We start from the raw sequence: 57671 nt of genomic DNA, 5'->3' as shown, positions 1-57671 counted from the left end.
GAACAGATAATAGTACCGCAACAACCCAAAAAAAGACCAACAAATTATAGGTGATCCTTGAAAAGCATAGGTTTTTCGTGGAGATAACCAGAATGAACCAGCAACATCACAATCAATTAAACTTGAAAGCTCTTACATTCTGAAAATACGCAAAAACCTATTGTAATAGGTAATTTTTTCAACTATAATGTCCACTATACAAGAACAAATGTACACGAGAAATAAACAAATGGAGGTTTTCGGCTTATGGAATCAATTTCAATCGGACTTTTAGGACTCGGCACGGTGGGAGCGGGAGTGGTGAAGATTGTAGAGAATCATCAGGATAAATTATCCCATCAAATCGGCTGCCCGGTGACGGTGAAAAAAGCCCTTGTACAGGATTTAGAGAAAGATAGGGGACTCGACATTGAAAACAGCATACTGACCTTAAATCCTGAGGAAGTCCTGTTTGATCCTGAAATTGATATTGTGGTCGAGGTCATGGGTGGAATCGAAGCGACAAAGGAGCATCTTCTTCATGCTCTAAACGAGGGTAAACATGTCGTGACGGCAAATAAAGACCTCATGGCTCTCCATGGACCGGAATTATTGAGGGCTGCATCGGAGAATGGCTGTGACTTATTCTACGAAGCAAGTGTCGCTGGAGGCATCCCGATCTTAAGGAGTTTAGTAGACGGCCTGGCCTCCGATCGCATCACCAAAATGATGGGAATCGTAAACGGAACAACGAACTTCATTTTGACAAAGATGACGAAAGAGGGACGGACCTTCGATGATGTTTTGAAGGAAGCACAGGTTCTCGGTTATGCTGAAGCGGATCCGACAGCGGATGTCGGCGGACTGGATGCAGCAAGGAAGATGGCAATCCTCTCCACATTAGGTTTCTCCATGAACGTGGACCTTGCCGATGTGAAGGTGAAGGGCATCACGGAAGTAACGGGTGATGACATTCAATATGCCGAGCAGTTCGGTTATACGATGAAGCTCATCGGATACGCCCATAGGGAAGGGGAGAAGGTTGAGGTAAGTGTGGAACCAACTCTCCTTCAAAATGAACATCCCCTCGCCTCCGTACACGACGAATATAACGCCGTTTACGTTTACGGGGAAGCAGTGGGGGAAACGATGTTCTACGGTCCCGGCGCCGGCAGTCTCCCAACGGCTACAGCCGTCGTATCCGATATGGTGGGAATCATGAAGAATATGAGACTGGGGGTCAACGGTAAGAGTGCCGTTAATCCTCAATTCCCGAAAAAGTTGAAAGAACGGAATGAAATTCATTCAAAATACTTCCTGCGCCTGCATGTACAAGATGAAGTGGGCGTGTTAGCTAAACTGACATCCATCTTTTCAAATCATGGAGTCAGTTTCGAGAAGATCCTGCAGAATCCCCTGGAAAGTGATGAGTTTGCCGAGATCGTCCTGGTGACACACAAAGCGTCACTCGATCATTATGAGGACATTTTGATGGAGTTGAAGGATTATGAAGCGGTTCATTCAATCGAAAGCTCATATCGTGTAGAAGGAGGAGAAAAAGGATGAGATGGAAAGGGCTACTGGAGCAGTATAAAGAACATCTTCCATTAAATGCGGATACTCCCCTTTTAAGCTTGAACGAAGGAAACACTCCGCTGATCGAGCTGAAGTCGCTGTCCAGGGAATGGGGCATCGAGCTTTATGCAAAGGTAGAAGGGGCGAATCCGACGGGCTCCTTTAAGGACCGGGGAATGGTCCTCGCGGTTGCGAAAGCCGTGGAAGCCGGCAGCTCGACAGTCATTTGCGCTTCAACCGGCAATACAAGTGCTTCCGCTGCGGCTTATGCTGCAAGGGCGGGAATCAAATGCATCGTCGTCATTCCCGAGGGGAAGATCGCTCAAGGGAAATTGGCACAGGCCGTCATGTACGGAGCAGAGATCATTTCAATTGAAGGGAATTTTGATGAAGCGCTTGAGATTGTCCGGGAGTTAAGCAAAACCGAATCGGTCACTCTCGTGAATTCAGTGAACCCGTATCGATTGGAAGGGCAGAAAACAGCTGCCTTCGAAGTGATAGACGGATTAGGGGAAGCTCCTGATGTACTGGCAATCCCCGTCGGAAATGCAGGAAATATTTCAGCATACTGGAAAGGATTTAAGGAATATTCTCGTCAACACGCTTCCACACTGCCCAGGATGTTCGGTTTTGAAGCTTCCGGTGCGGCGGCTATCGTCCATGACCGTGTATTTCCACAGCCCGAAACGGTCGCCACTGCGATCCGGATCGGGAACCCGGCAAGCTGGACATTGGCAGTCGACGCTTTGAGGGAATCAAATGGTCATATCGACGAAGTGACGGATGACGAAATCCTTGAAGCGTATCAGCTGATGGCAAGGAAAGAAGGAATCTTCGCCGAACCGGCGTCCTGCGCGTCCATTGCCGGGGTTAAGAAGTCTTTGGAAAAAGGGTTGCTCGACAAAGGGTCGAAGATAGTCGCGGTATTGACGGGTAACGGTTTGAAAGATCCGGTTACGGCCATGGAGTGCAGCCCGGTTACACCGGTGAAATTACCGAATGATCGTGAAATGGTGAAGGATTACATTAAGGGAACGATCGGGGTATGAAGGGGCGTCGCTCTTGGAGAATCGTCGTCCCGGGAAGTACGGCTAATTTAGGTGCCGGTTTTGACTCGCTTGGCTTGGCTTTGGATGTGTATTTAACCGTTGAGGCACAAGAGGCAGACGAATGGCAAGTGATTCCCCTGTCGGCGGCACTTGAGGTATTTCCGGCTGATGAGTCCCATTTCATTGTTGAAGTAGTGAAAGAAGTATGTAAGGAATACGGAAAGAAGCCTACTCCGTGCCATTTGTATATTTCAAGTGACATACCGTTGACGAGGGGGCTGGGCTCCAGCGCAGCTGCCGTAGTGGCCGGGGTGGAGCTCGCAAATGTCCTGTGCGACCTGAACTTGAGCAGGGAGAGGAAGCTTTCCATTGCGAACAGGTTCGAAGGTCATCCCGATAACGTTGGCGCATCACTTTACGGGGGGTTCATCGTCAGCTGTCAGCATGAAAAGGGTGTCAACATCATAACCGTACCTGATCTTCCGATTGAAATCGTATGCGTCATTCCGAAAGCGGAGCTGAAAACATCCGATTCGAGAAATGTCCTTCCGTCCACTCATTCATTTGCAGAATCCGTAGGGGCTGGAGCCATTTCGAATGTACTTGTGGCAGCGTTTTTGACCGGCGATTGGGACATGGTCGGGAAGATGATGAAGCGTGATCGATATCATCAACCGCACAGGAGAAAGTTGCTCCCTCACTACGATGCCGTAGAAGAAGTGGCGGGACGATTCGGCGCATTCGGTGTCGCCCTTAGCGGTGCCGGCCCGACGATTGCCTGCTTCGTGGAAAGGGAAGCTGGCGAATGGCTCCACCGTCAGCTCGAGCAAACCTTCCCATCCATGGATGTCCGTAAACTATCCATTGCCGAGTCCGGCAGCACCATCACCCTCCAACAACCAAAGGTCCGTCCCTCATCGCTTTAAAGGAGCGAGGGACGGACCTTGTTTTTATGCTTTCTGCCCTGGGCGTACATGTAACATGGTGGAAATAAAGGCTCTTCGAGGAAGCCTGGGAGATACTTGGTTTCACTATTTCTCCCTGGTGATCATAAAACAATTTTCTTTTTCATTGATGTGGAGGCAGTAGGATGATTGATCAGTCATCCCCATTTCTTCCCGGAGTTCCTTTGGGATATGGACAGTTCCTTTTTCTGAGATGTAGCGCTTGTTATGGGTGGAGTCTTTCAACGCGCGTTTAATATAGAGGCAGTTGTTTTGATAGACGAGTTCTGCGAGCCTTCCCGGCAATAGCCCAAACTGCTGTCGCCATTTGTGGGGAAGGGTAATCGTGCCACTTTTACTGAACGGTTTTCTGCCATACATCAAGCTCAACATGATGCATCACCTGCTTTCAATTTCCTTTTGCTTCTCTTTTTACCAACTTTCCGGTAAATAAACGCCATTTTGAAAAAATAGGAAGAAGGTTGGGGGTGGAGTTTAGTAAAATAAAAGGAGTGGAAATAGACTTGTAACTGGAGGTGTGAGTCATCGAACCTATACATATTCTAATCTTGCTTATGATTGGTTATAGCGTCTTTACCTTTGACAAAAAGAAGAAGAACATTCCCGTGCCGGTTGTTTTGCTCCTTATTGGGATGGGTCTGTCGTTTGTTCCCGCGTTTTCTGATGTCACCCTGACAAAGGATATAATATTTCAGTGGTTTCTGCCAGCGCTTCTATTTATATCCGCGTATCAATTTCCTGCAAAGGCTTTAAAGAAGCATGCTGGAATCATCACTCTCCTAAGTACGGTGGGGATTGTCATCACGACATTATTGATGAGTCTTCTTACGTACTATGGTCTGCATCCTTGGATCCCTGTGACCTATGGAGAAGCTTTACTGATTTCTGCCATCTTAACACCGACGGATCCGGTTTCGGTCGTATCGGTCTTGAAAGAGTCTTCAAACAGAGATGATATAGCCGATGTAGTGGAGGGGGAGTCGATGATCAATGATGGCACAAGTATCGTTCTCTTTACGGTTGTGGCTGGAATCTACTTTGGAGGGGAGACGTTTTCCGTTTCTTCTTTCATGGGAGAATTCCTTTTGGTTTCCCTTGGAGGGATCGTGTTGGGTGTGACGCTTGGATGGCTGGCGAGTAAAGCAATCCATTTCACGACAGATTCGCGGTATCAGATCATGCTGAGTATCATCTTTGCATACGGAACCTTTTACGTAGGGGAGGAGCTGGGAGTTTCAGGAGTTCTTGCAACAGTATCCTCCGGGATCCTGCTTTCCTATGAGTATGGAAAAATGATAAAGGAAAATCATTTCCGGAAGGATCTGGATGGATTCTGGACTGTGATTGAACCGACCATCTTAACCTTTTTATTCTTATTGATCGGAATCCAGACAACGCGATATCTCTCTTTTTCTTTAATTGGATGGATCTTCTTCCTTTTTGTTCTCTCATTATTTGTTCGCTATGTTATTATTATTGGTGTTGTAAAATTGAAAGAAACATGGAGAAAGACGTATGGATGGAAGGAAGTATCCATCTTAACCTGGTCTGGAATTAAAGGCACGATGTCTGTGGCGTTATTATTAGGTTTAGATGATCAAGGTCCCCTTCTACTGCACTCCTTAACATTCGGAGTGATCATGCTGTCGCTCCTGATACAAAGCGTTGGAATTTATCCTTTGTCCACCTTTTTCCTGAAAGGGGAGAAAGAGAGGAAAGATTATTGATAAATTGGTAAGAACTGTGAAACCATAGGAGAAAGACTATCTGAATGTAGGTGAACATTCCGAAATGAAACAAGCTAAAGACATTGCCTTAAGAGTTACCATCACCTATGTATTGTTAGGAATTCTCTGGATTGTGTTATCCGATTATTTTTCTATGGCACTGACTCATGAAAACCTTAATATGTATATCTACTTTCAACGATATAAAGGCTGGTTCTTTGTTTTTGTAACGGGTACCATTCTCTTCTTATCCCTATATCGGAGGACTCATGCACTCATTGAATCAAATAATAAATTGATGAATAAAGAGAGACAACTGCAAATAAAGAATCAACACTATCACTCCTTGTTCGAGCAGAACCCCGATGCCGTCTTTGAATTGAGTCTGGACGGCGATGTAATGTCTGTCAACGGAGAGGCTGAGGGATTACTTGAGTCAACATTTGAAGAATTAAAAGAAGTGAACTTCAGCCAATTCCTGCTAGGGGAAGAAATGAAACGTGTCACAGACTACTTTTTCGAAACGTTCAAAGGGTTTGCCTCTACATTTGAAACAACGATTCATTTGCCCAACATGAAAAGGAAGATTCTGCGCTGCTCCCTCGTTCCAATCATCGTGAACAGGAACGTTACAGGGATCTTTGCGATTGCAAGGGATATTACGCATATTAAAGAAAATGAAGAAATGGTTGTCGCATCTGAAAAGCTTTCAGTGATAGGGCAATTGGCTGCTGCCGTGGCCCATGAAATCCGTAACCCACTTACATCTTTAAAGGGATTCATCCAATTAATGCAGTCGACCAAGTCTATTAACGACAGCCATCTGGACATTATGCTATCTGAAGTGGACCGGATCGATTTGATTTCGGGAGAGATGTTGATACTTGGAAAACAGCAGGAAATCCATTTCCGGCAAGAGGGATTGGATGAAATCTTACGGCAGGTATTGATACTTATGGAAGCACAGGCCCATCTTGATAATGTGTCCATTACATATGAAAACCTCGAGGGGAAACCTTTATGTGTGTTAGGGGAATCCAATCAGCTGAAACAGGTATTCATTAATATTATTAAAAATGCAGTGGAATCTATCCCTGCAGGTAGAAATGGAAGGGTCTCAATCACATTGGCCCCGCATGGGACGGACGCTCGTGTCATCGTAAAGGACAATGGTGTGGGGATGGAACCGGAAAGGATCGAGCATCTGGGAGAGCCATTTTACTCGACCAAAGAAAAAGGGACGGGTCTCGGTCTCGCCGTTTGTCAGAAAATTATCGAACGACATAAAGGACATATACACTTTAAAAGTGAAATACAAAAAGGAACGGCAGTGGAGATCACCTTACCTGTCAAGGGAAGTGAGATTACATCCGACTTTGCCGATTAGAAAGGACGAATCGAATGAATTCAATATCAGATATTATACATTCTCCGTCGCTACAGAAAAACTGGGAAGAATCAGGGTTTACTGCCTTAACTCCTGTACAGGAAAAAGTTGTGCCGGTCATCATGGAGGGGAAAGATGTCGTATGCGAATCGCCGACAGGGACAGGGAAAACCCTTGCCTATTTGCTGCCGATCATCCAGGCCATTGATCCATCCAGAAAACAGGCACAGGCCGTCATCCTTGCCCCGTCAAGAGAACTGGTCATGCAGATACACCAGGAAATCCAGAAATGGGCGAAGGGGACAGACGTAACGAGTGCTGCCTTCATCGGTGGAGCGAATATTAAAAAGCAGGTCGAGAAACTGAAGAAGAAACCGCATATCGTTGTCGGAACAACCGGGCGAATGATCGAACTGATGAAAATGAAAAAGCTGAAGATGCATGAAGTGAAAACGATCGTCGTCGACGAATTCGACTTAATGATCTCAGCAGAACATATCAGGGAAGTGAAGGATATCATCAAATCGACCCTGAAAGAACGTCAGGTGCTATTCTTCTCTGCCACTTTATCAGATGAAACGGAACAAGTCGCACAGTCTCTACTGCAAAACCATGAAATCATCAAAATGGAAGCGAATCTGGATAATCCAAAAGTGGATCATGTCTTTGTGTATAGTGAGCTGCGGGATAAGATGGAAGCCCTCAGAAGCATCTCTTACTTCAAAGGAATCAAGGCACTTGTATTCTTCAATCAATTGGAGAAACTCTCTGAAATGGAAGAAAAGCTTAAATATAAGGGAGTCGAGCTCGAGGTACTGGCAGGGGAATCCAACAAGATGGAGCGTAAACAATCACTGGACCGCTTCCGCTCAGGTAAAGTATCCATGCTTCTCACCACAGATGTCGCTGCACGTGGTCTGGATATCACGGACGTCACACACGTCATCCATTTCGACTTCCCGAGTGACACTAAGCAATATATCCATCGTTCAGGAAGAACCGGCCGGATGGGAGCTGAAGGAACCGTCATCTGTCTCGTCTCAAAGCGCGAGCTGAGCTTCCTTGAAAAACTAAGCAAAGAACTCAACCTCCCATTCCAGGAAAAGACGATCCGTGGTGGAGGCCTTCAAGACCCGGAAACAAAATAGCATACGTTAAAGGTCCGTCCCTCATGAGTGAGGGACGGACCTTTATTGCGTTATATCATGCCGCTACTTCCCAAATACAATCTCACCGTCCATGATGGTCAACCACACATTCGTCTCAAGGATAGCCTCTGCTTCCCATACGAATGGGTTTCGGTCCAACACGACCAAGTCGGCTTTCTTTCCCGCTTCGATTGTCCCTAAATCATTCTCTCTGAAGTTTCCATAAGAAGGGGACTTCGTGTAATGAATCAGGGCATGCGCTAATGAGATCTTTTCTTTTGGATTCCACCCGCCGTGAGGAGTGCCGTCTTCATGCTTCCGGGTGACAGCCCTGTACAGGCCAAGCATAGGATTCAGATCCACTATCGGAAAGTCCGTGCCAAACGCGATGCTCGCGTTATGTTGCTGCAATGACCCAATCGGCCATGTATACCTTGCACGTTCTGGTCCGAGTCGGTCCAGATATGCATGGGTGTCCATTGATCCAGATGTCAGATGCTCAGGCTGAATCGACGCGATGACCCCGAGTTTCTGAAAACGATCAAAGTCTTCTGGGCTGCAGACTTCAATGTGCTCGATCGTATGCCGTGAATCCCTTGAACCATTCACATCCCGGGCGTGCTCATAAAGATCCAGGCCCATCCGTACTGCCGCATCCCCGCATGCGTGAAGACGGATACGGAATCCTTGCCTGTCAGCGTCCTCGATTAACTGTCGGTACACATCAGGCTCATAGATGGTACCGCCGGTTTCTGCAGGTCGGTCAGCATATGGCTGCAGCAAATATCCGGTATAGGTGAGGGGGACCCCATCCAAGAATTGCTTCAGTCCTGAGAATTGAAGCTTGTCGGAGTGATACTTATTTCTATAACCGATACTGCGTTCAAGGTCTCCATCCAACACATCCAGAAAATGAATGCGTGTCGTGAGCTTTCCTTTTTCCTCAAATTCTTGATAGAAAGAGGGATCTCCTAACGTATAGCCGGGTAGGGGCAGCATGTCGGAAACGGAGGTGATCCCGTAGGAAGAAGCCTTCTTCAGCATCCCGTTCATCAATCGAAGCTTCACATTCTCATCAAAATGGAAGGCCTCCACCACATACTGAACAGCAGTCTCATATAAAAACCCTGTTGGCTCACCGCTGTCATCTTTTTCAATCTTTCCGAAAGGGGGCTCAGGTGAATCCCGGTTAATCCCTAATTTTTCGAGGGCCGCCGTATTCAACCACGCGCTATGAGCTTCTTCATTCAGGAGAACGACTGGGCGGTGTGGGATATATTTATCCAATGAATGACGTGTGGGGAGCGTCTGGCCTGGCCAGCGTACGTGATGCCAACCGAACCCGAGCACCCATTCCTCATCAGGGTGCTTCCCCGCATAGTCTGCCACCATCTTCGCCGTCAAGTCTTCTGTAGAACCGAAAGTCAATTGACAAAACCCTTCGAACATCGCCCCTAAAAACCAGTGAAGATGAAAGTCGTGAAACCCTGGTACTACGAGTCGACTTCCGACATCCCATACTTCAGTACCTGATCCTTTATAAACCTCCATTTCAGAACGTGGGCCAACCCCAATAATCATATCCCTTTTGATAGCTGCAAAACCATCAATAGGGAAAGGGGCATTTCCGGTGAATAATGCAGTGCTTACAATAATTTTATCGGCTTTCATCGCCATTCCCATCCTTTTTCATCTGTTATATCGATTGTAACCAGATATAGGAAAGAACACAAATTGTGATTTTATGAAACTTTATCTAATAAGAAGGCATTGTAAAATCCCGTGTTGAATTAATAAGTAGAACAAGAAGAAAAGGAGAATGAAATATGCTGACACGAACCTTTCCGGTCATGGAAACAGCAAGATTCCGTTTACGTCAGATGCAAGAGACGGATGCTCCCAATGTTTTTGATTATTTTTCAAAAGATGAAGTGACACGATATTATGATTTGGACTCTTTTCAAGAGGAAAAGCAGGCGAAGGAAATCATTGAGAAATGGAACGAAAGGTTTCATGTAAATGAAGGCATCAGGTGGGGGATTGCTTTAAACGATTCCAACGAGATCATCGGCAGCTGCGGTTTTCATCAATGGGAAAAAGAACATTTTAAAGCTGAGGTGGGATTTGAGGTTCATCCTGCTTATTGGAGACAAGGTGTGATCACTGAAGTATTGCAACCGATCCTTCGATACGGGTTTGAAGAAATGGCCCTTAATCGCATAGAAGCGTATTATGATCCGGAAAATACGGCATCAAAGAGAAGTCTGGAGAAGGCAGGTTTTATTTTTGAAGGGATCTTAAGAAAAGCTGCATTTGAAAAAGGTGTCTTCTGCGATGCGGCGGTCTGCTCTTTATTAAAAGAAGAATTTTGACACAAATTTAAGACGCTGCTTATGCCTATACCACATAAACAGCGTCTTAACTTAAGTAAACCATATTCAATTAACTTTACTATCCTTTCTTACTAATACACATACGTAACATTCATTTAACAATTAAATTAATGGTCTTGCATGGTTTATTAGTTTATTTTCACTTTCCGTTGATTTTCCCACACGCCCACATGTTACGAAGATAGTTTTCACGGGCTATCTTCTTACGTACCATGATGTTAGCATGCTTCGCTTACACTCTTCATTGGAATCATCTCCTGAAATAAGATTGCGCATTCCCACATATCCACACATCTTGAAATCAGTTTTCACGGGCCGATCTCAAACGCTAGATGTGATGCTGATATGCTTTGCTAGCTCACTTCATTGGAATCACGCCTTCCTTTAAAGTTGGTGTTTGTTAATGATTTATTAATTATATATTAACAAATTATAAAATTAATGCAAATGTTCAGAATAATCAATATTATGCGATATGGGCTGTTTTTTGAAATGGAATAGGTGTTTATCTCGGTTTATCTTATTTTTTCTTCTTTTTTTAAAAAAGAGAGAAATGGCTGATGAAGGATTCAATTATGCATGGATCGTTCCTTTTCGCTACAGGTGCTCGCTTTCCGCGGGGCTGGCGGTGAGCCTCCTCAGCTGCGCTTCCGGGGTCTCACCTGTCCAGCTATTCCCGCAGGAGTCGAGCACCTTCCGCTACAATCCACTCTGTGCTTCTACAAAAGTATCATTAAATAGGAGTGGATATCCCAAACACCAAATTCTCTTTACAGAAGTTTTGAGGATGAGTTCCAAAGCTCTTAATTTTAAATAAATTCATGAAATGAGTAAAAGAGCCTTTAATCCAATCTCCTCCTAAGATAATTCTCCTCCAAGTCCATCTCCCGGTTGACTAAGAGTTCCATTTGTTCGAGGTGGTGGGTTTCGACGACGGGATCTAGGTGGGACCAGTGGATTTTGTTGACGAAGTAGTAGTTTCTGATTTTCCTGAGGATGACAAGGGAATGTGGGAAGTGATCGAATTCTGCTTTTATGCTGTTGAAGCGGGTAAAGCCCCATTTTGTTAGTTTCATAGTTTATCACCTAATGTTTTATTACCTTTTCTTACAATATGTTAATCCCCGGGGAGCATATCCGATTTAAACAAACGTTTGATTAGTACTTCAAAACATTTATTCTACTAGGGTTCAGGGGATTAAACAATCGTTTAACAGTATTTACATATCGGGTAGTCTATCCCTTTCACCCTGAGATTGTCATTGCTATTCACAAAGACCTCTTGTTATGATGAGAAGGTTATGAATCGTAAAGAAAAGCTAGGAGAATGAGCTTTGAATAAAGTATTAAACAATTATTCTAATTATCCATATGAAGCGGAAAAGAAAGAAATCCCCATGGCGCCACTTCATAAGGGAGAGACGTCGGAACAGCTGGTATCCTCCCATGAAGAGGATGCTTTTTTCTTTCGGACGCTGGAAGAAGCCGGTATCCACTTAAATGCAGCGCAAATTGAAGCGGTCAGGCATGTGAATGGACCTTGCTTGACCCTGGCAGGCGCAGGGACCGGGAAGACAACAGTTCTTGTCTGCAGGGCGGGGTATCTCATGAGGTATCAGCATATCCATCCAAGAAATATTCTGCTCGTCACGTTCACGAAGAAAGCGTCGGAAGAAATGAAGCAGAGGATCTCGAATCTGCCGGGTACTGAACATGGCGGGCAGGTGCATGCCAGCACATTCCATGCCTTGTTTCTATATCTATTAAGATCCCGTCATTATACACAGGAAGTAATCGGGAATGAAAGATATAAACAAATCATATTGAAACAGATTCAGAGAGAAATGAATATATATGATCCTTATGATGCCGAGACGCTCCTTGCAAAGCTCTCTCATTATAAATTAAATCAAAAAGATATCAGGGAAATTCCGCAGAAATCCAAGTCAGAAAAAGAAGTTCGTGACATTCTATTGAAATATGAAGAGTGGAAGCGCATGAATCATAAAATGGATTTTGATGATATTCTGACAGAGGCCCATCAATTATTACTGGGTAACCCGAACCTTCTGACTTCTCTTCAGCATCGTTTCCAGTATGTCATGGTCGATGAATTTCAGGATACAAACCTTGTACAATACGAGCTGATCAAATTGATTGCGGCTCATCGAAACTTGTTCGTGGTGGGGGATGATGATCAAACGATCTATACCTTCAACGGTGCCCGGAACGAATTTATTTTGGATTTCGATGAAGAGTTTCCTGATGCGAAAGTCGTGACACTAAAAGAAAACTATCGTTCTGATGCCTATATTATCGGGTTAGGGAATGAAGTGATCGGGCGGAATGAACATCGTCGGAAAAAAGAATTGATTGCTACCAAAATCGAAGGTCAAAAGCCTCTATATTCAAGACCGGCAACGGCGGATGAAGAAGCCGTCTGGATTACAGAAGAGATTCAAAGACTGATAGGGGAAGGCTACACGTACAGGGACATGACGGTTCTTCACCGCACCATGAGCAGCGGCCGTGCCGTATTCGAGCAGCTGCTGCTTAAGGAAATTCCTTTTACACCCTATAATCAGAAGGATTCCCTTTTCTATGAAAACTGGACGGTGAAACCAGTTGTGGATTACTTGCGTTTATCAATCGTTCCAAGAAATTTCCCAGCGATGGAATCGATCTTGCCCACGCTTTTCATCAGAAGGGATCGAGGGATGGCTCACATTTTGGAAGAAGAACAGAAGGAGAGAAAGAAATATCCTCTCATTCACTTGACGACTTTATCCGGACTCAAGCCTTTCCAAGTGAAAAATATAAAAGAGCGAATGAAGTTTCTGAAGGCGATCGGGGATCAATCACCGGAAACAGCCATCAAGCGTATCCGGAAGGAATTCTACCATCAATACATCGATGCAAAGGAATCTCATGTCGTAACCGAACAGAAGGAACTCATTAAAGAAATGCTGGACGAGCTTGAAGGTTCGGCAAAGCGTTTTGAGACGATTTCGAGTTTCATTACGTTCATTGATGAAATGAAAGCAAAGTATGAGGAAATCTATTCGAATCAAAGAGGTAAGGACACCGACAGCGTTTCCCTTATGACGATTCATCGGTCAAAGGGGCTAGAATTCCCTGTCGTGTTTTTAATCGGCGCAATTGAAGGAAATCTTCCCCACAGTTCAGCCCTCAACGCCAATAAGCTGGAGGATAAGGTCTATAAGGATCCGAATCAAAAAGAGAAGGCATCTGGAGCAGTGGAGGAAGAAAGACGCCTTGCTTATGTGGCAATCACAAGGGCGAAAGAGAGATTATTCATTTCTTCTCCCGCTTATTATCAAGGGGAACAGCGGAAGTGCTCGCGCTTTATTTCGGACTTGTTCAAACAGGTCCCCCATGTGGACGAGCCGAAAATATCTAAAAAGGCGAGAAGCGGTAAGGTGAGTAAGATTCTGGCGTGGGTTTGCACTAGCCCTGGATGCATTGCATGGCAGAGGCCGGAAACCCATGAAGACACGGATTCAAAGGTTTGTCCCCTTTGTTCAAGCTCAATGAAGCTTGGGGAGAAGGAGATTACGGAATAAAAAAGGCCCCGGCGTCCCCTGAAACACAGGACGCCGGGGCTTTTTGCGGTTTATAGACCGTTATTGAAAAATCGATCGTTCTACAAAAGTCTACAAATCCTGCATAAGTCGATCAACAAACTGAAGCCTCATTGCGAAAAATGATCATCACGCGAATCAATCTTTTTGGAGTCATTTGAATCCAAAGCCTGTCGTAAGAAATAAATAAGTATACCCATTATGATTCCAAGTATCACGATAAAGCCGATGGTGATCGTAATTCCCATAAACCCCACTCCTTTTTTCTAGCTATCTACTATTAGTCTATGAAAAAGGAGTGGAGATATATTCGATTCTAAGGACAAAAACCATTCAGTCAGAAGAAAATGTTTTACTTTCGATCGATCAAAACGGCGCGAACCGGTGATCCGTCCCCTTCTTTAAGAGGCAGGGGGAGGGCTACAAGTTCGTATACCCCCGGGTCCACATGGGAAAGGTCAATTCCTTCCAAAATCCCGATATCACACTCCCGAAGAGAATGATGGGCTTTTAAGTCCTTACTATCCAATGGATCAACAGAAGGAAGATCGACCCCGATCAGATCAATGCCCTTTTCCTTTAAAAAAGGGGCAAGTTCTTTATTGATAGGAGGAATATGCTCGGGGAATCGAGCCGGCTCCTTCCAGGCACCGGTCTTGAAAAGTACTTTTTTTACAGAAGTAAAGTCGACCTTCATTACATGCTCAGGACCGATTTCAGGAATATCTTCCACTGAAACCACAATAGCCGGTCCCATGAATCGTTCAAGGGGCATGTCGAGGATCCGTTTTCCATCGCTGTCAAAATGGAATGGAGCATCAACATGGGTCCCTGTATGCGAACTCATGGTCAGTTGACCGACATTCACGGATCCTGTTTCCTCCTTCGTCCAGTTCAAGGAGAAGGAAAATGGCGTGTCACCCGGCCATACGGGTGTTTCATTGTAGAGAGGTCTCGATATATCAATGATCTTCATGATTGCACCATCCTTTCTGCGTTACGCAACAACATTACGCGTATTTTCAAACTGCTTGTATTCTTCATTTTCCATGATCCCCTTGAGGATTTGAACGGTCTCCCATACATCTTCGTACGACGAATAGAGGGCGACGGGAGCCAAACGGATCACATTAGGTGAACGGAAATCAGGGGTCACCCTGTTGGCTTTCAAAGCTTTACAGATTCTTGCTGCTTCCTCATGCTGTAAGCTGATATGACCACCCCGACGATCATCTTCAAGGGGGTTGCAGAGGGTGAATCCATATTCGGAAAGCTCCTGTCGGAATACGTCCATCATGAATCGTGTAAGAGAAAGGGATTTTCTTCTCAGGTTCTCAATCCCAGCTTCTTCAAACAATTGGAGGGAACCGAGTAAGGGTGCGCTGCTCAAGATATGTGGCGTGCCAATTTGAAAAGCCCCGGCCGATTCAGCGTGTGTTAAGTTGTGATCCATATCAAACTGTGCATCCTTACGGGAACTGAACCATCCGGACAGACCAGGCTTTTTCCCTCTATGCCGGTTATGGACGAATAATCCTCCTACACCACCAGGCCCGCTGTTTAAGTATTTGTAATTACACCAAACCGCAAAGTCCACCCCGTCTTCATGAAGCTTATGGGGAAGGGCACCGATGGAATGGGCAAGGTCGAAGCCGATGATGATTTCACGTTTGTGGGCTTCATCAGTCAAAAGCTTAATATCCAGCAGCTGTCCACTTCGATAGAGAACGGACGGTAATAGAATGAGGGCAATATCATCCGTCATATGTCCGATAATGTCCTCTTCACTTAATGTATAACCGTCTGTGCTTTTTACTTGTATTAAATGTTCGTCAGGGGAGTATCCCTTCAATTCCAGCTGACTTTGAATCGCGTATATATCCGAGGGGAAAGTCAGTTCATCTGCCAGAATCTTGGTGCGTTTTCCACGAGGTTGATAGAATGTGGCGAGTAATTGGTGAAGATTCGTCGTGATGGAACCTGTCACAATGACCTCTTCTTTTTCTGCTCCCACTAAAGGGGCAGTCATTTCTCCAAGTTTCTCAGAATAATAGAACCAGGGCTCCTGACCGTCCATCCACCCATCGATTCCATGTTCCTTCCAATCATTCAAAGAGGTCAGTAATGCCTCCTCAGCCCGCTTCGAAAGCAGTCCTAAAGAATTCCCGTCCATATAATAATGATTTTCTTTTAAATAAAATTCATTGCGGAATGGAGCAAGTGAGTCCTGTTTGTCCAGCTCACGGGCATGTTTCAGTGTTAATTCTTCTCTATGTACCATCTTTATCCCACCTTCAACAGTCTTACCAAAATGATAATCGAAATGATTTGAATAGTAAAATAATTATTGAATTAAAGGTATTCATCTATGAATAAATTATTCAAAAGTGTATAAATAATCAAAAAAGTCTGGTATAAATGGATTAATATAATAATAATAGTGAAGATTATTCATTGTTGAATAATCTTCACCTCATCAAAGGAGTGACTTGGATGACTGAAACGAAAAAAGTTTGGAATGAAAACGAAGCGATTCTTCATTCCCTGCAGGACGATATTTTAGTAACGAATACAGACGGGATCATTCTGAAAGTCAGTGAGGCAACCGGTGGTATCTACAATGTGAAGTCTGAAGATATGGTCGGTAAATCCGTTTATGATCTTGAAAAAGAAGGGATATTCACACCTTTATTGACTCCGTTGGTTCTAAAGGAGAAAAAGAAAATCACGCTGGTTCAAACAAGTAAAGAAGGCAAGAAGCTCCTGGTTACAGGAATACCAGTCTTTCATGAAGATGGAGAACTTGTTCGGGTCGTAAGCTATTCACACGATGTAACGGAATTATTGAATATGAAAAAGTATTTAACGGATATGGAAGACGAGATGGAAAGGGTGAAAAGCGAGCTGGAAATTCTCAGGAGCCGTCATTATTATTCTGATGGCATCATTGCAACAAGTGATGAGATGAAGAGGGTGCTGCAGGTCGCGCTTCAAGTGGCGGATGTCGACGTGAATGTCCTATTACTTGGAGAATCCGGTGTAGGGAAGTCCCACATCGCTAAATTCATTCATAACAAAAGTCAAAGAAAAGGGGGGCCGTTCATAGAGGTCAATTGCGGGGCTATACCAGAGTCCTTATTTGAAGCTGAATTCTTTGGATATGAGCCCGGTTCTTTCACAGGAGCAGATCGTAAGGGGAAGGTAGGATTGGCCGAACTTGCAGAAGGAGGGACTCTTTTTCTTGATGAAATTGGCGAACTATCTCAATCAAATCAAGTGAAAATCCTGAAGTTCATCCAGGAGAAACAATTTTATCGGGTTGGTGGAACGAAGCAAAGGAAGGTGGACTTTCGGGTGCTGGCAGCGACGAACAGGGATTTGGAGGTGGCTATAGAGAAGAGGGAGTTCAGGCAGGATCTGTTCTTTCGCCTGAATGTAGTGCCCATTACCATTCCACCTCTCAGAGAGAGGACATCGGATATTATTACGTTGATCGATTACTTTGTGAACTATTTTTGTAAGAAATATGACAGGCAGAGAACGGTGGATGAAGCGGTGATTCACCAGCTGTTGATCCAGGAGTGGAAAGGGAATGTGAGGGAGTTAATGAATGTGATTGAGAGGCTTATTGTGACGTCTTCTAAGCAGTTAATCGAAATGGCAAACCTGCCGGATCAATACATACATCATAGTGGTCCTTTGTCGGGATTTGCCCATGAAGGTCAAACATTGACAGACATCTTGGAAGCGGTGGAAGAACAGGTGCTGAAGAAAGCGAGGGACAAGCATAAGACAACAACTCAAATGGCGCAAAGTTTAGGGATCAGTCAACCTTCGATAGTCAGAAAACTTAAAAAATACAAAATAAAATAAAAACTGGCATGATACTTGCAAGTAATAAGGTGAATCGACTCAGAAACGAATAAAGGGGGAGCAGGCGCTTTAGCTTCACAATCATTGGATAAAATTTCAAAGGGGTGTGTGACAATGGAAGTTGGAAAACCGAATGTAAGTGAGTTGCAAACTCAGTCTAGATCGGTAAAAGAAGCGATGAAGTTTATCATTCCTTCTTTGATTGGGGTGTTGTTGTTTTTGATCCCTGTTACATATGAAGGGAATATGACCATCGGTGTCGGAATATTTGCTTCTTATTTTCAAGGGATGTTAGAAGGTGTGCTGCCATTATTCATGACAGTCATTTTTGGTCTATCGGCTCTGATGGCCATTTTCACGAAATTGGTTAAACCTCAATGGATTGTTAAGCAATCATTCTTAAAAGGATTATTCGATGTAGGTTATTTCTGGATTGCGACCCGGGTGATAGGGACTGTATTTGCCGTGATGACCGTCAATGGAATCGGACCGGAGTGGATTATATCCGACTATACGGGTGGAACGGTCCTGTATTCGTTAGTTCCCGTCTTAACGACCTGGTTCCTGTTTGCAGGGCTATTGATGCCCCTATTATTAGACTTTGGCCTGATGGATTTCTTCGGTACGCTGCTTCAAAAGATCATGAAGCCTTTATTCCAGCTTCCGGGCCGGTCTTCTATCGACGCCCTTGCTTCCTGGATGGGAAGCGGGACGGTAGGTGTCCTGATTACAACGAAACAATTTGAAGAAGGGTACTATACAAAACGCGAAGCGGCAGTGATTGCAACGAACTTCTCGGTTGCTTCCATCGCTTTCAGTCTTGTGATTGTCAGTTTCATAGGGTTGGAATCCATGTTTGTCCAACTATATGGAACGGTTGTTATTGCCGGGATTGCAGCAGCTGTGATCTGTCCGAGGATCCCGCCGCTTTCCCGTAAAAAAGACACGTATTATGAGCCTGTCGGCATGCAAATTTCTGAAACGGTGCCCGATGATGTATCCCGCCTTCAGTGGGGATTTGAAAAAGCCGTAGAAAAAGCATCGGAAGTGAAGAGTGTCGGGGAAGTGACCAAGAAAGGATTGCAGAACGTATTGGATATCTGGTTCGGACTTATTCCACTTGTCATGGCCCTAGGAACGCTTGCTTTAGTTGTGGCAGAGTATACACCGGTGTTTGATGTATTGGCCTATCCGGTCGTACCATTCCTGGAGCTTCTTCAAATACCACAGGCTGCAGATGCTGCTCCTGCGATGATCGTCGGGTTTGCCGATATGTTCCTGCCAGCTGTAGTAGGGAGTGGCATCGAGAGTGAGTTGACGAAATTCGTGATTGCCGCTATGTCTCTGACTCAATTAATCTACATGTCCGAAATCGGAATTTTATTGATCAAATCTAAGATTCCCATCAGCTTCTTGGATCTATTTATCATCTTTATCCAGCGTACGATTATTACATTGCCGATCGTAGCGTTACTGGCGCACTTTTTCTTTATGTAAAACCTCGAGGATTTATACAAAAATGGATATGGGGGTACTGAAATGGAACGAACGTTTGAACAGCTTATTGAGCGTATGCCTGATCGTTTAGCACCGAGCATGGCAAAGGATCATCCAAATTTACCGGTAGTGAAAGAAGAAGGTTGCTACTACTATGGACTTGACGGTAGGAAGTATCTTGATTTCACCTCCGGGATCGCCGTCACAAATGTGGGACATCGTCACCCGAAGGTCGTACAAGCGATCAAAGATGCAGCAGACGGGCTGATGCACGGTCCGTCAGGTGTCATCATGTATGAATCGATTCTTCGCCTGGCAGATGAACTGGCAGAGATTCTACCGGGTGACCTGGATAGTTTCTTCTTTGCCAACAGCGGAACGGAAGCGATCGAGGGGGCGATCAAGCTGGCTAAATATGTGACGAAGCGTCCATATGTGGTTTCCTTTACAGGATGTTTTCATGGGCGCTCCCTCGGTGCCTTAAGTGTCACCACTTCCAAGAGCAAGTACCGAAAGTTTATGCAGCCTTCAGGATTAACGTATCAAATTCCGTATGCGAACGAACGGGAGTGCCCAGATGGTCAGGATTCGGCGCAGTATGTTGTCAGCAAGCTTGAAAAGGATTTTGAAACGCTATTTAATCATCAGGTAACCCCTGAAGAGGTGGCATGCGTCATTTTGGAACCCGTACTTGGGGAAGGAGGATATATCGTCCCTCCGAAGGCATGGCTTAAAAAGGTAAGGGAGATTTGTGATCAACACGGTATTTTATTGATTTTTGATGAAGTTCAAACAGGATTCGGCCGTACTGGAAATTGGTTCGCTGCACAAACCTTCGATGTTACGCCGGATATTATGGCGATTGCAAAAGGGATTGCCTCGGGGCTCCCCTTGAGTGCGACGGTCGCATCCAATAAACTGATGAAACAATGGCCTCTTGGAAGTCATGGAACCACGTTTGGCGGGAACCCGATTGCCTGCTCTGTCGGTCTTGCCACCTTAGAAGTCATGAAAGAGGAAAATCTCTTGGATAATACGAAGGCGATGGGGGCTTACGCTGTTTCGAAGCTTGAGCAATTGCAGGAGAAACACCCTGTGATTGGGAGCATCCGGGCGGTGGGGTTGATGATCGGGATCGAAATCGTTCATCCCCAAACAGGAGAACCGAATCAGGAAGGCCTGATGGACGTCCTTGACAGGGCTCTGGAAAAAGGGGTTTTATTCTACCTATGTGGAAACCACTCCGAAGTGATCCGGATGATTCCTCCTCTTACTGTCACAAGAGAACAAATTGATGAAGGGTTGCGAATGCTGGATGAAGCACTGAGTGAATACGAGGTGACATTGATGAGTCATTTCGATTAAAAGAAAAAGGCTGGATTCAGGTACGAAGATGTACCTGAATCCAGCCTTTTTGCAAACCTTATGCCGTTTGTTGTAATTGAGCGTCATTCTTGTCAGAAGTCATAAGTGTCACGACGACCAACACAATGATGGCTAATGGAACCGCAATGACGACACTGTTCAGATCAAATGGTTTCTGAAGGACAATTTCCCAAACCAACGTTGAAATGACACCTGCTATCATTGATGAAACTCCACCGGCAGCATTGACACGTTTCCAGAAGAAAACGGCTAAAACAGCCGGGGTAATGCCTGCACCATAAACGGTGTAAGCATACATTTGGACATCGAGTACACTCGGGAAGTAATTGATAATGATGAATGCTAAAGCTCCAAGTATAACGATGAACATCTTTGTGATTTTTAACTGCTTATCATCTGAAGCATTAGGATTTATATATTTTCCGTAAATATCATAGGTCAGATTCGTTGCAGCAGACAATAAATACGAATTTCCTGTTGTAATGATAAAGGATGCTGCCGCTGCCAAAAGAATTCCCCCGATTCCAATCGGCATTGCTACCGTCGTTGCCATCAACGCCATTCCTGGATCGATATCTGGGAATAGAGAACGGGATGCAAAGGCGATCAATGAGATGGCAGGAGAAATGATGATCATGGCAATAAGCCACCCAATTTGTCCTTTTCTTGATGAAGAATCTCCTTTAGATGAAGCCAGACGCTGGTACATGTTCTGGTCACCCAATAATAAGAATAAGGATGGCAATAAATAACCGATCAATTGGATGATGGATAAGTTGCCTGTTGCTGACATATGGGATGCAGGTACATTTTTAACGATTTCATCCCATCCCCCTGCAATGAAGAAAATGGTTGGCACAGTGATGATCAATCCACCGACCATGAGGAATCCGCTCAGTGCATCTGTTTGAGATACAGAGCGCAAACCACCGATCATCGCTAGAAAAATGATCAAGGCAGCACCAATGGTCGTCCCGAGACCAACCGACATGCCTGTTGTTAAGTTAAGAATAAAGCCGAAACCTTTCATCTGGTATGAAACAATACCGACATAGGCTAAGATGATGATGGCACTTGAAAGATTCCGTGCAGTGGAACCGTATTTTTCTTCAAGGATGGCTGAAACGGTATATTTACTGAATGCACGTATTTTGGGAGCAACGAGGTAAAGAATCCCGATTCCCACAAGGGTCGGAATCATAAGCATTAACGAAGGAATAATCCCAAAGCTGTATGCAACAGATGTTTCCCCGCCGGAAATACTTCCGCTACCAGTCCATGTTGCAAGTAATGTCCCCATCAATACAAAAGGACCCAGACTTTTTCCAGCCAGAATAAAATCATTACTGCTGGATACTTTCTTAGACATATACGTACCGATCCCAATCATTAGTACCGCATATATCCCTATAAACCATAATAAATGTGGATTTTGTTGTAATTCCATAAAACGATCATCTCCTGAACAGTATTTGTTCACGCGAGAGAACGTTGATTCATTTCTTAATCACAATTTAATAATCACCGGTGAAAAGATAAACACATTTTAGCCTGAAGGGAAGGTAGAAAGTTCTACCTATCAATTAAGTATTCTAAAACTATTGAGAAAAGTTTAGAGGTTGTAAGAGGCTTTGAAAATGTCTTTCTTTGTGATGTTTTTCATGAATGCTTGTCTCACGTAAAAACATTTCTACTTAACCTTAGCACATATTCATTCCGATAAAAAATGCTCGGAAAGCCTGATTTAGCGAGATTTTCGGACAGTAATTGCACACAGGTAAAAAATGGGATGGATGTTAAGGTCATACGGGACAATTGATACAGAAATAGAAGGAATTATTCGAAATTTATAATAAATGAAGGTTGTGAAAGGGATTAAAATCATACTTTTTACCTATATATCCGTTCGGTTTTTTAGGTCGAAAGTGTTATTGATTTTAAGAGAATGAGAGTATTAAAAAGATGGACCGGCTAAAGCCAATCCATCTTTTAAAGTCTTTTAACCGAAATAGCTTTGCGCATTTTCCTGAGCGCATCCTGTCCTTCCATTTCCCGCCTCATCATTAAATTTACATAAAGGGCATCGATCAGTGTTAACTGGGCAATGCGGGAAGATAAGGCTTCTGAGCGATAATCGGTTTCTTCGGAAACAGTGAAGAGTGACGTATCGACTCGTTGACTTAATGGGGACTTGGCGAAATTGGTGATACAGATGGTCTTTGCCCCGGTTTCTTTGACGATATCGAGAACCTGCAGGATATCCTTCGTCGAACCTGAGTGAGATATGAACACAGCGCAATCGTCACTCGTCATCTGAGAAGCGGTCATAAGCTGAATGTGACTGTCGCTTGCCGCATGCACACGTAATCCGGTCCGGATGAACTTATGATATGCGTCAAGGGCGATGACACCGGATCCGCCACTGCCGAAGAATTCAATGGAACGTGCGCTATTCATCATATCCACAGCTTTCAACAGCTTCTTTTCATCAACCACCATCAGTGTGTCTTCTATCGTTTTGATATTGGACCTGAAGACTTTAGTGGCAATCGTCTGTGCTGTGTCGCCTTCATCGATCCGCTCATGAATGTCCTTAAGTCCAGTCACGATTTCAGAGGCAAGGGCGATCTTCATTGCCTGATAGCCTTTGAAACCGATTCGTTTACAAAAACGGAAGACGGTAGAGTCGGCAACTCCCAAGTCTTCGGCCAGTCCATTGATTGTGGAATGGATGATCTCGTTTGGATTTTCAAGGATATAGTCGGCAATTTTTTTCTCTGTCACACTGAACTGGGGATAGTGAGAACGTATACTTGCTAAACAATGTTGATGTTGACTCATAGACACCACTCCTGTAAGGGTTTTCATAATTTCATTATACAAGATTACAAGAAAAATAAAAATAATTTCTGTAAACGGTTGCAAAAAGAAAAATATTTTTTATAATAGAGATAGACAGAAAATAATTTTCCTGATGATTTGTGAAAATCATTTTAGAGAGTAATAGATACATAGGGTGTTTTGCAAACGCTTTACTGCTTTCTACAAGGAGTCAGGATCAACCGTTATAAAAAATGGGCAGCAGGGCTGCCGAGACAAAAGAAAGGTAGGGATACACAATGTCAGATCAAATGCTTATTTTAGTGGCACTCGCCGGAATTTTTCTTCTTTTATTTTTAGTAATTAAAACAAAGCTTCACGCTTTTGTTGCCCTATTATTAGTGAGTTTAATCGTAGGGATCGCCGCTGGAATGCCGTTGCAGGATGTTGTTGCCTCGATCCAGAGCGGAATGGGCGGGACCCTAGGGTTTGTCGCCGTCGTTGTTGGTTTAGGTGCGATGTTCGGTCGTATGCTTGAAGTATCAGGTGGAGCAGAACGACTTGCTCAGACGCTGATTAACAAATTTGGGGAAGATAAGGCGCAATGGTCACTGGGTATCACAGGTTTCTTAGTCGCCATTCCCGTATTCTTCGATGTAGGATTCATCATTCTTGTACCAATCGTGTATGGGTTGGCACGTAAAACAGGAAAGTCACTGCTATACTATGGAATTCCATTACTTGCAGGTCTTGCCGTTACACACAGCTTCATCCCGCCGACTCCGGGACCGATTGCGGTTGCGGACTTAATCGGGGCAGACCTTGGTTGGGTCATCCTGTTTGGTGCGATCGCCGGTGTTCCATCCATGATCATCGCAGGTCCACTTTTTGCAAAATGGATTTCGAAACGAATCCATGCAGTGGTTCCTGAATATATGCAGGCAGAAGAAATGGAATATGATAAAGAGCTGCCAAGTTTCGCACTGATCGCATCGCTTATTTCCATTCCATTAGTATTGATCTTATTGAATACACTTTCTGGTGTTATTTTAGGTGAGGGGAATATGATTCGTTCAATCCTTACATTCTTAGGACATCCTTTCGTAGCCTTAACGATTGCGACGCTGTTGACGTTCGTTTTATTAGGAACAAAGCGTGGATACTCACGCCAGGAAGTTCAGGACATTGCAACGAAGGCACTTGAGCCAGCAGGAATCATCATTCTTGTCACTGGTGCCGGTGGAGTATTCAAGCAAGTATTGATTGACTCCGGCGTAGGGGAAGTATTAGGAAATATGATGGCTGGTTCAAGCCTGCCTCCAATCGCCCTTGCCTTCCTGATCGCCATGGTCGTTCGTGTGGCACAAGGTTCAGCGACCGTTTCAATGGTTACAGCGGCAGGGTTGATGAGCCCGCTGATTGAAACGCTCGGTATGCAGGGTCCTGTTCTTGGATTGATGGTTATCGCCATCGCATCAGGAGCGACAGTCTTCTCCCATGTGAATGACAGCGGATTCTGGTTAGTGAACCGTTACTTTGGATTAGATGTGAAAGATACGTTAAAATCATGGACAGTGATGGAAACGCTTATCGGGTTCGTAGGATTCGGAGTAGCATTCATTTTAGGGATATTCATTGGCTAAATTAGGATAGAATAATAGCAGAAGAGGGAAGAGCCATGTCGCTTCTTCCTTTTCTCTATTTATTTAGGAGGAACAAAGATGTCAGAATTCATGATTGGTGTCGATATCGGGACCACAAGTACCAAAGCGGTACTATTCAATAAAGAAGGAAAAGCGATCGAGCGTCACGGGATCGAATATCCATTACATACACCAACACCGGGGACGGCTGAACAGGACCCCGAGGAAATCTTTCAAGCGGTCATTAAGTGCATCAAGGAAGTGGCTTCGAGCACGAATGAAACGATCTCGTTTGTGTCATTCAGCTCTGCCATGCACAGCCTGATCCTTGTAGATGAGAATGATCAACCGTTGACCCCTTCCATTACATGGGCGGATAACCGCAGTGCCGCATGGGCGGAGAGAATCAAGAAGGAAATGAACGGACTTGAAATCTATAGAAGAACCGGCACCCCGATCCACCCGATGTCACCCCTTGTGAAGCTTGCCTGGCTGAAGGATGAGAAACCGGAATTGTTCGGAAAAGCCGCGAAATTCATCTCGATCAAGGAATTTGTCTTCCATCGCTTGTTCGGAAAATATGTCGTGGATTATTCCATTGCATCTGCCACAGGAATGTTCCACCTGGAAAACCTGGCATGGGATGAAGAAGCCATGCAGGTGGCAGGCGTTTCGAAGGATCAGTTGTCGACTCCGGTATCCACGACGGAAAGTATCGTTGGATTAAAAGCAGAATACACCGACATGCTCGGCTTGCCTGCCGAAACCCCATTCGTGTTGGGCGCAAGTGACGGGGTTCTATCGAATCTTGGCGTGAATGCCATCGAACCAGGGGTAGTCGCTGTGACAATCGGAACGAGTGGTGCGATCCGTGCCGTGACCGACCGTCCGGTGACGGATCCTAAGGGCCGTATCTTCTGCTATGCTCTAACCGATAAGCATTGGGTGATCGGCGGACCGGTGAACAACGGTGGAATGATCTTTCGATGGGTCCGGGATGAATTGGCTTCAGGAGAGGTTGAAGTGGCGAAACGATTAGGGAAGGATCCTTATGAAGTGCTCACGGATATTGCCGCCAAAGTGAAACCGGGTTCAGAAGGCCTGCTGTTCCATCCATATATGGCGGGAGAACGTGCTCCTTTATGGAACGCTAAAGCGCGTGGGTCTTTCTTCGGACTTGGAATGCATCATAAAAAAGAGCATATGATCCGTGCGGTCCTTGAAGGAATCGTCATGAACTTATACAGCGTTCTTCTGGCACTGGAGGAATTGATCGGTACGCCGAAACGGGTGCAGGCGACAGGCGGATTCGCCCGCTCTGAATTGTGGCGCCAAATGCTTGCCGACGTGTTCGATCAAGAAGTGGAAGTGCCGGAAAGCTTCGAAAGCTCATGCCTTGGAGCTGTAGTTCTTGGTATGTACGGAAACGGAATGATCGACTCTCTTGAAGAAGTAAAGGAAATGGTCGGCTCCGTTCATTCACACCAGCCTGATCCTGAAGCAACCCAAGCCTATACCCGACTGATGCCTATCTTCATTCGCGTTCCACGTTTATTAGAAGAAGAATACGAAGCTATCAGTGCTTACCAGGAAGGAAGCTGACTCTCTTGAGTCGGCTTTTTTTCGGAGGAAGTTATCTACATGTATGCTCGTTTTTTATTGTTTTTATTTTTTGAGAACAACATTATATAAATGCAGGGATTGCTTTTCCGTCACCATATTTAAGAGATTTTTTGAGACAGAGCTAAAAGGTGCCAAAGAACAACCTGATAGAAAACAGAAGTCTACCTCCATAAAAGGAACTTGATTTTTTACTTATCTAATTTAGGTTGGTTGCTGAAGTTTAATTTTTTGTAGGATACATGCCCATAAATTTGATTGGAGCGGAAGGATGCTCGACTCCTGCGGGAATAGCTGGACAGCTCGAAAAGCGGAGACGGCTTGCTCAGCCCCGACAAGCATAAGGTGGATGGACCTAGAAGGCGCTTTTTGCCTTCTTGGACCATTTAACTTATGACCTCGAGGGGCTAGCCGTTGGAGCTGGACAGGTGAGACCCCACAGGCGCAGCCGAGGAGGCTCACCGCCAGCCCCGCGGAAAGCGAGCATCCTGGAGCGGAAATCAACTACGACATACTATTCTAAGGTGTGCAAACAAATTTACCAAAAGAGCTTTTAGATAGAAACATGGAAAGGACACTTAGCCAAAAAGTGCCCTTTTCATGTATAATAGAAACGAATATACCTTTTATTATCAGAAACTATCCATAGATAAATGAAAGAGAGTGAAACAAAATGGGACGTAAGTGGAATAACATTAAAGAAAAGAAAGCGTCAAAGGATGCCAATACGAGTCGCATATATGCAAAGTTCGGCCGCGAGATCTACGTTGCGGCGAAACAGGGAGAACCGGATCCCGAACTGAATCAGACTCTTAAATTCGTTCTTGAGCGTGCAAAAACATATAGTGTACCAAAACATATCGTGGACCGTGCCATCGAAAAGGCAAAGGGCGGTTCAGAAGAGAATTATGACGAATTACGCTATGAAGGCTTTGGGCCGAATGGCTCCATGGTCATTGTGGATGCCCTGACCAACAACGTAAACCGTACAGCATCTGAAGTGCGTGCGGCTTTCGGAAAGAATGGCGGAAACATGGGTGTGAGTGGATCTGTTGCCTACATGTTCGATTCCACAGCTGTCATTGGAATGGAAGGGAAATCAGAAGAAGACGTGATGGAGATCCTCATGGAAGCAGATGTTGACGCACGTGACATCATCGAAGAAGAAGATTCCGTGATCGTCTATGCAGAGCCGGATCAATTCCATGCTGTACAAGAAGCATTTAAAGGCGCGGGTATCACTGAGTTCACAGTGGCTGAGCTTACAATGCTTGCACAGAATGATGTTGAGCTTTCAGAAGACGATCAAGCTCAATTCGAAAAAATGATCGATGCGATTGAAGATTTGGAAGATGTTCAGCAGGTTTATCATAACGTTGACCTAGGTGAATAAAAGCTGTTGAATCCCCCTGAGACATATGTCAGGGGGATTTTCTTTTTTTTATACGATTGATTTGGGAAGTTGGTGTCGTGTAAAGTCGCATGAACACTTTATTTGTCGAAAAGACTGAAAATTCAGCATAATACTTCATTCTCAGCAGGGCCTTTGTTATGCTAAAGATGAATCTGAATAAATACGTGAAAAGGGAGAGGAAAATATGGGACTAGATCAACTTGAAATGCAGCAGGCCAAACAGAATGTGAAAGAAAAAACCAAACCCTATTTAACGGCACTGATCGGTTGGAGCCTGCCGGCCATCGAGGCGTGTACGAAGCTTGAAAGACCTTTCGTCGTTGTGGGTCCGCCTGATTTCGAGGCTTATGCAGAAAAGCATGATATTGCCTTTATCGGCTGGGACTTCGATCGATTGAATGAAGGTTCAGATCACCTTTACAAACAACTGAAAGCCCTTGGTGCTGAAGTCGCCATTCCATTATATGAAGAATGCGTGGAGTGGGCAGGGGCGTTGAACTCCCGTTTCCGCAGCGAACCCCGTGTCTTTAACCGATCTCTCCTCTTAAGGGATAAAGGAATGATGAAGCGTAAAGCCCAAATTGCGGGAATCAAAGTAGGTGTATTTGAAGAAGCAAGGGATAAAGAGGATGTAAGACGCTTTCTAAAACGAGTAAATGAAGCCCTTTTGAAAGTGGAAGGGGATAAGAACGACCCCATTCACGTCAAGCCTCTTGATAAAGCAGGCTCTGTCGGACACCGGGCAATCGAAAATCCGGAAGATATCGATGCCCTCACTGAATCTGAGTTTCCCCTATTGATGGAGAGTCATTTAGACGGTCAGGAATTCTCTTGTGAAGCATTCATCCATAAAGGCAAGATCCAGTTTTTAAACATAACGGAGTATGTGCGATTGGGTTATTCCAATTTCGTACCTGCCTCTCCAACCCTTGAAGAAAAGCGACCGATCATTCGTGAAGCGATTCAACAGCTCATCGATGCGTTCGAGATAGAATACGGAGTCATCCATCCTGAATATTTCATTACGTCTGATGGTACTCTTCACTTTGGAGAAGTTGCGGCCAGGGTGCCAGGTGGACATATCTTTGACCTGATTGAGCGGGCGTACGGATTCAATGCCTATCAAGCTCAGATCCTTTGTGGGGATCCGAATACGACTGAAGAAGAACTTAGAGAATTCTTCCCTTCAACAGGAGAGGAAGCAAAGGCTCATGCAGGTTGTTTAATGGTCCATCCTCATGTGAACTATGTGGAGAAGCTCGAGGTACCAGATGAACTGGAGAACCATCCTTATTTCGAAAAGCATGATATGTTCAGTCCGGCTCAGGGGAAAGTGGCCCAGCGGATCGGCTTCGGGAATCATTATGGAACCATCTTCTTCTACGGTGAAGACAGCGAAGTCATGAGAGGGTTATTGAAAGAATACGAACAATTTAACTTTTATATTTAATAGGAGACCGTGCACCCTTCAGAGAACAGCCTATCCGATATTCTGAACGATAAAGGAGTTTTGAAATGGCATTTGAATTAACGTCAAAGCTGGAAGATCGATTTTTGCAAGCGCTGAGTGAATTGGAAAGCGCGGCTTCATTTGCGAAATCAATGTATCAAACAGACGTTTACCAGGAAGCTCAGAGGTTACTGGATACAGAAAAAGGGCTCGAAATCTTATATCAAAGTGCCAGCCGCTTTGAGAAAGCAGGGGTATTCCAGGACGGTCCATGGGAAAAAGCATCCAAGCTCCAGCCCCCTCTTGTAGCCGGATCCCTGCAGGCGAAAGGATTACCTTCAATCATTGAGATCCTGAGCGAACTAAGGATGCTCTCGATTGCAGAAGCCCAATATGAGCACCCTGACGTCAGTGATGAAATGGCGCAGGATTTCCTGAATGAAGTCATGGTCCTGAATCTGAACCTGCTTTTTCCTGAAGCGACGGAAGCAGCTCGTATTGAAGGTGGAGAACAAAGTGAAAGGGCAACGGAATTATTTCACTTCCTTTCAGATAAGCTGTCTTACCAAGCCCTTACGACCACACTGATCAAAGAAATTGAGCGGTTGACCGCTCAACGGCCGATTATGGTGAAACGGACGGTTTCCATGATCGAAACGGCGAAGAAGATGCTTCATTCGGATCTTAGTGCAGCGGAACGACTGGTGCTGGAGAAGTATGTATCGGCGATTGAAGGTCCGTCCCCGTTGAGTAAAACGATCATGCAGCCGGGGGAATACCGCAAGAAGCTGATGGATCTTTCCCATGAAGAATTGGAGAAGGAGGCGACAGCGTTTGCGCGGTCCATGCGCGAAACGGGATTGGTTGCACCTCAGCATGCGATTCTACTGAGGTTCTTAAGCAGGAAGGTCCAGAATCTTGTTCCGGCTGCCCTTCAATTAAATGATAAAGGAAAGGCAAATCTTGATGAACATGCAGAGCTCGTATTCCAGCTCATAAAAGTGGCGATCTACCCTGCCACTAAGCAATCCGTATACGGTCTTGCCCTTATGCTTGAACGGGGGGTCCTGTCATCATCCCCTGTGTCACCTGGATTGAAGAGGCTTATCGAACTTGATATAAGACCCGAAGTGAGGACAACCCTCCTTAATTCATGCAAATCGGGTGACGGAATTACGGCAAATTCGGTACTTCTTGCAGGTGTCATCAGTGTCCTGGGGCAGCCTATAGGAATCGGACAGGGGCTGAATCCAACCTGTCAAACGGCCCGTGGGATCAGCCTCTGGGCCCAGCATGCCCCTGGGTATTTACTCGAACTCATTCCGAGGGCGGCGAGAGACGGGGATATCGACATCAAGTTTGAAGGAACACCGGTTCACTCCAAGGATCTAAGCGGGGGCCTTGCGCCTGAGCTGCATCAGGAGCTTGACCCGGTGTCCCTGGTTCTCGTCCCTCATCTTGACAGGATTTACAGTGAGATGATGAGACGGGTCTCCCTTAGAGGGGAAGATGGGCACCGCTGGGTCAATCCAGAATTCTACGGGGATTGGGTCCAAAAGGGATTCAGTACGGTGATTGACCCTTTAACCGGACTCATCTCCGACTATCCCGGTTTTGTGAGACTCTTTTATGCCACTCATCATCCGGAATACAATGATGATTACGGTTTGATTTACCCAAATCCGGTGGGGATTTTCATTACGAATGTCCATGGGAAGCTCCTTGGATTCCATGCCGTGTCGATTCTGAGGATCACTCAAGATCCACAAGGAGAGTACAGGATTTATTTCTATAATCCAAACAACGACGGTTCTCAGAACTGGGGGCAGGGGATCGAGCCTTCCGTTATGGAAAACGGGGAGCTGGAAGGGGAATGCTCGCTCCCATTTCACGAATTTGTCTCAAGACTGTATGCTTTTCACTACAACCCGTACGAACAGGGTGATGCTTTCGCAGTGGAAAATGACATTGTCGATGAAATCAAGGACCTTGCCAGGGAGAGTTGGGGAAGGGATTATACGTGGGTTTGAATATTGAAGGCGTTTGGGCAGCAATGTCCCAAACGCTTTTTTATGCGTGGGATGATTCTTCTGACACCAGCCATACTAAGGAATGGAGGTGGTACACATGAGAAGTGATGGGAATTCAGATGAGAAGAGAATGGACGTCCCGTTAAAGGCGGAATTTACAATGAATGACCGACTCCGTAACCCGAGCGGGGTGTATGTCCCTGGAGAATCAGTGGAGGAGCACCATGCCATTGAGGAAGGGAACGGGGTCATCGCTGAAAAAGTAATCGGACAAGCAAATGAGAATGGATAGGAGAGGAATTATATGAGCGATTATTCTGTAGCGAATCTGTCAGACGATATGTTGGATAAGGTAAAGAGCATGGAAAGTGAACTCCGCCGGCTAACAGCGGACGACATCGTCTTAATCGCCTATAAAAATACGGAAATCAGCCCGGAAGGAGAGGGACAGAATGGATAAAGGAAACAAAGAAATGCCGGACTTTAAAGAGCTGAATGACCGGATCATTGCAGAAGAACCGAAAGGACCGTTTTTCGCCATCAAAACAAATATGGATACACAAGGTGTAAAAGATAATCCTTATGCGTCAGAGAAAGCGAGTCCTGAACAAGAGGAGAAATTACAGCAGTTCTTTGAAGATGAAGAGTTATAAAAGGATGACATAAAGAAGCGCCCATCTACATCGATGGACGCTTCTTTAACTTTATTTAGTGTGGGATTGTTCATCGCGTAATTCCTTTGACACTTTCGGTGCCACCCAGAGCATGGGAAGTAAAAGAAGGGAGACGGGAACGGCCGTGACGACGATGAAGTTCTGCAACGCAGTGACACTTCCGTCTCCTATATATAGAAGAATCGCTGCGATGGAACCCATCAGGATGGACCAGAACACTCGTAAGGACACTTTAGGGTCTCCCTCACCCGAAACCGCCATGGCAATCGTATAAGACATGGAGTCTCCTGTCGTGACAACGAAAAGAATCGTCAATAATAAAAATAAGGGTGAAATAATCCCGGAAAGTGGCAGTTGATTGGTAATGGCAATCATTGCTGCAGGCATTCCGCCACTCGTTAATTCCTGTGATACACTTCCTGGATTCTGCAGTTCATAAAAGATACCTGAACCACCGACAACCGTAAACCAGAAGGTAGTGACAATGGGAGCGATGATCGCAATGGCCAGTATAATCTGGCGTATTGTCCTGCCTCGCGAAATACGGCTGACAAGTATCGCCATCATTGGCCCATACCCAATGAACCATCCCCAGAAAAACACAGTCCAACTTCCCAACCAGCTCTTATCTGACCGGAATGTGCTGACCTGGATAAAGTGATCCACATAAAATCCGAAAGAAGAGATGAATGAATCAACAATGAATCCTCCGGGACCGAATAATAAAACAAATAGAACCAATCCAAAGGCTAATCGTACATTGAAATTACTCAGGATTTGGATCCCTTTATGCAGTCCGGTTGCAGCTGAAATGGTCGACACGATCACTAAACAGACAATGATCGCAAGCTGGGTTGAGAATTGATCAGGGATTCCGAAAAGGGCAGACAGACCGTAACTTGCCTGTAAACCAAGGAATCCGATCGGTCCGATTGTACCTGCGGCGACCGCAATGATGGCAAAAGCATCGATAAGGGTCCCGAGGAAACTGTTTTTAAGCTTTTCCCCAAAAATGGGATACAGAAGGGTGCGGGGTTTCATCGGCATCCCCCTGTGATAATGGCCATACATCATGACGACGGCACTCAATGTACCCAGGATGGCCCAGGCAAGAAAACCCCAGTGCATAAAGCTTTGGGACAACGCCGGCATGATAGCCCCGGCGGTCATGGGATCGACTCCCTCGTGCATCGGTGGAACCGTCATAAAGTGGTACATAGGCTCTGCGGCAGCCCAGAACACGCCTCCCCCGGCAAGCAGGGTAGCCATGATGATCGATAACCATTTAAATGTTCCGATCTCCGGTTTTTCCATATACCCTAACCGGACGCCTCCATACTTAGAGAATGCCAGATACAGAGCTACGATGAAGTGTACCAGCATTAACACTTGCCAGAAGGCCCCGAAGTATGTCGAAGACCAGGCGAAGCCTTTGTTTACAAAGGCAGTAACACGATCGAGACGAACGAAAGCCGCGACAACGAAAAGAATAAGTAATCCACCACTGATGGCAAATACAGACCAATCAATCTTGGATTTGTGATGCTTATTAGACATATAGAATAAATGCTCCTTTAATATTCATTGAAAAACACAAGGTCCTACTATCTCACAGGGGGAAAAGAGTTGTAAAGGGAACGAAAAGAATTCATAAAAGACAATTTTTGTCACGGTTAAAATTTGGAAAATTACATCTTTTCAACGGTAAAAAAAGAACTATACTAAAGAGTAAGAATAAAACAAAACTGAAAAAGGCAAACTTGTTGAAAAACAAGGACGCAAAGCTATGGGCCTACCCGATTTCGAATGGTCGCCAGGCTGCCAGGCTCCTCAAAAGGGCCAAGGCTCAGGGAAGAGGAGAATGAAAGATGAGAAGATGTTGGAAATGGGTTTGTATTTGTTTGATCATGATGAGTATGATTTCTAATCCATCAACTGAAAAGGCAGCTGGTGCAGACATGAGAGGGAAAAGTACGTGGCTTTGGAATACAATGGAGATTATCACACAAAAAGAAGAAATCATTGACTTCTTTAAATCCCATCATGTAGATGAAGTTTATTTGCAAGTGAATCCAGCAGTGGAAAAGGAATACTATCACCAATTTATCGAAATGGCGAATGGTGAAAATATACATGTATACGCATTGGACGGGGCACCAAAATGGGCGACCGTAAAAGGACAAACCTCCCTTAGTGCCTTTTTTGATTGGCTCTCTGCATACCAGCTTGAAGCAAGTGAGACTCAACGATTCACCGGAGTTCATCTGGATGTTGAGCCTTACCTTTTAACTGGATGGACAACCGCCTATGGGAAGACGGTGTTGAACTATCAAAAAATGGTCAATATAGCAGTGGATCGCTCCAATTCGCTTCAACTGCCATTAGGGATGGATATTCCATTTTGGTTTGATGAAAAAACATACAATAATGAATTTGGGAAAGGGAACCTTGCTCAGTGGGTGATCGGACAAACGGAAGAAGTTGGTATCATGGCATATCGTGATCTAGCCATTGGAGGGAATGGGATCATAGAGCTTGTCAGAAATGAAATGGCTTTCGCCCAGTCTGCAGGGAAAAAAGTGAAAGTTGGAGTGGAGACCGCTCCATCTGCAGAGGGGAATTTCCTGACTTTTCACGAAGAAGGGGCGGCTTTCATGTTTGATGAGCTTGCGGTGGTTGACGCGGAGTATGAAACCAATTCATCTTACAAAGGAATCGCTGTCCATCATTACGGAAGCTGGAAGGAATTGTTAGAATAAGAGAGGAGGCATGAATGATGTCGAAAGTAGCCTTGGTTGCAGGGGCGACCGGTCTGGTCGGTTCGCACTTAACAGATATCCTGTTAAAGAGTCCGGAGTATACAAAAGTGATTTCTTTCGTTAGAAGGGCTAGCGGTTTGGAACATGAGAAACTTGATGAACGGGTCATTTCGTTTGATGGGATGAAGCTTCTGCCTCACGAAGAAGTCAATGATGTATTCTGTTGTCTTGGTACTACGATTAAAAAAGCGAAGACAAAAGAAGTATTTATGAAGGTAGACTATGAATATCCCATCCAACTTGGAAAGATTGGGAAAGAACATGGGGCGACGAAATACCTTGTCATATCTTCCATGGGGGCAAGTCCGGGTTCTCCATTCTTTTATAGTCAGGTGAAAGGAAACCTGGAGGAAGGATTAATGGAGCTTCATTATCCATCCCTTCACATTTTCAGACCCTCCCTTTTATTGGGGGAGAGACAGGAGTTCCGTCTTGGGGAAAAAGCGGGTGAAATTTTCTCAAGGATGGTCCGTCCGATCATGGTTGGCAGGTTGAAACGTTACAGAAGCATCTCGGGCAAACAGGTGGCGTATGGGATGTACCGTACAGCAATAAGTTCAACCGGGGAGAAAGTAACCATTCATGAATCAGATCAAATCCAGCAGCTGTGAAAAGGGAGGGAGACCATGAAGAGAATACTGAGAGGACATCATCTTCTGTGTACTCACGGATTTAAAGGCATGGGGTACAGTCCTGAATTTGTTCATAAGATGGCTGAGATAGTAGAAGACATACGCAACGACGACATGGACTTTCCCATCCAGGTCGTTCAAACCTTCGATGATGCCTGCGGCGCCTGCCCCCATAAAGGGAAATCAGCATGTGAAAAAAGTGAGGACTCCAATAATCATGTTCTTACATTAGACAGCAGGGTGATCCATCACTTAGGATTGAAACCCGGTGAGGTTTATATGAAATCAGAATTAATCAATACAACGGCCCAAAAGGTCAAACCCGAAGATCTTGACCATCTATGTGAAGGCTGCTCCTGGCTGGAGTATGGAGTGTGTAAAGACGGAATCGAAGCATTGCGGAAGAAAGAGTTGGCTTGATCTCTTAGAAGAATGTAGCTTATAGAATAGAAAAGAAGCTGGGACAAAAGGGGTATCAGCTAAAGAATAACCCGAACGATCATTGGAAATCGTTCGGGTTTTTCTGTTGAATGTTGCAAAAACATCAATCATGTATAGCTCAATTCGTTACGACCTGGCCTCATCATTGAATTTGATAAAAATGTCTCAAAGCATTCATAAGGTGCTTCATAGAAGGATCTTCAGCCAGATTCACAAGCATTCCTTTGATGACGACGGGACGGGTTTCGTCTTTTTGTATTTCTTCTCTAATGACTTCCAGGGAAATCCGGGTATTCTCGTCCTCAGCCAACTCCAGAGCATCCTGAATCATGTGAATGAGTGTCGACTCATTGATTCTGGTGGAAGTGGTGAAATCCTTAACCAAGTCATCCAGTTTTTCAAAGGAAAGTACCGGCTTATCTCCGCTTTTAAGCAAACCATCCACAAGGTCATCTGTTCGTCTCAATATAAAATGGGATAGGTATGAAAAGTCCAGATCGATTTTATCCAGCATGACCAGTTCTAAATAAGAATGGAAAAAACCTTGAATCATCATGGTAATGTCCCAAAAATAGGGCTCGATCTTTTTTCCATAGATCCCGAATAATCTTCTTCGGTAATACCGGTGAGTGTTCATCTTCATCTCGCTGAGGAGATCATGAATTTCATCATTGAACGGCATGGCGTTCTCCCTGATCTGCATGATAATGAACTCTTTATGTTTACAGATTTCAATCAGCTGACATTCTAATTGCTTTTGGAATTTATCGTATGGTGATAAATCCTCGTTCTCGATCTCGTTTACTTTGTCCGTGATCATGGTGAAATAGTAATTCATAATGGCGAGCAGAAGGGCTTCCTTTGACTTGAAATATAAATAGAAGGCACCCTTCGATATATCGCATTCATTCACGATTTCTTGAACGGAGGTAGCGTTGAACCCTTTCGTGGCAAAAAGCTTAATGGATGTTTCAATGATTAATTTTTCTTTTTCCTTCATACTTTCCTCTCCTTGATAAACTCCTTATGTATATTATGACCGATTGGTCACAAAAAATAAACCTTTTGTTTTATAAGTATATTGACTTATGACTGTGTGGTCAGTTATATTAGATTGTGTTATGACTAGTCGGTCAGAATAAGAGAGAAGGGATGAATACAACGTGAATAGTATTATTAATTTCGTACTTAAGAATAAGTTTGCTGTTTGGCTGATGACGATCATCGTCATTGTTGCAGGCTTATATTCAGGATTTAATATGAAGCTTGAAACCCTGCCGAACATCAATACGCCGATTGTCAGTGTGACAACCGTGTATCCTGGCGCTACGCCGGAAGATGTTGCAGACAAGGTTTCAGAACCGATTGAAAAACGCTTGAAGAATTTAGATGGGGTGAATGTCGTCAGCTCTACCTCATATCAGAATGCTTCAGCCGTTCAGATAGAATACAAGTTTTCAAAGGATATGGATGAAGCCAAGACCGAAGTGGAAGAGGCTCTTTCCGATCTTCCTTTTCCGGATGGAGTCAATGAGCCTGAAGTTTCAAGACTTAACTTTAACGCCTTTCCGGTCATCGCTCTCAGTGTAGCGAATGAAGACCAATCGTTGGCACAATTGACGTCTACAGTAGAAGATACAATCGTTCCGGAACTCGAGGGAGTGGAAGGGGTAGCTTCTGTACAGGCTTCAGGTCAACAGGTGCAAGAAGCTCGTCTTGTTTTTGACGAAGAAAAGCTTGCTAAGTACGGACTTACAGAAGAAACGGTTCAAAACATGATCAAAGGCTCTGACGTGACGGCACCATTGGGGTTGTACACGTTCAAAGATAGCCAGAAATCCGTCGTGGTCGACGGAAACATCACGACGATTGAAGATTTGAAAGAAATGAAGATTCCTGTGACTCCAAGCACTGGTGGAGCCTCGGCACAAGGGCAGCAACAGTCTTCTGCACAGGGACAAACGCCACAAGCACCTCCTGCTGGAGCAGCATCTTCAGGCATGAAGATCCCAACGATTCAACTTTCAGATATTGCTGATATTGAACTGGTTGGTAAAGCAGAATCCATTTCCAGAACGAATGGAAAAGAATCCATCGGACTTCAGGTGGTGAAAACGGCAGACGCCAATACGGTGGATGTTGTCAATGCCGTCAAAGATAAGATCAAAACGTTTGAAAAAGACATTGATGGTGTAGAAATCATTTCTACCTTTGACCAGGGGGAGCCGATTGAAGAATCAGTCAGCACGATGCTGAACAAAGCATTATTCGGTGCTGTGTTCGCAGTCATCATTATTCTCTTGTTCTTACGGGATATCAAATCGACGCTCATTTCAGTTGTATCGATTCCATTGTCATTATTAATCGCGATTTTACTTTTGAAACAAATGGACATTACATTGAATATCATGACACTTGGGGCAATGACTGTCGCCATAGGACGTGTCATTGATGACTCTATTGTTGTAGTGGAGAATATCTATCGAAGAATGTCTCTGAAAGGTGAAATGCTGAAAGGGAAGGACCTGATCCGTGAAGCAACGAAAGAAATGTTCGTTCCGATCGCGTCTTCTACAATTGTCACGATAGCCGTCTTCCTTCCGTTAGGATTGGTTCAAGGAATGATCGGGGAATTATTCCTTCCCTTCGCCTTAACGATTGTGTTTGCTCTACTTGCTTCCCTTCTTGTAGCGGTTACGATCGTACCGATGCTTGCCCACTCCATGTTTAAAAAGGGTGTAGGGAAAAAGCATGTAGAGAAGAAAAGCCGTTTAGCCAACTGGTATAAAGGCGTATTGAATTGGACGCTGAATCATAAGATCATTACTTCAGTGCTTGCCATCGCCATGTTGGTCGGAAGCTTGTTCCTGGTTCCGTTGATCGGTGTCAGCTTCCTCCCGTCCGATGAAGAGAAGATGATCATGGCGACGTATAAACCAGAACCTGGCCAAACGGAAGAAGATGTCCAGAAAATCGCGCAGGATGCAGAGGGGTATTTCCAGGACCGTAAAGGGGCTGAAACCATTCAGTACTCTGTCGGCGGGGAGAACCCGATGAGTCCGGGAAGCAACAATAATGCGATTTTCTACGTTCAATATAGTGACGATACAGAGAATTTCTCTGAAGAAAAAGAAAAGGTCATCAAAGACCTGCAACAAGCAACAGATAAAGGTGAATGGGCTTCACAGGACTTCTCTGCAAGTGCCGGTAGCAATGAGATTGTTGTGTTCGTGTACGGGGAAACCTTGAAAGACATCGAACCTGTTGTCAACGATATTCAAGACATGATGGAAGACAAGAAGGATTTCAAAAAAGTCGGATCAAGCATCTCTGAATCCTATGATGAGTACTCGTTCATCGCCGATCAGGAAAAGCTGAGCGAACTGGGTCTCTCAGCAGGTCAAATCGCCATGGAGCTTGGTCAGACACGTCAGCGCCCTGTCCTCACGACCATTGAAAAAGATGGTGAAGAAGTGAATGTCTATCTTGATGTCGAGAAGGAAAAGTATGAAAGCATCAACGACTTAACAGATAAGACCATCCAGTCACCACTGGGTGTGGAGGTTCCAATTAAAGACGTTGTTGAAGTCCAGGAAGGTGAAACATCCGATACCGTTTCACGTCGGGACGGAAAAGTCTTTGCTCAAGTGAGTGGGGAACTGAAAACCGACGATGTTTCGAAAGCATCCCAGGATATTCAGAAAGAAATCGATGAAATGGATATCCCATCCGGTATCGACGTGAACATGGGCGGGGTAACGGAAGACATCAAGGAATCCTTTACACAATTAGGATTAGCGATGCTTGCAGCGATCGCGATTGTCTACTTGATCCTTGTCATCACATTCGGCGGTGGTCTAGCACCATTTGCCATCCTGTTCTCACTGCCATTCACGATCATCGGAGCATTGGTAGCGTTATTGATTGCAGGAGAAACGATCAGTATTTCGTCTATGATCGGAGCACTTATGCTGATTGGTATCGTGGTCACCAATGCGATCGTTTTAGTCGATCGTGTCATTCATAAAGAAAACGAAGGTCTATCCACTAGGGAAGCCTTGCTGGAAGCCGGATCCACCCGACTTCGCCCGATCCTCATGACGGCCATTGCCACAATCGGAGCACTGTTCCCATTGGCACTCGGTCTTGAAGGAAGCGGGTTGATCTCGAAAGGGCTCGGGGTAACCGTTATTGGCGGATTGACTAGCTCGACACTCTTAACGCTTGTCATCGTGCCGATCGTTTACGAAATCCTGATGAAAATCAAAGGGAAGATCGGTGGACGGAAACGTAAAGTAGTGAAAGAATAGATGAAAAGAAAAGCAGTCCTCTTGTGGACTGCTTTTTTTTATGGGTGTGCGGAGGAATGATTTTTCATTATTTGTCTATTGGCTGGATTTTTTCATATTCCGGCTGGATTCGGTACGATATCGACCGAATTCCTTTTGAGACCGGCTGGTTTTTTAGCAAGAACCGCCGGAATCCAACGAATTTCCGCTGGTTTCCACTCCACAAGCGGCACAATCACCAGCAAGAGTCCCATAAGGCAGTCTTTCACGGGTACTTCCAAAAAGAACCACCCGATTTTTAAAAGTTTTCTAAAAATTAGTATTGATTCCATGAAAAGTCTGAACTATAATAACAATTAACGAAAGCGCTTTCGATGAAGAGGAGACAGCAATGGTTACAATCTATGACTTAGCAAAACGCACTGGGTTCTCCAGTACGACAGTTTCTAAGGCTCTAAACAATTATACAGATGTGAGTCAAAAAACGAAGCAAAAAATCCTCGATGCAGCGGCTGAAATGGGATATCTACCCAATGCCCATGCCCAGTCCCTTTCGACCAAGAAATCCTGGACGATTGGAGTCATGTTTGCAGAGGATAACGAGGTCGGATTGAAGCATCCTTTCTTCAGTGCCCTGATTGAGAGTTTCCGAAAGTATGTGGAACGGGAAGGGTATGATCTGATCTTTGCATCACGAAACCTCCGGAATCGGGATACGAGTTATCTCGAGCATTTCCTTTACCGGGCAGTGGATGGCATCGTCGTCATATGCTCAGATCCGAATGATCCCCAGGTACAGGATATGATCAACAGTCATGTGCCGATTGTCGTGATCGATATGAGCAATCAGAACTGCAGCGTGGTCTATTCCGATAATGTTGAGGGTGGAAGGTTGGCTGTTAATCATCTATATTCATTGGGCCATACCAGAATCGCTCATATTTCAGGTGATCCGTCCATCGATGCTGGAGCACAGCGGATCAAAGGATTTACGAAGGGTATGGAGGAGCTCAATCTACCAATTCATCAAGGATATTTAGTCAATGGCGGGATGTTCTCGATTGAAGAAGGGAAAGCTGCGATGGAATCGCTCCTTGCACTGGACATGATGCCTACAGCTGTCTTTGTGGCAGGTGACCATATGGCCATCGGTGCCATGGAAGCCATCAAAGAGAAGGGATTAAGAATACCTGAAGATATCTCTATCATCGGGTATGATGACATTGAAATGTCTTCCTACCTCACACCAAAGCTGACCACCGTCAGACAGGATACGGACCTAATCGGTGCACGTGCCGGACAATTACTCATGAAACAAATTATTCAAAAGAAGAAGCTGTTGACGACAGAAGTCATTCCTGTGGAACTCATCATCAGAGAATCTTGTACATCAGTAAAAAAAGAAAAAAAGAAATAATCTTATATTTTTTGAAGGATTTCGAAACCGGTTTCGAAATTTTTAATTAAAGTAAAACGAAACCGCTTTCGGTTCTGTATTTATAAATGAAAAAGGGGGATTAAGATGAAAAAAGTACTAGTATTATTCATGACATTTGTACTGGTAGCAGGGATCCTTTCCGCTTGTTCGGGAGATTCCAAGACTTCAAGCTCAAAAGATAAAGACGTAGATTTAAAGGTGTGGTCATTCACGGATGAGCTGAAGAAACCGATCACGAAGTTTGAAGAGAAAAACGGTGTGAAAGTTGAATTGACGATTGTTCCGATTGCCGATTATCCGACGAAGTTAAAGCCGGTACTTGAAAGCGGCGTAGGGGCACCGGACGTATTCACGGGTGAAATCGCGTTCCTTAAACAATGGGTGGACGCAGGTTACTGGGAAAACTTATCAGAAGATCCGTACAATGTTGATGAAATCAAAGATAAATATGTTCCATATGTATTCGACCTAGGTAAAGATAAGGACGGAAATGTAAGGGCTTTATCTTGGCAGACGACACCAGGTGGAATCTACTACAAGAGAAGCATCGCGAAAGAAGTGCTTGGTACAGATGATCCAACAGAAGTCGGAAACATGATGAACTCCATGGACAATGTATTCAAAGTAGCTGAAAAGATGAAGGAAAAAGGATACAGCATGTTCCCGGATGAGGGTTCGATCCGCTGGTTCTCACAAGGAGATAATCCACAACCGTGGGTGAATGACAAGAATGAATTACAACTGACAGATGAAAAGATTGAGTATATGGATTCTGCGAAGAAACTTCGTGAAAACAATTATACAGCTCTTGCAGCTGAGTGGTCTCCATCATGGTTCGAAGCGATGGATAAGCCGATCAAAATGAAAGAAAACGGAAAAGAAAAAGAAACACAAGTATTCTCTTATGTTCTTCCTACTTGGGGGCTTCACAGCGTTCTGAAAACGAATGTAAAGGAAACTGCAGGTGACTGGGCAGTGACAAGTGGACCAAGCCCGTACTTCTGGGGTGGAACATGGTTAGGTGTTTACAACAAATCAGAAAACAAAGAACTTGCTTATAAATTTGTGAAAATGATGACTCAAGATGATGAATTCCTGACAGATTGGGCGAAGGAAACAGGCGATGTGCTTTCTTACCTGCCTGTAACGAATGAAATCAAAGATGATTTCAGTGATGAATTCCTCGGCGGTCAAAACAATTATCAATTCTTCCTTGAGCAGGCGAAAGAAATCGAGCCTGGTATCGTAACGAAATATGACCAGCAGCTTGATACGTTCTATGGAAATGCCGTTCAACAGTACGTAGACGGTAAGAAATCCAAAGACGATGCGATTAAAGAATTCTATAAGAAAGTTCAAAACGCATATCCAGATATAAAAGTACCAAAAAACTAAATAAGTAAAAAATGAATGGCAGGCGGCGTGGCTTCATGTCGCCTGCCGATCATCTATTAAACAACTAGGGGGGCTGGGGAATGAAAAAAGTAGATCGATTTGGTTATCTATTTATTGCCCCATTTTGGATCATCTTTTTAATATTCAGTATTTATCCCGTGGCGTTGACATTCTATTACAGCTTTACGAATTATTCTGGAAGCGGAACAGCAGAAGTCGTCGGCCTGGCAAACTATACCCGTTTACTCACGGACAGCTATTTCGTGGAAGCATTTTTTAACACTTGGAAAATATGGGGTGTCAATTTCGCCCTGCAAATCGGTCTGGCCCTTGTACTCGCATTAATCTTCTCTGATATGAGAATGAAGTTGAAAGGTTTGGCATTTTTCAGATCGATCTTTTATTTACCTAATTTAATCACCATTAGTTCCGTCGCCCTTCTATTTGGGATCCTACTGGACTGGCAGCATGGATCATTAAATATGATTCTATTAAATATAGGTCTTATATCAGAACCGATTAATTGGCTGAACGAGCCAACGACTGCACAACTTTCCGTATCCCTGATCCTTACATGGATGTGGTTCGGCCATTCGTTCATAGTTGTCATGGCAGGTGTCTCCGGAATTTCGAAGGACTACTATGAGGCTGCATTGATCGATGGGGCAAACAGATGGCAGACCTTTACGAAAATCACGGTTCCTTTATTGAAACCGATCTTGCTATATATCATGATCACGTCCCTAATTGGAGGCCTTCAATTATTTGATCTGCCGATGCTACTGACAGACGGAATTGGTTCTCCGGATGGATCATTGAATACGATGGTTCTGTATCTGTACAATCAGGCATTCAAGTTTAACAATTATGGATACGCGTCAGCTGTCGCATATGGATTGTTCGTCATTACCTTGATCTTCTCCGCGATCGTCTTCAAAGGGATGTATGGAAATGAACGCAAACAAGCAAGGAAGGTGTAAAGCATGTTGGGGAAAACAGCCGTTGAAAAAGAGGTAACGACTCAGAAAATAGAGAAGTCGAAGCCCGAACTTCTGCCTCATGAGTCGAAACTAAAGACAAGAAATACCATTGTGAAGAGCATCATCTATATCGTGCTGGTGTTGATGGCGATTGTCTGCTTCATTCCGTTCCTGATGATGCTTGTGAACGCTACAAGATCAAACGAAGCGATATTGTCGGGGTTTACCCTGATTCCAGGAACTGCTTTATTGGAGAACTATACGACGATGATGGAGTACGTAAACATCTGGTCAGGGTTCAAGAATAGTCTGATCATCTCTGTCCTCACGACTTTGTTATCAGGATATTTTTCCGCTTTGACTGCCTATGGCTTCGCATTTTACACATTCAGGGGGAAGAATTTTCTATTCGTTTTCATGCTTGTGATGATGATGGTTCCAGGGCAATTGGGGCTTATCGGATTTTACGAACTGAGTAAGAATCTGGGGATCCTTGATTCCTTCATTCCACTGATTGTACCAGCCATTGCCAGTCCATTTGTCGTCTTCTTCCTGAGACAGTACATCCAGACGACGCTTCATCCAAGTTTGATCGAAGCAGCCCGTATCGATGGGGCGAGTGAATTCAAGATCTTCCACACAGTGGCCATTCCAATCATGATGCCTGCTGTGGCGACGATGTCGATCTTTACGTTCATCGGCTCATGGAATAACTACATCATGCCACTCGTCATCCTGTTCTCGCCGGAGAAATATACACTGCCGGTCTTAATGGGATTCCTGAAAGGATCTCAAGTGGCACAGAATTTAGGATCAATGTATTTAGGGATTGCCATTTCCGTTGTCCCAATCATGATTGCCTTCCTATTCCTGTCTAAATATATCGTAAACAGCATTTCAGCAGGATCAATCAAAGAATAGAGGAGAGAATGACCTATGAAATTTGATAAAGCATTTACCTTTGGAACCGCGACATCATCGTATCAAATAGAAGGAGCTCATAATGAAGGGGGAAGGACGCCTTCCATCTGGGATATGTTCTGTGACATCCCGGGGAAAGTATACAAACAGCATAATGGGGATGTCGCTTGTGATCACTATCACCGGTTCGAGGAAGATATTCAGCATATCAAGCGCCTTGGAGTGGATACATACCGATTCTCCATTGCCTGGCCCCGCATTTTTCCTGAGAAAGGTAAGTACAACCAGGAAGGGATGGACTTTTATAAAAAGTTGGCGGCAAAACTTCAAGAAGAAGGAATCAAGCCTGCTGTAACGTTGTACCACTGGGATCTTCCAATGTGGGCCCATGAAGAAGGCGGATGGGTCAATCGTGAATCCGTTGAGTGGTTCCTTGAATATGCAAAGGCATGCTTCACTGAGCTTGATGCAGTTGTTGATTCATGGATTACGCATAATGAGCCATGGTGCGCAGGATTCCTCGGGTATCATCAAGGGGTGCATGCTCCGGGTCATACCAATATGGATGAAGCGGTCAGAGCCGTTCACCACATGCTGTTGTCACACGGTAAAGCGGTTGAAATGCTGAAAAAGGAATATAAATCCGGGACGGATATCGGCATTACGCTTAACCTGTCACCTGTCTATCCAAATACCGATTCAGTGAACGATGCCCTTGCTGCCAACAATGCGGACGGATACTCCAATCGCTGGTTCCTGGATCCTGTATTCAAAGGGGAATACCCAAAAGACATGATGAACTTGTTTTCGAAATATGTTCATACGTATGACTTCATCAAAGAAGGCGATATGGAATTGATTTCGACGGAATGCGATTTCTTTGGCATCAATTATTACAGCCGCGGAATTGTCGAGTTCAGTGCCGCGAATGACTTTATGCATAAGGGAGCTTTCTCCGACTATGAGAAAACAGGAATGGGCTGGGATATCGCTCCGAATGAGTTCAAGGATCTCATCCGCCGTCTGAGACAAGATTATACGGATCTGCCAATCTACATCACAGAAAATGGAGCGGCATATGACGATGTGCTGGAAAACGGACGAGTGCATGACCATGATCGCGTAAATTACTTGAATCTGCATCTTCAGGCTGTTTCGGATCTGAATGAGGAAGGAATGAACATTCAGGGATACTACTTATGGTCACTGATGGATAATTTTGAATGGAGCTTCGGGTATGATAAGCGTTTCGGCATCCTTTATATCGATTTCGATACTCAGGAGCGAATCTGGAAAGACAGTGCTTTCCGTTACGCTGAAATCATCCGGGATCATAAAGTGAAGCATAACCTTCAATCTGAGGAAGTTGCACAATGAATATGAAGGTGATCCTGACAGCGAAAGAAACGGGAGATCGGTTCTCAGAAAAAGAACCGGTTTCTTTTTCTGAAGGTCGTGCCTCTACGAACATCAAGCTTGATCGAAAGCTGAAATTTCAGAAGATGTTAGGGTTCGGTGGAGCGTTCACAGAAGCTGCGGCTCACAGTCTGTCCCTCATCAGCCCTGAAAAACGTGAAGAAATCATCTCCATGTATTTTGATCCGGAAGAAGGACTGGGGTATCGGTTTGGGAGGACACATATCAATAGCTGTGATTTCTCTTTAGAGAACTATACATATGTGGAGGATGGAGACGATTCGCTGGAAAGCTTCTCCATTGAAAGGGAGAAGACACTCGTGATTCCCCTTATCCGTGAAGCGATGGAAGTGGCCGGACGGGAATTGTCCATCGTTGCTTCCCCGTGGAGCCCTCCTTCATGGATGAAGACGAGCGGAGAAATGAACAACGGCGGGAAGCTGTTACCTCAGTTTGAATCCGTCTGGGCCGACTATTACTCAAAGTACATAGAGGCAATGGAAGAAGAGGGGATTCCAATTTGGGGATTGACGATCCAAAATGAACCGGAAGCGAAGCAGGTTTGGGATTCGTGCCTGTACTCGGGAGAAGAAGAACGAGATTTCATTAAACATCATCTAGGTCCGTCCCTCGAGAAAAATGGTCACCAAGATGTGAAGGTCATTATATGGGATCATAATCGTGATATGATTTATGAGCGTGCGAAGGCAGTCCTATCTGATCCGGAAGCGGCTAAGTATGTATGGGGGACAGGGGTTCACTGGTACGTTTCCGAGGAGTTTGAAAATCTTTCAAAGGTTCATCATGATTTTCCCGATAAGCATTTGATCTTTACAGAAGGGTGCATTGAAGGCGGGGTTAAACCCGGTGCCTGGGATACTGGTGAACGTTACGGGCGAAACATCATCGGTGATCTGAACAATTACCTTGAAGCATGGATCGATTGGAATATGGTTCTGAACGAAGAAGGCGGACCGAACCATGTCGGGAATTACTGCGATGCCCCGGTGATCGTAGACACAGTAAATGACGAGGTCCGCTACAATAGCTCTTATTACTATATCGGGCATTTCAGTAAGTATGTCAAAGAGGGAGCAAGGCGCATCGGGTGTGAGATTTCTGGTGAGGCGGTATTGGGCACCTCCTTTGAAAACCCGGATGGGGAGATTGTAGTGGTTGTGATGAACGCGAATGACCATGATGAAGAGATTTCCTTAGCGTGTGGTAATGAACATTTCAGCACGACGCTTCCATTGCATTCCATTGCAACTTTCATTATTCGATAGTTGGAGAGCAGTCCTTCTGGGGCTGCTTTTTTTATTTGTGTAAATACTGACACTCCATCAAAAACACACCATCACATATTCCCGGGACAACCATCATAGAATAGACCATCTATAACAAAGGCAGGGTACAAAATATGAGTCTGTTTTTAAGGGGAACATTGGTGTTGGTGGTGACGGCTTTCATAGGGGAATGTTTAGAATTTGTGATTAATATGATTCTTGCCCGTGAGCTTGGTGAAGCCGGGCTTGGCACATACATGTCGATTCTTCCTACCGTATTTTTGATCGTGATTTTATCGAGCATGGAGCTGCCGATCAGTCTTTCTAAATTCTTTGCCGAGCGTGATGAGCGGTATCATCGCGGCATGCTTCATTATGCTTTCAGGTTTGCGGTGATCACGACGAGCATCCTTTTGTTGATCATGATATTGGTCTATGCCTGGACGCCGTTATTTCAAGGCTATCATTCAGGAATCCGCTGGCTTATCCTGATTTGCATACCCATTGTGGCATTTACATCCATTACTAGGGGATATTTCATGGGAATCCAGCAGATGGGGAAGATCGCAACAGCGAATTTTCTTCGTAAAGGTATCCAGTTGTTCTTATTAGTGTCGATCTATCAATTTTTATCCTTTGGCATTGATACGTCCATCTTCATTGCACTCGGGACATTGATCGCGAGTGAAGCGGTAGTATTTGTTTATTTGATTCATGCTTACGTTCTTGAAATTAAGGGTAAAAGAAAGAACAGCCACTCTGTATTATCAACGGGGGAGATGAGAAAATCGGTGCTGTCCGTTTCGATTCCCACTACCGTTCTGCGCATCTTCCATGCCCTTACCCATGCTATTCAGCCATTCCTGATAAAATGGGCATTGGTTCTTTCAGGTCTCGGGGCAGCGGAAGCGAATGAACATTTCGGGATGCTTGCAGGTATTGCCCTGACCATCGGATTCTTTCCTTCGTTCATTGCCTTTTCGATGCTGATCGTACTGATCCCGACCGTGTCGGAAAAAGTGTCAACGAAGGATTTTGAAGGGATCCTGATGCATCTTAAACAGGTGATGTGGATTACATTGGGCTACGGTGTGCCGGCTGTGTTTATATACTATTCCTTCGGGGACTATATAACTGGGACCTTTTTTCACTCGGTTTCTTCAGCTTATTACTTGAAGCTGCTCTGGCCATACTTTCTGTTCCATTTCCTTGTGTTCCCCCTTCAGGCATTTTTAATTGGATTGGGTCTTGTCAAGGATGCCCTTCTCCATACCGTATGGTCGAGCATTTTTTCATTTACACTCATATATCTGCTGGGATCACGTTTTGGAATGGAGGGAGTCATTCTCGGCATGAATGGCGGAGCCGTCCTTATCACCATGCTCCATTATGTCACCATCTGCCGAAGACTGGAAACGACTCTTTGGTTAAAATCAGCCATAAAAATGTAAACTATACAAAACAGATGTGCTACTCGAAGGCATTTGTTTTGCATTATGAGGGACGGACCTTTTATCCTGATTGTAATCGAAAAACACGTACATACCATTTGTAGTTATAATGGCTGATTCAAACCCTCAAAGGAGAAAGCTATGATCGATTCTATTTTATTCAACATCATGTTAGTCGGAGTACTGGGAATTGCTTCTCAGTGGGTTGCCTGGAGATTCAGGCTGCCTGCCATCGTCATCATGTCGATTGTCGGACTGCTCGTAGGACCGATCTTCGGTCTCATCAACCCAAAGGACGATTTCGGGGAAGTATTTAAACCCATTATATCGATGGCAGTCGCCATCATCTTATTTGAAGGAAGCTTGAACCTCGATTTCCGTGAAGTGAGGGGGCTTGGGAAACCGGTCTTCAGAATCGTCACGATCGGGGCCATGCTTGCATGGATCCTCGGTTCACTCGGAGCACATTATGTGGCCGGGTTATCCTGGGCCGTTGCCTTCGTGATCGGCGGACTTTTCATCGTAACGGGTCCTACGGTCATCCTGCCCCTCTTAAGGCAGGCGAAGCTTAAACCGAGGCCGGCAGCGATACTTAAATGGGAAGGGATCGTCGTCGATCCATTCGGGGCGCTGATTGCCGTATTTGCCTTCGAAATCATCAACTTTTTGATCAGCGACGATGTAACGGGATTATCATTACTGTTATTCTTCGCTGCTTCCCTGTTTGCCGTCGTTTTCGGCTGGGCGCTTGGGAAATTCACAGGCTTTATCTTTGAAAATGGACATGTTCCAGAGTTCTTGAAATCACCTGTTGTGTTTGCCCTGGTCCTTGCCTGTTTCACGGTCTCAGATCACATCACCCATGAAACAGGACTTCTTGCCGTAACGGCCATGGGGATGACGCTCGCGAATATGCATATTTCGTCCATTGACGACATGCGTCACTTTAAAGAGAACATCTCGGTGCTGCTCATATCGACCATATTCGTCATGCTGACAGCATCCTTAACCGTCGATACCCTGTTCCAGATCTTCAATTGGAACATCGTGGCATTCGTCCTCCTTATGCTCTTCATTGTACGGCCGATTTCCATCTGGCTGTCTACGATAGGGACGGACCTCTCCGTCAGGGAAAAAATCCTGGTCGGATGGATCGCTCCGAGGGGGATCGTCGCCTTAACCGTTTCGAGTTACTTTGCCTCTGTACTATTGGACAAAGGCTTTGAGGATGCGAAAATCTTGACGTCCCTTACCTTCGCCCTGGTGTTCTCCACGGTGTGCGCACATGGCTTTTCAATTAAATGGCTTGCCAAGAAACTTGACCTCGCCATCAGTGACCAGCCGGGTGTCGTCATTGTAGGGGGGAGTAAGTTCAGTACTGAATTTGCCAAAACCCTTCGGGACATGAAGATTCCAGTCCTGATCACGGATTCATCCTGGCAGCGGTTATTTTCGGTGAGGAAGGCCGGAATCCCATTTTACAGAGGGGAAATCCTGTCAGAACAAACCGAGTATTATCTGGATATGACTCCATATGAGTACATGATTGCCGCGACGGAGCTTGATTCCTACAACGCTCTTGTATGTACGACATTCGTACCTGAAATCGGCAGGAATAATCTGTTCCAGCTTAGCCTTAGAAGCAAGAATGATGATGATCTGGAGGACATGGTCCATACGATCGGAGGACGCATCCTCTTCCAAAATCATGTGACGTGGGAAGAGCTGAATAAACGTGTTGAGCGTGGGGACGTTTTCAGAAAAACGAATATTACGGAGAAATATACCTTTGAAGAGTATCTGAAAGAACGGAATGAAAATACCCTATTGTTGTTTGCTCATAAACCAACGGGCAGAATCGAGTTCTTTACAGAAGGAACTTCACCGAAGATCGAACAGGGAGACGTCATTGTCAGCCTGACCCAGCCGTGTAAAGAAATGAATAAGATCCAGGAAAGGCTGACCGTTCAGAGGGAAACAAAAGCAAAAGAAGATAAAGAGAAAGAAAGCGCCGATTGAGTCGGCGCTTTCTTTTACTTTTTACCCGTATACTGCTCTCCAAGCATCTGCTTCACCTGATTGTACGTGAGGCCAGAATGGGCGTTCTGACGCTTGACTTCATCAATATCCGTCCCAGACTTCGTTACCTTTTTGTTTGGCTGATTCATGATGACACCCCCTGCACTTAATGTCAGTCAGAGGAGGTCATTCTATGCAAGAATAAAGAGGCTGGGACATAACTAAATCGATACATTCTAAAGACGAACAATGAGATTACGTGTTACACCGCTGTTGATTTCCGTGCAAGACTTCGCTTTCCTCGGGCGGAAGGCGAGCCTCCTCGTCGCTGTCGCTCCTGCGGGGTCTCACCTATTCCGCTTTTCCCGCAGGAGTCTTCGTCTTGCACTCCAATCAACAGCTAGAACCTGCTAAATACATGGATTATAAAAATTGAAAATCCGAACGAGTTAGATTTTTATCAAATCACTCGTTCGGATTTTTCTTTATCTGAAACCCTTTTGTCCCAGCCTCTTTGAATCATTCAATCATTTACGGGTGCGCTTGTATACGAGATCAAAGATCAGGATGATGACAGCAAGGGCATAGGCAGTATAAGAATAAGTGGAGTGCTCTGCCATGTTCTTCACTCCGATTCCGATGAAGGCCCAAACAAAGACTAATGGATAGAGTAGATCATGCTGTGTGATCCGGAACCAGAAGGCGAGTAAGGTGGCAACGACTAATCCAAGATATGCCCACACGAGCTCGGAAATGCCAAAACCGTTCCAACCGATATCCGTTAAATAATACGTGATGTTCACAATCGTCGCAATCGAAATCCAGCCAAGATAAATGGAGAACGGGGCTGAATCCAGGAGGGACGGACCTGTGCTTCTTATCCTCTTATAAAGGGCGATCAGGGTGAGTAAAAGCCCGAGCATAACAAAGACCGATAGTAGGAAATAGTTATAGTGCCACACAAGGATCCAAGTGGAGTTCAACAAACAGCTTAAGACGAATAATCCGCTTGTTTCCTGATAAAGGGGAAGATCCCGCCTGTCTTTAGGAAATTGCCTGATGATCCAGATTGCGAGTAGTAGATAAATCAGGCTCCAGATTGAGAAGACGTAACCGGCAGGTGTGATCATGATATCCAGCCTGTTACTGATTTGTTCCGTTGATTGATTATTCAAAGGCAAGGTGACGGCAAGTGTATTCATCACAATCACCAGAGCGAAAGCTAAAATATTCAATAATAATTTCATTGTGTATCCCCCTCTGAAAATGTGGATGTAGCGCTGTGCTATATACTATTCCACTTTTCCCCATTTAAAAACCAAAGTAAGAGAGTTTAGGTAAAAGGAATCGTAAAAGATCATGAAGGATTTCAAGGATTTATCGAGAATTTAAAAGAGGATAGGGACATTTTACACAATTCAATTAGGGGGACATTATGGACCATACAACACATACATATTCAAATGTTTGGGATTTAGATGTTTTTTTCAAAGGTGGAAGTGATTCTCAGGAATTCCGGCAGCATCTTGATACGTTAGGGAAAAAGAAAGAAGATTTCGCAGAGAACGCACTTGCTTTTCATCCGCCTCAATCGCCGAATGATGCTGAGCTCGTGTGGAATCTGATTGAAGAAGCGAAGGAAGTAATGATGTACCTCCGTCAGGCAGGTGCTTTCGTCAGTTGTCTTGAAGCTCAGAACATGCATGACAGGAAGGCTGACTCCTTAAGAGGTGAGGTCACATCCTTGAGTGCCGACTTTTCTTCAACATTCACAAAGTTTCAGCAGCAATTGTCCGATTGTCCGGAACAAGTCTGGGAGGATTTGCTTCAGCACGATCGGCTCAGTGAAATCAAGTTTGTGCTGAATGAGTGGAGACAAAAAGCGAAAGACAAGCTTTCAAGCACGGAAGAGTCATTGATTCAAGCATTGGCGGTCGACGGCTATCACGGCTGGGGGCAAATGTATGACACAATCGTCGGGGCGATGAATATCAATCATGAAGGGAAGGACCTGTCAGTGGGGCAAGCCAATAATCTCCTTTCAAGTCCGGATCCAAGGACCCGCAAAGAGGTTTTTGACAAGTTGGAGGATGCATGGGAAGAGAATGAGGAACTCTTTGCCCGAACCCTCAATCACCTGGGAGGCTTCCGTTTGAATGTTTATAAAAAGCGGGGCTGGGACGAATTGATGAAAGAGCCCCTTGAGTACAACCGAATGAAACAGGAAACCCTCGACGCCATGTGGGGTGCCATCACGAAAAACAAAAAGCCTTTCGTACAGTACCTGGATCGCAAAGCGAAACTACTCGGTAAGGAGAAGTTGGATTGGTATGACTTAGATGCCCCTGTGGCAGAGTCGACGAGCACCATGTCTTATGACGAAGGCGCGAAGTTTATCCTGAAGCAGTTCTCCCGTTTTGGCAATGAAATGGCTGGATTTGCAAAGAAAGCATTTGAGGATGAGTGGATCGAAGCGGAAGATCGTGCAGGAAAACGGCCAGGTGGTTTCTGTACATCGTTCCCGTTAAGTGATCAATCCCGGATCTTTATGACCTATTCGGGCTCGATGTCGAATGTATCGACCCTTGCCCACGAGTTGGGACACGCATTCCATTCTTATGCGCTAAAGCCGATGCATACATTGAATCGTAATTACGCCATGAATGTGGCAGAAACCGCATCTACTTTTGCAGAAATGATCGTGGCAGATGCAGCTGTGAAGGAAGCCAAAAACAAGGAAGAGAAGATTGCCCTCGTCGAAGATAAATTGCAGCGGAGCGTCGCTTTCTTCATGAACATTCACGCGCGTTTCTTATTCGAGACCCGTTTCTATGAAGCACGAAAAAAAGGAATCGTTTCTGTGGAAACATTGAACGGTTTGATGGTGGAAGCCCAGAAGGAAGCGTTTGGGGACTCCCTTGGAGAGGTCCACCCGCGTTTCTGGGCATCGAAGCTCCATTTCTATATTACAGGAGTGCCTTTTTATAACTTCCCATACACATTCGGCTACCTGTTCTCACTGAGCATCTACGCCAAGGCACTGGAATCCGGCGAGAGCTATGAAGAGAAATACATGGCATTGCTCCGGGACACCGCCGTGATGAACGTGGAAGAGCTCGCCATGAAGCATTTGGGAGAAGACATCACCAAAGAAGCTTTCTGGGAAAAAGGAATCAACCTCTGCAAGGCAGATGTAGAAGAATTCCTTGAACTGACAAACTAAATGAAGATATGGATTGAGGTCCGTCCCTGTATTTGAGGGACGGACCTTTGTCTTGATTGCAGGTACCGACCGTTCTTCTAGAATGCTACAAAACCCGCATCCTCTCCCGCAACGACCACAACCTCATTTACGCCCGGTCCTACCATCTCTAAGCCTCAAGTCTGATACGAAAATAAAGCTCCGGCTCGTTATGGAGAACCCGGAAAATAGGTAGGATAGAGACATGAAGAAGAAAGGAGGCAACAACATATGAAGAGATTCGGATTGCTTTTAGCTGGAGGGATTGCAGCGATTGTGCTGCTTGCCAATTTAGGACCGATTGTGGGTCTGGCGATCTCTTTAGCGATTATGTACTACAGCTTCAAAGGCTTCATCAAAACAGATTCAACGGGTAAAAAGATCCTGTGGGCGTTGATCGGTCTTGCAGCATTCAGTGCAACTGTATCAAACTTCCCGGCGATTATCGGGTTGGTCGCTCTGTACGTACTGTATGTAATTTATAAAAATTGGAAAAAAGAAGAAGTTATCATAGAAGAAAAATCATCTGACCCTTTCACGAACTTTGAAAGAGAATGGTCCCAATTAAAAAACTAAAGGAGAGATCATACAATGGCAAACTTATTTCAACGAATGAAAAATACCGTCATGTCCGACCTTCACGAAGCGATAGATAAAAAGGAAAGGAAAAATCCCATCGCCGTCCTGAACCACTATTTAAGACAATGTGAACAGGAAGTGGAAAAAGTAAGTAAGCTTGTAGAAAGACAGTATCTATTAAAAGAAGAGTTCCAAAAAGAATATAAGCAGGCGTCTGTTCTTGCTGACAAACGAAAGTATCAGGCGGAGGTAGCTTCCAAAGCGAATGAAGAAGGCTTGTATGAATTTGCCCTGCAGGAACAAAAATACTATGAAGAGCGTGCGGTGCGTATCCAGGAATCCAAGCTGCAAGCGACAAAAGAGCTTGAAGAGCTTGAGCGAAAATACGAAGAGATGAAGCACAAGCTGAAAGATATGTATATCAAGCGCATGGAGTTGATGGGCAGGGAGAATATCGCACGTGCCCATAATAAAATGAATTCTGTCCTGGAATCATCTTCAGGGTATAACAATCAGGCATTTTCTAAGTTTGATGAAATTGAGACATACTTAGATCAACTGGAGCATGGAGTGAATTCTTCCTATTACCGAAACACGATTGATGCGAAAATCGCCAAGTTAGAAAAAGACATGAAAAATGAGGAAACGGAAGCCATTCCTTCCTGAAACATGGTATTCTAGGTTAGTAAATACTTGATAATGTCAAAACAGGGGGAACTCATGATGGGTTCACCCCGTTTTAACCTCAGATTTGAACTCACATTCAACTATATGAGCAAAGAATATACATAACCAGAAAGGAGGAACCCCTCATGTTCAATCGACTACGCTCTGACGGAATCAGCTGGATCATTTTAATCGGTACACTTTTGATACTGCTGGAAGTGTCTTTTTATGATGGGGGGGTTCTCGTCTTTCTATCCATAGCGACCTTTTGTATTTATATTGGGCGTAAGAAGCTGCCGAGAACGTCGGGGAAGATTCTGTTATGGTTTGGGATCATCAGTCTTGCCATCAATATCTTCAATACGGTGGCTTTTAAATTTTTATTATTCGGCATTCTCCTTTTTATTATCGTGAGATTTGCCGATTCCAAGAAACATCCTAAGTACATTTCACCGACCATTAAAGAGACCTTTACACAAACACATGAACCACTGATGATGAAGAAGTCCGCCCTGCAAAATGAATGGTTCGGTCCTAAGCGGACGCCGGATCATGTGTATGAGTGGAACGATATCAACATCCAGGGCGTGATCGGCGATTCGGTCATTGATGTCGGGAATACGGTGCTGCCGAAAGGGACTTCCGTTGTGTCTATTCGGAATATACTCGGGAATATCGAGATCCTCATTCCGTATGATGTGGAAGTGAGTATCCATCACTCCGTCCTTGCAGGATCCATCGAGATTTTTGAAGAAGTGGAACCGAAAGCAATTAATCAGTCTCTTTATTATCAGACACCGGGATATGATGAGTCCGTTCAGCGGGTGAAGATCATCACCTCCATGTGGATCGGGGATCTTGAGGTGAAAAGGATATGAGTACGGTCAGTAAGCAGGTCGTTGCAGGTATTCTTTTTTCCTTTGTCATGGTGATGTTTTTATCGCTTTCCTTCTTTTATTTGTATCCGTTACAGGATTGGTCGCTCTTATGGGAAGTAGAAATCATGGATATACCTGGAGCAGGCTTTATTTTGGTTGTCAGCATTCTGATAGGGATCGTCTTTGGCATCAGGACAGGCTTAAAGGATAAGCGACAGCTTAGAGAAATGGAAGATGCCCTTCACCATGTAGAACAGGGAAGGGCGATCACGATCCCTGAAACGGCGACTCCCGAGGTGCAACAGGTGTGGAAAAAAGTAGACGCATTAGGGAAGCACCTTACCGATCAAGCCCGCTACTCACAGAAGCTTGCCAATGAAAAAGCCGAGGAACAGGAAAAAAGAATCCAGGAAATCGTATCTCAGGAGAGGAACCGATTAGCAAGAGAGCTTCATGACTCTGTCAGTCAGCAGCTGTTCGCCGCCTCGATGCTCATGTCAGCCATCACGGAGACATCCTCCCCTCACAGAACCCCGCATGAAGAAAAACAGCTAAGTATGGTCGAGCAGATGATTCATCAGTCACAGCTTGAAATGAGGGCGCTGCTCCTCCACCTTCGCCCTGTGGCGTTAAAAGGTAAAAACCTGCAAGAAGGAATGAAGGAGCTATTGGTCGAATTAGCTCAGAAGGTACCTCTCGAAATTGAATGGAAGATAGAAGACATGTCATTGGATAAAGGCATTGAAGATCATCTGTTCCGGATCTTGCAGGAATCCGTATCCAATACGCTCCGGCATGCCAAGGCGACGTCTTTGGACATCCGTCTCATTAAGAGGGAATCCATCATCATCTTGAGGGTGGTGGACGATGGCAAAGGGTTTGACGTGAATGAATCAAAGGTGACAAGCTCTTATGGGCTTCAAAATATGAGGGAACGGGCCATTGAAATCGGTGGTACGTTTAAAATCATCAGTGTACCGAATAAGGG

At 44.8% G+C, this 57671-nt stretch carries 48 protein-coding genes and 1 riboswitch (1 of these 49 cut by a window edge); of the genes, 36 read left to right on the top strand and 12 right to left on the bottom strand.

Annotated features, from left to right (window positions below; all coding sequences use genetic code 11):
* The first annotated feature begins 246 nt into the window (after positions 1–246).
* Genes SLH55_RS05170 through thrB form a run of 3 tightly spaced genes read left to right on the top strand, consistent with a single transcriptional unit; the run spans position 247 to position 3529 of the window.
* The gene (locus SLH55_RS05170) at positions 247–1545 is read left to right on the top strand and encodes a homoserine dehydrogenase (RefSeq protein ID WP_219167934.1); all 1299 of its coding nucleotides are present in this window, start codon (positions 247–249) and stop codon (positions 1543–1545) included.
* Complete coding sequence (thrC, locus tag SLH55_RS05165) at positions 1542–2603, top strand: threonine synthase (RefSeq protein ID WP_219167933.1); 1062 nt, start codon at positions 1542–1544, stop codon at positions 2601–2603. Before SLH55_RS05170 ends, thrC begins: the two co-directional genes overlap by 4 nt.
* On the top strand, positions 2600–3529 hold the full coding sequence (gene thrB, locus SLH55_RS05160) for a homoserine kinase (RefSeq protein WP_320322866.1): 930 nt from the start codon (positions 2600–2602) through the stop codon (positions 3527–3529). Before thrC ends, thrB begins: the two co-directional genes overlap by 4 nt.
* A gap of 105 nt (positions 3530–3634) precedes the next feature.
* Here thrB and SLH55_RS05155 read toward each other — a convergent pair whose 3' ends face one another.
* Complete coding sequence (locus SLH55_RS05155; RefSeq protein WP_226671775.1) at positions 3635–3940, bottom strand: AbrB/MazE/SpoVT family DNA-binding domain-containing protein; 306 nt, start codon at positions 3938–3940, stop codon at positions 3635–3637.
* Positions 3941–4122: 182 nt separating this feature from the next.
* Here SLH55_RS05155 and SLH55_RS05150 point away from each other — a divergent pair, with 182 nt between their 5' ends.
* The 3 genes from SLH55_RS05150 (at position 4123) to SLH55_RS05140 (ending at position 7830) form a co-directional block, all read left to right on the top strand.
* Positions 4123–5295: a sodium:proton antiporter gene (locus SLH55_RS05150; protein ID WP_320322877.1), complete on the top strand. Its 1173-nt coding sequence runs from the start codon at positions 4123–4125 to the stop codon at positions 5293–5295.
* Between the two features lie 64 nt (positions 5296–5359).
* Positions 5360–6682: an ATP-binding protein gene (locus tag SLH55_RS05145; RefSeq protein WP_320322865.1), complete on the top strand. Its 1323-nt coding sequence runs from the start codon at positions 5360–5362 to the stop codon at positions 6680–6682.
* A 14-nt stretch (positions 6683–6696) separates the two neighbouring features.
* Positions 6697–7830 carry a DEAD/DEAH box helicase gene (locus tag SLH55_RS05140; protein WP_320322864.1) on the top strand — a complete coding sequence of 378 codons (1134 nt, stop codon included), beginning with the start codon at positions 6697–6699 and terminating at the stop codon, positions 7828–7830.
* 63 nt (positions 7831–7893) lie between these two features.
* Here the strand turns inward: SLH55_RS05140 and SLH55_RS05135 are convergent, their stop codons facing one another.
* Positions 7894–9501, bottom strand: coding sequence for an amidohydrolase (locus tag SLH55_RS05135; protein ID WP_320322863.1), 1608 nt, complete (start codon positions 9499–9501; stop codon positions 7894–7896).
* A gap of 155 nt (positions 9502–9656) precedes the next feature.
* Here SLH55_RS05135 and SLH55_RS05130 point away from each other — a divergent pair, with 155 nt between their 5' ends.
* Positions 9657–10202: a GNAT family N-acetyltransferase gene (locus SLH55_RS05130; RefSeq protein ID WP_219167927.1), complete on the top strand. Its 546-nt coding sequence runs from the start codon at positions 9657–9659 to the stop codon at positions 10200–10202.
* A gap of 863 nt (positions 10203–11065) precedes the next feature.
* Here SLH55_RS05130 and SLH55_RS05125 read toward each other — a convergent pair.
* A complete protein-coding gene (locus SLH55_RS05125; RefSeq protein ID WP_219167926.1) occupies positions 11066–11299 on the bottom strand; it encodes a hypothetical protein in 234 nt (77 codons plus the stop codon).
* Between the two features lie 258 nt (positions 11300–11557).
* On the opposite strand from SLH55_RS05125, the gene SLH55_RS05120 reads away from it, so the two are divergent.
* On the top strand, positions 11558–13807 hold the full coding sequence (locus SLH55_RS05120; RefSeq protein WP_320322862.1) for a UvrD-helicase domain-containing protein: 2250 nt from the start codon (positions 11558–11560) through the stop codon (positions 13805–13807).
* 128 nt (positions 13808–13935) lie between these two features.
* Here the strand turns inward: SLH55_RS05120 and SLH55_RS05115 are convergent, their stop codons facing one another.
* The 3 genes from SLH55_RS05115 to kynU form a co-directional block, all read right to left on the bottom strand.
* Positions 13936–14073 carry a hypothetical protein gene (locus SLH55_RS05115; protein WP_219167925.1) on the bottom strand — a complete coding sequence of 46 codons (138 nt, stop codon included), beginning with the start codon at positions 14071–14073 and terminating at the stop codon, positions 13936–13938.
* A 104-nt stretch (positions 14074–14177) separates the two neighbouring features.
* A complete protein-coding gene (kynB, locus tag SLH55_RS05110; protein ID WP_219167924.1) occupies positions 14178–14801 on the bottom strand; it encodes an arylformamidase in 624 nt (207 codons plus the stop codon).
* Positions 14802–14822: 21 nt separating this feature from the next.
* The gene (gene kynU / locus SLH55_RS05105) at positions 14823–16106 is read right to left on the bottom strand and encodes a kynureninase (protein ID WP_320322861.1); all 1284 of its coding nucleotides are present in this window, start codon (positions 16104–16106) and stop codon (positions 14823–14825) included.
* 212 nt (positions 16107–16318) lie between these two features.
* On the opposite strand from kynU, the gene SLH55_RS05100 reads away from it, so the two are divergent.
* From SLH55_RS05100 to SLH55_RS05090, 3 genes are all read left to right on the top strand, one after another.
* Positions 16319–17698: a sigma-54 interaction domain-containing protein gene (locus SLH55_RS05100; RefSeq protein ID WP_320322860.1), complete on the top strand. Its 1380-nt coding sequence runs from the start codon at positions 16319–16321 to the stop codon at positions 17696–17698.
* A gap of 114 nt (positions 17699–17812) precedes the next feature.
* Positions 17813–19195: a YjiH family protein gene (locus tag SLH55_RS05095; RefSeq protein ID WP_320322859.1), complete on the top strand. Its 1383-nt coding sequence runs from the start codon at positions 17813–17815 to the stop codon at positions 19193–19195.
* Between the two features lie 42 nt (positions 19196–19237).
* Positions 19238–20560: an aspartate aminotransferase family protein gene (locus SLH55_RS05090; RefSeq protein ID WP_320322858.1), complete on the top strand. Its 1323-nt coding sequence runs from the start codon at positions 19238–19240 to the stop codon at positions 20558–20560.
* Positions 20561–20618: 58 nt separating this feature from the next.
* Here SLH55_RS05090 and SLH55_RS05085 read toward each other — a convergent pair whose 3' ends face one another.
* Together SLH55_RS05085 and SLH55_RS05080 are read right to left on the bottom strand one after the other, a co-directional pair.
* Positions 20619–22028 (bottom strand): sodium:solute symporter family protein, encoded by a 1410-nt coding sequence (locus SLH55_RS05085; protein WP_320322857.1) that lies wholly within the window; start codon positions 22026–22028, stop codon positions 20619–20621.
* Between the two features lie 542 nt (positions 22029–22570).
* Positions 22571–23422, bottom strand: a complete 852-nt coding sequence (locus SLH55_RS05080) for a MurR/RpiR family transcriptional regulator (protein ID WP_320322856.1) — start codon at positions 23420–23422, stop codon at positions 22571–22573.
* A gap of 278 nt (positions 23423–23700) precedes the next feature.
* On the opposite strand from SLH55_RS05080, the gene SLH55_RS05075 reads away from it, so the two are divergent.
* The 8 genes from SLH55_RS05075 (at position 23701) to SLH55_RS05040 (ending at position 32211) form a co-directional block, all read left to right on the top strand.
* Positions 23701–25044: a GntP family permease gene (locus SLH55_RS05075; protein ID WP_320322855.1), complete on the top strand. Its 1344-nt coding sequence runs from the start codon at positions 23701–23703 to the stop codon at positions 25042–25044.
* Between the two features lie 78 nt (positions 25045–25122).
* On the top strand, positions 25123–26646 hold the full coding sequence (gntK, locus tag SLH55_RS05070; protein ID WP_320322854.1) for a gluconokinase: 1524 nt from the start codon (positions 25123–25125) through the stop codon (positions 26644–26646).
* Between the two features lie 691 nt (positions 26647–27337).
* Complete coding sequence (locus SLH55_RS05065; RefSeq protein WP_219167916.1) at positions 27338–28057, top strand: YebC/PmpR family DNA-binding transcriptional regulator; 720 nt, start codon at positions 27338–27340, stop codon at positions 28055–28057.
* Between the two features lie 205 nt (positions 28058–28262).
* Positions 28263–29528, top strand: a complete 1266-nt coding sequence (locus SLH55_RS05060; protein ID WP_219167915.1) for an ATP-grasp domain-containing protein — start codon at positions 28263–28265, stop codon at positions 29526–29528.
* A gap of 65 nt (positions 29529–29593) precedes the next feature.
* Entirely contained in the window at positions 29594–31558 is a 1965-nt protein-coding gene (locus tag SLH55_RS05055) for a hypothetical protein (RefSeq protein WP_320322853.1), read from the top strand.
* A 97-nt stretch (positions 31559–31655) separates the two neighbouring features.
* Complete coding sequence (locus SLH55_RS05050; protein ID WP_219168077.1) at positions 31656–31850, top strand: hypothetical protein; 195 nt, start codon at positions 31656–31658, stop codon at positions 31848–31850.
* 12 nt (positions 31851–31862) lie between these two features.
* Positions 31863–32018: a hypothetical protein gene (locus tag SLH55_RS05045; RefSeq protein ID WP_320322852.1), complete on the top strand. Its 156-nt coding sequence runs from the start codon at positions 31863–31865 to the stop codon at positions 32016–32018.
* Complete coding sequence (locus SLH55_RS05040) at positions 32011–32211, top strand: hypothetical protein (protein ID WP_219167912.1); 201 nt, start codon at positions 32011–32013, stop codon at positions 32209–32211. The genes SLH55_RS05045 and SLH55_RS05040 overlap by 8 nt, the downstream gene beginning before the upstream one ends.
* A gap of 51 nt (positions 32212–32262) precedes the next feature.
* On the opposite strand, the gene SLH55_RS05035 is transcribed toward SLH55_RS05040, so the two are convergent.
* Complete coding sequence (locus tag SLH55_RS05035) at positions 32263–33789, bottom strand: BCCT family transporter (protein ID WP_320322851.1); 1527 nt, start codon at positions 33787–33789, stop codon at positions 32263–32265.
* A gap of 186 nt (positions 33790–33975) precedes the next feature.
* Positions 33976–34058, top strand: a riboswitch (cyclic di-GMP riboswitch).
* 42 nt (positions 34059–34100) lie between these two features.
* On the opposite strand from SLH55_RS05035, the gene SLH55_RS05030 reads away from it, so the two are divergent.
* The 3 genes from SLH55_RS05030 to SLH55_RS05020 are packed head-to-tail and all read left to right on the top strand — an operon-like array spanning position 34101 to position 36103.
* Complete coding sequence (locus SLH55_RS05030) at positions 34101–34991, top strand: amidase (protein ID WP_320322850.1); 891 nt, start codon at positions 34101–34103, stop codon at positions 34989–34991.
* Positions 34992–35008: 17 nt separating this feature from the next.
* Positions 35009–35662, top strand: coding sequence for an oxidoreductase (locus tag SLH55_RS05025; RefSeq protein WP_320322849.1), 654 nt, complete (start codon positions 35009–35011; stop codon positions 35660–35662).
* Between the two features lie 15 nt (positions 35663–35677).
* Positions 35678–36103, top strand: coding sequence for a DUF1284 domain-containing protein (locus SLH55_RS05020; protein WP_219167907.1), 426 nt, complete (start codon positions 35678–35680; stop codon positions 36101–36103).
* A gap of 163 nt (positions 36104–36266) precedes the next feature.
* On the opposite strand, the gene SLH55_RS05015 is transcribed toward SLH55_RS05020, so the two are convergent.
* Positions 36267–37124, bottom strand: a complete 858-nt coding sequence (locus tag SLH55_RS05015) for a helix-turn-helix domain-containing protein (RefSeq protein WP_320322848.1) — start codon at positions 37122–37124, stop codon at positions 36267–36269.
* A gap of 163 nt (positions 37125–37287) precedes the next feature.
* On the opposite strand from SLH55_RS05015, the gene SLH55_RS05010 reads away from it, so the two are divergent.
* The 9 genes from SLH55_RS05010 to SLH55_RS04970 all read left to right on the top strand — a co-directional run bounded on the left by SLH55_RS05010 (position 37288) and on the right by SLH55_RS04970 (position 51319).
* The gene (locus tag SLH55_RS05010; protein WP_320322847.1) at positions 37288–40434 is read left to right on the top strand and encodes an efflux RND transporter permease subunit; all 3147 of its coding nucleotides are present in this window, start codon (positions 37288–37290) and stop codon (positions 40432–40434) included.
* 370 nt (positions 40435–40804) lie between these two features.
* On the top strand, positions 40805–41830 hold the full coding sequence (locus SLH55_RS05005) for a LacI family DNA-binding transcriptional regulator (RefSeq protein WP_320322846.1): 1026 nt from the start codon (positions 40805–40807) through the stop codon (positions 41828–41830).
* A gap of 105 nt (positions 41831–41935) precedes the next feature.
* Positions 41936–43246, top strand: coding sequence for an ABC transporter substrate-binding protein (locus SLH55_RS05000; RefSeq protein WP_219167898.1), 1311 nt, complete (start codon positions 41936–41938; stop codon positions 43244–43246).
* Positions 43247–43326: 80 nt separating this feature from the next.
* Positions 43327–44226: a carbohydrate ABC transporter permease gene (locus SLH55_RS04995; protein ID WP_219167896.1), complete on the top strand. Its 900-nt coding sequence runs from the start codon at positions 43327–43329 to the stop codon at positions 44224–44226.
* A gap of 144 nt (positions 44227–44370) precedes the next feature.
* Positions 44371–45147, top strand: coding sequence for a carbohydrate ABC transporter permease (locus SLH55_RS04990; RefSeq protein WP_320322876.1), 777 nt, complete (start codon positions 44371–44373; stop codon positions 45145–45147).
* Between the two features lie 15 nt (positions 45148–45162).
* Positions 45163–46524, top strand: a complete 1362-nt coding sequence (locus tag SLH55_RS04985; RefSeq protein WP_320322845.1) for a GH1 family beta-glucosidase — start codon at positions 45163–45165, stop codon at positions 46522–46524.
* Positions 46521–47849 carry a glycoside hydrolase family 30 protein gene (locus SLH55_RS04980; protein ID WP_320322844.1) on the top strand — a complete coding sequence of 443 codons (1329 nt, stop codon included), beginning with the start codon at positions 46521–46523 and terminating at the stop codon, positions 47847–47849. The genes SLH55_RS04985 and SLH55_RS04980 overlap by 4 nt, the downstream gene beginning before the upstream one ends.
* Positions 47850–47983: 134 nt before the next feature.
* A complete protein-coding gene (locus SLH55_RS04975) occupies positions 47984–49300 on the top strand; it encodes an oligosaccharide flippase family protein (protein ID WP_219167889.1) in 1317 nt (438 codons plus the stop codon).
* Between the two features lie 141 nt (positions 49301–49441).
* Positions 49442–51319 carry a sodium:proton antiporter gene (locus SLH55_RS04970; protein WP_320322843.1) on the top strand — a complete coding sequence of 626 codons (1878 nt, stop codon included), beginning with the start codon at positions 49442–49444 and terminating at the stop codon, positions 51317–51319.
* Positions 51320–51333: 14 nt separating this feature from the next.
* Here SLH55_RS04970 and SLH55_RS04965 read toward each other — a convergent pair whose 3' ends face one another.
* Both SLH55_RS04965 and SLH55_RS04960 read right to left on the bottom strand, forming a co-directional pair.
* Entirely contained in the window at positions 51334–51468 is a 135-nt protein-coding gene (locus tag SLH55_RS04965; protein ID WP_264185873.1) for a hypothetical protein, read from the bottom strand.
* A 378-nt stretch (positions 51469–51846) separates the two neighbouring features.
* Positions 51847–52566: a TspO/MBR family protein gene (locus SLH55_RS04960; RefSeq protein WP_219167800.1), complete on the bottom strand. Its 720-nt coding sequence runs from the start codon at positions 52564–52566 to the stop codon at positions 51847–51849.
* A 188-nt stretch (positions 52567–52754) separates the two neighbouring features.
* On the opposite strand from SLH55_RS04960, the gene SLH55_RS04955 reads away from it, so the two are divergent.
* The 5 genes from SLH55_RS04955 to SLH55_RS04935 form a co-directional block, all read left to right on the top strand.
* Positions 52755–54542 (top strand): M3 family oligoendopeptidase, encoded by a 1788-nt coding sequence (locus SLH55_RS04955; protein ID WP_320322842.1) that lies wholly within the window; start codon positions 52755–52757, stop codon positions 54540–54542.
* A 249-nt stretch (positions 54543–54791) separates the two neighbouring features.
* A complete protein-coding gene (locus SLH55_RS04950; protein WP_219167796.1) occupies positions 54792–55136 on the top strand; it encodes a flagellar basal body rod protein in 345 nt (114 codons plus the stop codon).
* A 15-nt stretch (positions 55137–55151) separates the two neighbouring features.
* A complete protein-coding gene (locus tag SLH55_RS04945) occupies positions 55152–55805 on the top strand; it encodes a PspA/IM30 family protein (protein WP_320322841.1) in 654 nt (217 codons plus the stop codon).
* A 146-nt stretch (positions 55806–55951) separates the two neighbouring features.
* Positions 55952–56683, top strand: a complete 732-nt coding sequence (gene liaF / locus SLH55_RS04940) for a cell wall-active antibiotics response protein LiaF (protein WP_320322840.1) — start codon at positions 55952–55954, stop codon at positions 56681–56683.
* Positions 56680–57671: the 5' portion of a sensor histidine kinase gene (locus SLH55_RS04935; protein WP_320322839.1), read on the top strand. It continues 58 nt past the right edge of the window; 992 of the gene's 1050 nt are visible here — the first part of the coding sequence; the start codon lies at positions 56680–56682; its stop codon lies off the right edge, out of view. The genes liaF and SLH55_RS04935 overlap by 4 nt, the downstream gene beginning before the upstream one ends.

The organism is Rossellomorea sp. YZS02 (assembly GCF_033963925.1).
Classification (GTDB): domain Bacteria; phylum Bacillota; class Bacilli; order Bacillales; family Bacillaceae_B; genus Rossellomorea.
Note: the sequence above shows the minus strand (reverse complement) of the source record. Positions and strands in the feature narration are given on the sequence as shown.

What these genes read in the sequence shown, in the direction of transcription:
- SLH55_RS05000 (WP_219167898.1), top strand. Translation starts at nt 41,936, where the DNA reads ATGAAAAAAGTACTAGTATTATTCATGACATTTGTACTGGTAGCAGGG.
- SLH55_RS05130 (WP_219167927.1), top strand. Translation starts at nt 9,657, where the DNA reads ATGCTGACACGAACCTTTCCGGTCATGGAAACAGCAAGATTCCGTTTA.
- SLH55_RS04950 (WP_219167796.1), top strand. Translation starts at nt 54,792, where the DNA reads ATGAAGAGATTCGGATTGCTTTTAGCTGGAGGGATTGCAGCGATTGTG.
- SLH55_RS05020 (WP_219167907.1), top strand. Translation starts at nt 35,678, where the DNA reads ATGAAGAGAATACTGAGAGGACATCATCTTCTGTGTACTCACGGATTT.
- gntK (WP_320322854.1), top strand. Translation starts at nt 25,123, where the DNA reads ATGTCAGAATTCATGATTGGTGTCGATATCGGGACCACAAGTACCAAA.
- SLH55_RS05055 (WP_320322853.1), top strand. Translation starts at nt 29,594, where the DNA reads ATGGCATTTGAATTAACGTCAAAGCTGGAAGATCGATTTTTGCAAGCG.
- SLH55_RS05050 (WP_219168077.1), top strand. Translation starts at nt 31,656, where the DNA reads ATGAGAAGTGATGGGAATTCAGATGAGAAGAGAATGGACGTCCCGTTA.
- SLH55_RS05035 (WP_320322851.1), bottom strand. Translation starts at nt 33,789, where the DNA reads ATGTCTAATAAGCATCACAAATCCAAGATTGATTGGTCTGTATTTGCC.
- SLH55_RS05060 (WP_219167915.1), top strand. Translation starts at nt 28,263, where the DNA reads ATGGGACTAGATCAACTTGAAATGCAGCAGGCCAAACAGAATGTGAAA.
- SLH55_RS05005 (WP_320322846.1), top strand. Translation starts at nt 40,805, where the DNA reads ATGGTTACAATCTATGACTTAGCAAAACGCACTGGGTTCTCCAGTACG.
- SLH55_RS04980 (WP_320322844.1), top strand. Translation starts at nt 46,521, where the DNA reads ATGAATATGAAGGTGATCCTGACAGCGAAAGAAACGGGAGATCGGTTC.
- SLH55_RS05085 (WP_320322857.1), bottom strand. Translation starts at nt 22,028, where the DNA reads ATGGAATTACAACAAAATCCACATTTATTATGGTTTATAGGGATATAT.
- SLH55_RS05030 (WP_320322850.1), top strand. Translation starts at nt 34,101, where the DNA reads ATGAGAAGATGTTGGAAATGGGTTTGTATTTGTTTGATCATGATGAGT.
- SLH55_RS04955 (WP_320322842.1), top strand. Translation starts at nt 52,755, where the DNA reads ATGGACCATACAACACATACATATTCAAATGTTTGGGATTTAGATGTT.
- SLH55_RS04970 (WP_320322843.1), top strand. Translation starts at nt 49,442, where the DNA reads ATGATCGATTCTATTTTATTCAACATCATGTTAGTCGGAGTACTGGGA.
- SLH55_RS05025 (WP_320322849.1), top strand. Translation starts at nt 35,009, where the DNA reads ATGTCGAAAGTAGCCTTGGTTGCAGGGGCGACCGGTCTGGTCGGTTCG.
- SLH55_RS05065 (WP_219167916.1), top strand. Translation starts at nt 27,338, where the DNA reads ATGGGACGTAAGTGGAATAACATTAAAGAAAAGAAAGCGTCAAAGGAT.
- SLH55_RS04975 (WP_219167889.1), top strand. Translation starts at nt 47,984, where the DNA reads ATGAGTCTGTTTTTAAGGGGAACATTGGTGTTGGTGGTGACGGCTTTC.
- SLH55_RS04995 (WP_219167896.1), top strand. Translation starts at nt 43,327, where the DNA reads ATGAAAAAAGTAGATCGATTTGGTTATCTATTTATTGCCCCATTTTGG.
- SLH55_RS04965 (WP_264185873.1), bottom strand. Translation starts at nt 51,468, where the DNA reads ATGAATCAGCCAAACAAAAAGGTAACGAAGTCTGGGACGGATATTGAT.
- SLH55_RS05155 (WP_226671775.1), bottom strand. Translation starts at nt 3,940, where the DNA reads ATGTTGAGCTTGATGTATGGCAGAAAACCGTTCAGTAAAAGTGGCACG.
- kynB (WP_219167924.1), bottom strand. Translation starts at nt 14,801, where the DNA reads ATGAAGATCATTGATATATCGAGACCTCTCTACAATGAAACACCCGTA.
- SLH55_RS05150 (WP_320322877.1), top strand. Translation starts at nt 4,123, where the DNA reads ATGATTGGTTATAGCGTCTTTACCTTTGACAAAAAGAAGAAGAACATT.
- SLH55_RS05125 (WP_219167926.1), bottom strand. Translation starts at nt 11,299, where the DNA reads ATGAAACTAACAAAATGGGGCTTTACCCGCTTCAACAGCATAAAAGCA.
- SLH55_RS04990 (WP_320322876.1), top strand. Translation starts at nt 44,371, where the DNA reads ATGGCGATTGTCTGCTTCATTCCGTTCCTGATGATGCTTGTGAACGCT.
- SLH55_RS05115 (WP_219167925.1), bottom strand. Translation starts at nt 14,073, where the DNA reads ATGGGAATTACGATCACCATCGGCTTTATCGTGATACTTGGAATCATA.
- SLH55_RS05040 (WP_219167912.1), top strand. Translation starts at nt 32,011, where the DNA reads ATGGATAAAGGAAACAAAGAAATGCCGGACTTTAAAGAGCTGAATGAC.
- SLH55_RS04945 (WP_320322841.1), top strand. Translation starts at nt 55,152, where the DNA reads ATGGCAAACTTATTTCAACGAATGAAAAATACCGTCATGTCCGACCTT.
- SLH55_RS05015 (WP_320322848.1), bottom strand. Translation starts at nt 37,124, where the DNA reads ATGAAGGAAAAAGAAAAATTAATCATTGAAACATCCATTAAGCTTTTT.
- SLH55_RS04960 (WP_219167800.1), bottom strand. Translation starts at nt 52,566, where the DNA reads ATGAAATTATTATTGAATATTTTAGCTTTCGCTCTGGTGATTGTGATG.
- SLH55_RS05100 (WP_320322860.1), top strand. Translation starts at nt 16,319, where the DNA reads ATGACTGAAACGAAAAAAGTTTGGAATGAAAACGAAGCGATTCTTCAT.
- SLH55_RS05140 (WP_320322864.1), top strand. Translation starts at nt 6,697, where the DNA reads ATGAATTCAATATCAGATATTATACATTCTCCGTCGCTACAGAAAAAC.
- liaF (WP_320322840.1), top strand. Translation starts at nt 55,952, where the DNA reads ATGTTCAATCGACTACGCTCTGACGGAATCAGCTGGATCATTTTAATC.
- SLH55_RS05145 (WP_320322865.1), top strand. Translation starts at nt 5,360, where the DNA reads ATGAAACAAGCTAAAGACATTGCCTTAAGAGTTACCATCACCTATGTA.
- SLH55_RS05135 (WP_320322863.1), bottom strand. Translation starts at nt 9,501, where the DNA reads ATGAAAGCCGATAAAATTATTGTAAGCACTGCATTATTCACCGGAAAT.
- SLH55_RS05090 (WP_320322858.1), top strand. Translation starts at nt 19,238, where the DNA reads ATGGAACGAACGTTTGAACAGCTTATTGAGCGTATGCCTGATCGTTTA.
- SLH55_RS05080 (WP_320322856.1), bottom strand. Translation starts at nt 23,422, where the DNA reads ATGAGTCAACATCAACATTGTTTAGCAAGTATACGTTCTCACTATCCC.
- SLH55_RS05170 (WP_219167934.1), top strand. Translation starts at nt 247, where the DNA reads ATGGAATCAATTTCAATCGGACTTTTAGGACTCGGCACGGTGGGAGCG.
- SLH55_RS05045 (WP_320322852.1), top strand. Translation starts at nt 31,863, where the DNA reads ATGAGCGATTATTCTGTAGCGAATCTGTCAGACGATATGTTGGATAAG.
- kynU (WP_320322861.1), bottom strand. Translation starts at nt 16,106, where the DNA reads ATGGTACATAGAGAAGAATTAACACTGAAACATGCCCGTGAGCTGGAC.
- SLH55_RS05075 (WP_320322855.1), top strand. Translation starts at nt 23,701, where the DNA reads ATGTCAGATCAAATGCTTATTTTAGTGGCACTCGCCGGAATTTTTCTT.
- thrB (WP_320322866.1), top strand. Translation starts at nt 2,600, where the DNA reads ATGAAGGGGCGTCGCTCTTGGAGAATCGTCGTCCCGGGAAGTACGGCT.
- thrC (WP_219167933.1), top strand. Translation starts at nt 1,542, where the DNA reads ATGAGATGGAAAGGGCTACTGGAGCAGTATAAAGAACATCTTCCATTA.
- SLH55_RS04985 (WP_320322845.1), top strand. Translation starts at nt 45,163, where the DNA reads ATGAAATTTGATAAAGCATTTACCTTTGGAACCGCGACATCATCGTAT.
- SLH55_RS05095 (WP_320322859.1), top strand. Translation starts at nt 17,813, where the DNA reads ATGGAAGTTGGAAAACCGAATGTAAGTGAGTTGCAAACTCAGTCTAGA.